General features: G+C 62.0%; 55 protein-coding genes (1 of these 55 only partly in view). 23 read left to right on the top strand and 32 right to left on the bottom strand.

The genetic code is table 11. The features are described from left to right. Window positions 1-161: the 5' portion of a DUF2282 domain-containing protein gene (locus QZ653_RS07335; protein ID WP_296419023.1), read on the bottom strand. The gene continues 142 nt to the left of window position 1, outside the view; 161 of the gene's 303 nt are visible here — the first part of the coding sequence; it begins with the start codon at window positions 159-161; its stop codon lies beyond the left edge, outside the window. A gap of 220 nt (window positions 162-381) precedes the next feature. Next, window positions 382-2328, bottom strand: a complete 1947-nt coding sequence (thrS, locus tag QZ653_RS07330) for a threonine--tRNA ligase (RefSeq protein ID WP_296419020.1) — start codon at window positions 2326-2328, stop codon at window positions 382-384. 254 nt (window positions 2329-2582) lie between these two features. On the opposite strand from thrS, the gene QZ653_RS07325 reads away from it, so the two are divergent. The 4 genes from QZ653_RS07325 to QZ653_RS07310 all read left to right on the top strand — a co-directional run bounded on the left by QZ653_RS07325 (window position 2583) and on the right by QZ653_RS07310 (window position 6453). Further along, window positions 2583-3326, top strand: coding sequence for an alpha/beta fold hydrolase (locus QZ653_RS07325; RefSeq protein ID WP_296419017.1), 744 nt, complete (start codon window positions 2583-2585; stop codon window positions 3324-3326). 114 nt (window positions 3327-3440) lie between these two features. Then, on the top strand, window positions 3441-4784 hold the full coding sequence (locus tag QZ653_RS07320) for an MFS transporter (protein WP_296419015.1): 1344 nt from the start codon (window positions 3441-3443) through the stop codon (window positions 4782-4784). Continuing rightward, entirely contained in the window at window positions 4777-5661 is an 885-nt protein-coding gene (locus QZ653_RS07315) for an alpha/beta hydrolase (protein ID WP_296419013.1), read from the top strand. Before QZ653_RS07320 ends, QZ653_RS07315 begins: the two co-directional genes overlap by 8 nt. 81 nt (window positions 5662-5742) lie before the next feature. Continuing rightward, window positions 5743-6453 (top strand): alpha/beta fold hydrolase, encoded by a 711-nt coding sequence (locus QZ653_RS07310; protein ID WP_296419010.1) that lies wholly within the window; start codon window positions 5743-5745, stop codon window positions 6451-6453. 13 nt (window positions 6454-6466) lie between these two features. Here the strand turns inward: QZ653_RS07310 and phaZ are convergent, their stop codons facing one another. Further along, window positions 6467-7774 (bottom strand): polyhydroxyalkanoate depolymerase, encoded by a 1308-nt coding sequence (phaZ, locus tag QZ653_RS07305; RefSeq protein ID WP_296419008.1) that lies wholly within the window; start codon window positions 7772-7774, stop codon window positions 6467-6469. A gap of 153 nt (window positions 7775-7927) precedes the next feature. Here phaZ and phaC point away from each other — a divergent pair, with 153 nt between their 5' ends. The 3 genes from phaC (at window position 7928) to phaR (ending at window position 11090) form a co-directional block, all read left to right on the top strand. Beyond that, window positions 7928-9733, top strand: coding sequence for a class I poly(R)-hydroxyalkanoic acid synthase (gene phaC, locus QZ653_RS07300; RefSeq protein WP_296419006.1), 1806 nt, complete (start codon window positions 7928-7930; stop codon window positions 9731-9733). Between the two features lie 211 nt (window positions 9734-9944). Further along, window positions 9945-10394, top strand: coding sequence for a phasin family protein (locus QZ653_RS07295; RefSeq protein WP_296419005.1), 450 nt, complete (start codon window positions 9945-9947; stop codon window positions 10392-10394). A gap of 156 nt (window positions 10395-10550) precedes the next feature. Next, a complete protein-coding gene (gene phaR, locus QZ653_RS07290; protein WP_296419002.1) occupies window positions 10551-11090 on the top strand; it encodes a polyhydroxyalkanoate synthesis repressor PhaR in 540 nt (179 codons plus the stop codon). Between the two features lie 49 nt (window positions 11091-11139). Here the strand turns inward: phaR and QZ653_RS07285 are convergent, their stop codons facing one another. Beyond that, window positions 11140-11382 carry an N-(5'-phosphoribosyl)anthranilate isomerase gene (locus tag QZ653_RS07285; RefSeq protein WP_296419000.1) on the bottom strand — a complete coding sequence of 81 codons (243 nt, stop codon included), beginning with the start codon at window positions 11380-11382 and terminating at the stop codon, window positions 11140-11142. A 56-nt stretch (window positions 11383-11438) separates the two neighbouring features. On the opposite strand from QZ653_RS07285, the gene QZ653_RS07280 reads away from it, so the two are divergent. Continuing rightward, a complete protein-coding gene (locus QZ653_RS07280) occupies window positions 11439-12401 on the top strand; it encodes a LysR family transcriptional regulator (RefSeq protein ID WP_296418998.1) in 963 nt (320 codons plus the stop codon). Here QZ653_RS07280 and QZ653_RS07275 read toward each other — a convergent pair. From QZ653_RS07275 to secG, 17 genes are all read right to left on the bottom strand, one after another. Next, window positions 12398-13576: a DegT/DnrJ/EryC1/StrS family aminotransferase gene (locus QZ653_RS07275; RefSeq protein WP_296418996.1), complete on the bottom strand. Its 1179-nt coding sequence runs from the start codon at window positions 13574-13576 to the stop codon at window positions 12398-12400. The two genes, QZ653_RS07280 and QZ653_RS07275, sit on opposite strands and share 4 nt — an antisense overlap. 139 nt (window positions 13577-13715) lie before the next feature. Beyond that, window positions 13716-15023 (bottom strand): NAD(P)/FAD-dependent oxidoreductase, encoded by a 1308-nt coding sequence (locus tag QZ653_RS07270; RefSeq protein ID WP_296418995.1) that lies wholly within the window; start codon window positions 15021-15023, stop codon window positions 13716-13718. After that, window positions 15020-16132: a hypothetical protein gene (locus QZ653_RS07265; RefSeq protein WP_296418993.1), complete on the bottom strand. Its 1113-nt coding sequence runs from the start codon at window positions 16130-16132 to the stop codon at window positions 15020-15022. The genes QZ653_RS07270 and QZ653_RS07265 overlap by 4 nt, the downstream gene beginning before the upstream one ends. Then, on the bottom strand, window positions 16129-17481 hold the full coding sequence (locus QZ653_RS07260) for a glutamine synthetase family protein (RefSeq protein WP_296418991.1): 1353 nt from the start codon (window positions 17479-17481) through the stop codon (window positions 16129-16131). The genes QZ653_RS07265 and QZ653_RS07260 overlap by 4 nt, the downstream gene beginning before the upstream one ends. Beyond that, window positions 17478-18155 carry a type 1 glutamine amidotransferase gene (locus QZ653_RS07255; RefSeq protein WP_296418989.1) on the bottom strand — a complete coding sequence of 226 codons (678 nt, stop codon included), beginning with the start codon at window positions 18153-18155 and terminating at the stop codon, window positions 17478-17480. The genes QZ653_RS07260 and QZ653_RS07255 overlap by 4 nt, the downstream gene beginning before the upstream one ends. Before the next feature lie 208 nt (window positions 18156-18363). Further along, on the bottom strand, window positions 18364-19692 hold the full coding sequence (locus QZ653_RS07250; protein WP_296418987.1) for a glutamine synthetase family protein: 1329 nt from the start codon (window positions 19690-19692) through the stop codon (window positions 18364-18366). Between the two features lie 5 nt (window positions 19693-19697). Further along, window positions 19698-20510 carry an ABC transporter permease gene (locus QZ653_RS07245; RefSeq protein ID WP_296418985.1) on the bottom strand — a complete coding sequence of 271 codons (813 nt, stop codon included), beginning with the start codon at window positions 20508-20510 and terminating at the stop codon, window positions 19698-19700. Between the two features lie 62 nt (window positions 20511-20572). Next, window positions 20573-21457: an ABC transporter permease gene (locus QZ653_RS07240; RefSeq protein ID WP_296419043.1), complete on the bottom strand. Its 885-nt coding sequence runs from the start codon at window positions 21455-21457 to the stop codon at window positions 20573-20575. 101 nt (window positions 21458-21558) lie between these two features. Then, window positions 21559-22284, bottom strand: coding sequence for a transporter substrate-binding domain-containing protein (locus tag QZ653_RS07235; RefSeq protein WP_296418984.1), 726 nt, complete (start codon window positions 22282-22284; stop codon window positions 21559-21561). A gap of 17 nt (window positions 22285-22301) precedes the next feature. Continuing rightward, window positions 22302-23039 carry a substrate-binding periplasmic protein gene (locus tag QZ653_RS07230; RefSeq protein WP_296418982.1) on the bottom strand — a complete coding sequence of 246 codons (738 nt, stop codon included), beginning with the start codon at window positions 23037-23039 and terminating at the stop codon, window positions 22302-22304. Next, on the bottom strand, window positions 23039-23809 hold the full coding sequence (locus QZ653_RS07225; RefSeq protein ID WP_296418980.1) for an ABC transporter ATP-binding protein: 771 nt from the start codon (window positions 23807-23809) through the stop codon (window positions 23039-23041). Before QZ653_RS07225 ends, QZ653_RS07230 begins: the two co-directional genes overlap by 1 nt. Window positions 23810-23844: 35 nt before the next feature. Then, window positions 23845-24603 (bottom strand): phosphate/phosphite/phosphonate ABC transporter substrate-binding protein, encoded by a 759-nt coding sequence (locus QZ653_RS07220; RefSeq protein WP_296418979.1) that lies wholly within the window; start codon window positions 24601-24603, stop codon window positions 23845-23847. Window positions 24604-24605: 2 nt separating this feature from the next. Next, on the bottom strand, window positions 24606-25046 hold the full coding sequence (locus tag QZ653_RS07215; protein ID WP_296418978.1) for a TerB family tellurite resistance protein: 441 nt from the start codon (window positions 25044-25046) through the stop codon (window positions 24606-24608). 38 nt (window positions 25047-25084) lie between these two features. Continuing rightward, window positions 25085-25513, bottom strand: a complete 429-nt coding sequence (locus QZ653_RS07210; RefSeq protein ID WP_296418976.1) for a TerB family tellurite resistance protein — start codon at window positions 25511-25513, stop codon at window positions 25085-25087. A 38-nt stretch (window positions 25514-25551) separates the two neighbouring features. Then, window positions 25552-26319, bottom strand: a complete 768-nt coding sequence (gene rlmJ / locus QZ653_RS07205; protein ID WP_296418974.1) for a 23S rRNA (adenine(2030)-N(6))-methyltransferase RlmJ — start codon at window positions 26317-26319, stop codon at window positions 25552-25554. Window positions 26320-26416: 97 nt separating this feature from the next. Next, entirely contained in the window at window positions 26417-28060 is a 1644-nt protein-coding gene (locus QZ653_RS07200) for a CTP synthase (RefSeq protein WP_296418972.1), read from the bottom strand. 205 nt (window positions 28061-28265) lie between these two features. Then, window positions 28266-28631, bottom strand: coding sequence for a preprotein translocase subunit SecG (gene secG, locus QZ653_RS07195; RefSeq protein ID WP_296418970.1), 366 nt, complete (start codon window positions 28629-28631; stop codon window positions 28266-28268). A 157-nt stretch (window positions 28632-28788) separates the two neighbouring features. On the opposite strand from secG, the gene QZ653_RS07190 reads away from it, so the two are divergent. Then, complete coding sequence (locus tag QZ653_RS07190; protein ID WP_296418969.1) at window positions 28789-29484, top strand: hypothetical protein; 696 nt, start codon at window positions 28789-28791, stop codon at window positions 29482-29484. Between the two features lie 8 nt (window positions 29485-29492). On the opposite strand, the gene QZ653_RS07185 is transcribed toward QZ653_RS07190, so the two are convergent. Next, window positions 29493-29891: a DUF6524 family protein gene (locus tag QZ653_RS07185; RefSeq protein WP_296418967.1), complete on the bottom strand. Its 399-nt coding sequence runs from the start codon at window positions 29889-29891 to the stop codon at window positions 29493-29495. A 147-nt stretch (window positions 29892-30038) separates the two neighbouring features. Between QZ653_RS07185 and QZ653_RS07180 the strand changes: the two genes are divergently transcribed. After that, window positions 30039-31331 (top strand): adenylosuccinate synthase, encoded by a 1293-nt coding sequence (locus QZ653_RS07180; protein WP_296418965.1) that lies wholly within the window; start codon window positions 30039-30041, stop codon window positions 31329-31331. A gap of 15 nt (window positions 31332-31346) precedes the next feature. Beyond that, window positions 31347-31571 carry a DUF2842 domain-containing protein gene (locus tag QZ653_RS07175; RefSeq protein ID WP_296418963.1) on the top strand — a complete coding sequence of 75 codons (225 nt, stop codon included), beginning with the start codon at window positions 31347-31349 and terminating at the stop codon, window positions 31569-31571. Window positions 31572-31783: 212 nt separating this feature from the next. On the opposite strand, the gene QZ653_RS07170 is transcribed toward QZ653_RS07175, so the two are convergent. Beyond that, the gene (locus tag QZ653_RS07170; protein ID WP_296418961.1) at window positions 31784-33943 is read right to left on the bottom strand and encodes a hypothetical protein; all 2160 of its coding nucleotides are present in this window, start codon (window positions 33941-33943) and stop codon (window positions 31784-31786) included. Window positions 33944-34082: 139 nt separating this feature from the next. Between QZ653_RS07170 and QZ653_RS07165 the strand changes: the two genes are divergently transcribed. Continuing rightward, on the top strand, window positions 34083-34751 hold the full coding sequence (locus QZ653_RS07165; protein ID WP_296418960.1) for a thiamine diphosphokinase: 669 nt from the start codon (window positions 34083-34085) through the stop codon (window positions 34749-34751). Here the strand turns inward: QZ653_RS07165 and QZ653_RS07160 are convergent. Further along, window positions 34687-35601, bottom strand: coding sequence for a DMT family transporter (locus QZ653_RS07160; RefSeq protein WP_296418959.1), 915 nt, complete (start codon window positions 35599-35601; stop codon window positions 34687-34689). The genes QZ653_RS07165 and QZ653_RS07160 overlap by 65 nt on opposite strands. Before the next feature lie 43 nt (window positions 35602-35644). Beyond that, window positions 35645-36574, bottom strand: a complete 930-nt coding sequence (locus QZ653_RS07155; RefSeq protein ID WP_296418957.1) for a DMT family transporter — start codon at window positions 36572-36574, stop codon at window positions 35645-35647. Between the two features lie 157 nt (window positions 36575-36731). On the opposite strand from QZ653_RS07155, the gene QZ653_RS07150 reads away from it, so the two are divergent. After that, window positions 36732-37706: a zinc-dependent alcohol dehydrogenase gene (locus QZ653_RS07150; protein WP_296418955.1), complete on the top strand. Its 975-nt coding sequence runs from the start codon at window positions 36732-36734 to the stop codon at window positions 37704-37706. 3 nt (window positions 37707-37709) lie between these two features. Here the strand turns inward: QZ653_RS07150 and QZ653_RS07145 are convergent, their stop codons facing one another. Continuing rightward, entirely contained in the window at window positions 37710-39083 is a 1374-nt protein-coding gene (locus QZ653_RS07145; RefSeq protein ID WP_296418952.1) for an L-serine ammonia-lyase, read from the bottom strand. 222 nt (window positions 39084-39305) lie between these two features. Here QZ653_RS07145 and rpiA point away from each other — a divergent pair, with 222 nt between their 5' ends. The 5 genes from rpiA (at window position 39306) to QZ653_RS07120 (ending at window position 44051) form a co-directional block, all read left to right on the top strand. Beyond that, complete coding sequence (gene rpiA / locus QZ653_RS07140) at window positions 39306-40094, top strand: ribose-5-phosphate isomerase RpiA (RefSeq protein WP_296418949.1); 789 nt, start codon at window positions 39306-39308, stop codon at window positions 40092-40094. A gap of 110 nt (window positions 40095-40204) precedes the next feature. Continuing rightward, complete coding sequence (locus QZ653_RS07135) at window positions 40205-41680, top strand: FAD-dependent oxidoreductase (protein ID WP_296419041.1); 1476 nt, start codon at window positions 40205-40207, stop codon at window positions 41678-41680. Between the two features lie 72 nt (window positions 41681-41752). Next, window positions 41753-42961 (top strand): FtsH protease activity modulator HflK, encoded by a 1209-nt coding sequence (gene hflK / locus QZ653_RS07130; protein WP_296418948.1) that lies wholly within the window; start codon window positions 41753-41755, stop codon window positions 42959-42961. Continuing rightward, a complete protein-coding gene (gene hflC / locus QZ653_RS07125) occupies window positions 42961-43851 on the top strand; it encodes a protease modulator HflC (protein WP_296418946.1) in 891 nt (296 codons plus the stop codon). Before hflK ends, hflC begins: the two co-directional genes overlap by 1 nt. Continuing rightward, window positions 43851-44051, top strand: a complete 201-nt coding sequence (locus tag QZ653_RS07120) for a DUF2065 domain-containing protein (RefSeq protein ID WP_296418944.1) — start codon at window positions 43851-43853, stop codon at window positions 44049-44051. Before hflC ends, QZ653_RS07120 begins: the two co-directional genes overlap by 1 nt. On the opposite strand, the gene QZ653_RS07115 is transcribed toward QZ653_RS07120, so the two are convergent. Then, on the bottom strand, window positions 44048-44737 hold the full coding sequence (locus QZ653_RS07115) for a Crp/Fnr family transcriptional regulator (RefSeq protein WP_296418942.1): 690 nt from the start codon (window positions 44735-44737) through the stop codon (window positions 44048-44050). The genes QZ653_RS07120 and QZ653_RS07115 overlap by 4 nt on opposite strands. 382 nt (window positions 44738-45119) lie before the next feature. Here QZ653_RS07115 and QZ653_RS07110 point away from each other — a divergent pair, with 382 nt between their 5' ends. Both QZ653_RS07110 and QZ653_RS07105 read left to right on the top strand, forming a co-directional pair. Further along, window positions 45120-46538, top strand: coding sequence for a Do family serine endopeptidase (locus QZ653_RS07110; protein ID WP_296419039.1), 1419 nt, complete (start codon window positions 45120-45122; stop codon window positions 46536-46538). A gap of 121 nt (window positions 46539-46659) precedes the next feature. After that, complete coding sequence (locus QZ653_RS07105; RefSeq protein WP_296418940.1) at window positions 46660-47436, top strand: 2OG-Fe(II) oxygenase; 777 nt, start codon at window positions 46660-46662, stop codon at window positions 47434-47436. 4 nt (window positions 47437-47440) lie between these two features. Here the strand turns inward: QZ653_RS07105 and QZ653_RS07100 are convergent, their stop codons facing one another. After that, window positions 47441-47986: a peptidoglycan-binding domain-containing protein gene (locus tag QZ653_RS07100; RefSeq protein ID WP_296418939.1), complete on the bottom strand. Its 546-nt coding sequence runs from the start codon at window positions 47984-47986 to the stop codon at window positions 47441-47443. Between the two features lie 224 nt (window positions 47987-48210). Between QZ653_RS07100 and QZ653_RS07095 the strand changes: the two genes are divergently transcribed. Both QZ653_RS07095 and QZ653_RS07090 read left to right on the top strand, forming a co-directional pair. Then, window positions 48211-48534 (top strand): 2Fe-2S iron-sulfur cluster-binding protein, encoded by a 324-nt coding sequence (locus QZ653_RS07095; protein WP_296418938.1) that lies wholly within the window; start codon window positions 48211-48213, stop codon window positions 48532-48534. Between the two features lies 1 nt (window position 48535). Then, window positions 48536-49276: an FG-GAP repeat domain-containing protein gene (locus tag QZ653_RS07090; protein ID WP_296418936.1), complete on the top strand. Its 741-nt coding sequence runs from the start codon at window positions 48536-48538 to the stop codon at window positions 49274-49276. Between the two features lie 88 nt (window positions 49277-49364). On the opposite strand, the gene QZ653_RS07085 is transcribed toward QZ653_RS07090, so the two are convergent. Continuing rightward, complete coding sequence (locus tag QZ653_RS07085) at window positions 49365-50138, bottom strand: adenosylcobinamide-GDP ribazoletransferase (RefSeq protein WP_296418935.1); 774 nt, start codon at window positions 50136-50138, stop codon at window positions 49365-49367. Window positions 50139-50216: 78 nt separating this feature from the next. On the opposite strand from QZ653_RS07085, the gene cobT reads away from it, so the two are divergent. Then, window positions 50217-51227 (top strand): nicotinate-nucleotide--dimethylbenzimidazole phosphoribosyltransferase, encoded by a 1011-nt coding sequence (gene cobT / locus QZ653_RS07080; RefSeq protein ID WP_296418933.1) that lies wholly within the window; start codon window positions 50217-50219, stop codon window positions 51225-51227. An 85-nt stretch (window positions 51228-51312) separates the two neighbouring features. Here cobT and QZ653_RS07075 read toward each other — a convergent pair whose 3' ends face one another. From QZ653_RS07075 to QZ653_RS07065, 3 genes are all read right to left on the bottom strand, one after another. Then, complete coding sequence (locus tag QZ653_RS07075) at window positions 51313-51708, bottom strand: NUDIX hydrolase (protein ID WP_296418930.1); 396 nt, start codon at window positions 51706-51708, stop codon at window positions 51313-51315. Then, the gene (locus QZ653_RS07070) at window positions 51705-53618 is read right to left on the bottom strand and encodes a cation:proton antiporter (RefSeq protein WP_296418928.1); all 1914 of its coding nucleotides are present in this window, start codon (window positions 53616-53618) and stop codon (window positions 51705-51707) included. The genes QZ653_RS07075 and QZ653_RS07070 overlap by 4 nt, the downstream gene beginning before the upstream one ends. A gap of 48 nt (window positions 53619-53666) precedes the next feature. Next, window positions 53667-56223: hypothetical protein (locus QZ653_RS07065; protein WP_296418926.1), on the bottom strand; the 2557-nt coding region annotated here is incomplete at its 5' end.

Below are 56223 nucleotides of genomic sequence, written 5' to 3'. Positions count from 1 at the left end.
CCTGCGCATGTTGTGCCGGGGCCTGCGGCACAGTCATTTTCACCGGCCAGCGACACGCCGTAGCATTTTTCGTTGGACTGGGCGTGGGCCGCAGTGGACAGGCCTGCGATGGCTGTGGCGACAGACGCGGCAAGGGCGAGGGTTGTGGTTGTCTTGGACATGGTAGGTTTCCCATTTGGTTTGTTGCAGTGAAGCGCCGTGACTGGCGACTGACCTACATTAGGCTGACCATGCCTTAACAAGCTATTCACGGGGCCGTGCATCACACGTCCGTTAGGTTTCGTCAGCCGTAGCGCGACCCAAAACCCCTAAAAACAAAGGCCCGGCCTGCGGCGGGTTTGCGCGCAGGCCGGGCCTGTAACATTGCGATCACGCGGTTTGTTACAAAAGATCGGGCGGTGTGGCGGATTTCGCCAATTCGTCCACGATTTCGGTCAGGGATGTTACAGAGGTCTGCTTTTCGCCAAGCCGCCGGACGGAGACTGTGCGTTCCTCAACCTCACGCCCGCCGCAGGCCAGAATGATCGGCACCTTGCCCAGTGAATGTTCACGGACCTTGTAGTTGATCTTTTCGTTGCGGATATCCGCCTCGGCGCGCACGCCTGCGGCCTTCAACGCGGCCACGACCTCATGCACGTAGTCATCCGCGTCCGAGATGATCGAGGCCACGACGACCTGACGCGGGGCCAGCCAGAACGGCAGTTTACCGGCGTGTTCTTCGATCAGGATGCCGATGAACCGCTCAAAACTGCCCAATGTCGCGCGGTGCAACATGACAGGGCGGTGCTTTTCACCGTCCGCGCCAATATAGGTCGCGTCCAGACGTTCGGGCAGCACGAAGTCCACTTGGTGCGTGCCACACTGCCAGTCGCGGCCAATGGCGTCGGTCAGCACGAATTCCAGCTTGGGACCGTAGAACGCGCCTTCACCGGGGTTCAGTTCTGGTTCAATCCCAGCAGCGCGAGTGGCTTGCAACAACGCGGCCTCGGCCTTGTCCCAGACCTCATCGGAACCCGCACGGGTGTCGGGCCGGTCGGAGAATTTGACGCTGAAGTTCTCAAACCCGAGGTCTTTGTAAACCTCAGACAGGAACTTGATGAACTCGGCGGTCTCGGATTCGATCTGTTCTTCGGTGCAGAAGATGTGCCCGTCATCCTGCGTAAACCCGCGCACGCGCATGATGCCGTGCAGCGCGCCTGAGGGTTCATAGCGGTTGCACGACCCGAATTCCGCCATGCGCAAAGGCAGGTCGCGGTAGGATTTCAGACCTTGGTTGTAGACCTGCACATGGCAGGGGCAGTTCATGGGCTTCAGGGCGTTCACAGCCTTTTCGCGGGCGTGGTCTTCGTCCACTTCGACGATGAACATGTTTTCTTGGTACTTCTCCCAGTGGCCCGACGCCTCCCACAGCTTGCGGTCCACGACCTGCGGGGTGTTCACCTCAACATATCCGCCTGCACGCTGTTTGCGGCGCATATAGTCTTGCAACTGGGTGTAGATGAGCCAGCCGTTGGGGTGCCAGAACACCTGACCGGGGGCCTCTTCCTGCATGTGATAAAGGTCCATCTCGCGGCCCAGCTTGCGGTGGTCGCGCTTTGCGGCTTCCTCAAGCATATTCATATGGGCGCGCAGCTGTTCCTTGTTCTGGAACGCCACACCATAGATGCGCTGCAACATGGCGCGGTCAGAATCCCCACGCCAATAGGCGCCTGCGATGGACATGAGTTTCCATGAATCACCCGGCACCTGACCGGTGTTCTGCAAATGCGGGCCACGGCACAGGTCCTGCCAGTCGCCATGCCAATACATGCGCAGGTCTTCATTGCCGGGGATGCTTTCGATCAGTTCGACCTTATAGGGCTCACCACGGTCCTTGTAATACTGGATTGCCTTTTCACGTTCCCAGACTTCGGTGCGCACGGCGTCGCGTTTGTTGATGATCTCTTTCATCTTCTTTTCGATGACGGAGAGGTCTTCGGGCGTGAACGGGTCCTTGCGGTCGAAATCATAGTACCAGCCGTTGTCGATCACGGGGCCGATGGTGACCTGCGTGTCCGGCCAGATTTCCTGCACCGCACGCGCCATGATATGCGCCAGATCGTGGCGGATCAGCTCAAGCGCGGGGGCCTCGTCCTTCATGGTGTTGATGGCGATGCTGGCATCGGCATTGATCGGCCACTGCAGATCATAATGTTCGCCATTCACGGTCGCACTGATCGCCTTTTTGGCGAGGCTCGTCGCGATGGATGCGGCGACATCGGCCGCAGTGACACCTGCATCGTAGTCACGCGCATTGCCGTCAGGGAATGTAAGGGAGATCTGGGCCATGTGCTTGGCTCCTCGTCGGTTTGACGCCTACGAAGCGTCCGGTTGCGGGTTCAATATGTCATTGGCTTTTGGCGGATGTGGCATGCGCCGTCAACCAGCCACGGGCGCGCCTGTGTTTTCTCTGGTTCTCAAATACCTCCGCCGGAGGCGTCACCCGGTCGCCGTGCAAAGTTCCGCCCACGGATGTTCGCATGTTTTACCGCCCCCGTGCCCTAAGATAGGGTTGCCACACAAAGACACGAAAAGAGGGCCGGATGCCGGAAACATTTACCACCAACCACGGGCGGGACATCGCCTATCACATGACCGAAGGCAGCGGCCCCACGGTGGTCTTTCTGGGGGGCTTCAAGTCCGACATGGAAGGCACAAAAGCCCTGTTTCTGGAAAAATGGGCGCAGGCGCGGGGCCAGGCATTTGTGCGGTTTGACTATTCCGGCCACGGGTCCAGCGGTGGGGAGTTTACAGACGGCGCCATTGGCGACTGGTTTGAAGACGCCTGTGCAGTTTTGGGCCGGATCGACGGGCCGGTCGTGCTGGTCGGGTCCTCCATGGGCGGTTGGATTTCGCTGCTGATTGCGCGGGACATGCCGGATCGCGTGGCCGGACTTGTGGGGATTGCGGCGGCACCGGATTTCACCGAAGACGGCTTTTGGGCGGGTTTTGACGACCTGATGCGCGCGAAGCTGATGCGCGAGGGCCGCGTCGCCCTGCCGTCGGAGTATGGCGAGCCCTACATCATCACGAAACGTCTGATCGAAGAGGGCCGTGACCGGCTGGTCCTGCGTGACCCGCTTGTCCTGAACTGTCCTGTGCGGTTGGTGCTGGGCACGGCAGACACATCGGTGCCGGTGGACTGGGGCACGCGGCTGTTGGACCACATGACCTGCGCCGACGCGCGATTGACCCTTGTCAAAGGGGCCGATCATTCGTTTTCCGCACCCGACTGCCTGACCGTCATTGAAACCGCGCTGGACGAAGTGCTGGCGGACGCGCCTTAAGGGCCGGTGGCCGCAGACCAAAATTCGGTGAATTTTGGTGTGACCCCACGTTTTGCTTTGGGGACGGGGACAGTTCTGTCTAGGCTTTGCCAAACGCTTTGGGAGGAGCATTCAATGGCATTGACGATGGGACAAAAGGCCGGATGGGGCCTTGCCGATATGGGCGTTGTGGTCTTCGTGGTGGTCAAACAGCTGCTGGTCTTTGCCTATCTGACGTCCGTACTGGGGGTCCCTGTCGAGGTTGCGGGGCTGGCCACGACCGCCGTCTTGATTTTCGACATGATCACGGACCCTCTTGTGGGGTACCTGAGCGACCGGACCAACACGCGCTGGGGCCGCCGCGCGCCGTGGATGGTGGCAGGGGCGGTTGTGATGGTGGCCGGCATGGTGGGGCTTTTTTCCACGCCGGGCGGGCTCACCGGGACCGCAGCCCTTCCTTGGGTGCTGGGCTTTTTCATGGTGGCGACGCTGGGCTTTACCATGGTCGCAATCCCCTACGGTGCCATGGCGGGGGAAGTCACGCAGGACCCGCGCGAAAGGTCCGCCATGACCGCGTGGCGCATGGGGTTTGCCAGCGTGGGCATTCTGGTGGGCGGGGCGCTGATCCCCGGTATTGCGGCGGGATCGGGGTACGGGTCAGCGGCCCTCACGGTCAGCCCGCTGATCATCGGCGCAATCTGGCTGTCAGTCTTTTCCACCCGCCGGGCGCCGCGCATTGACACGCCATCCTCGGTCAGTCCGTGGCGGATGATGACGCTGGTCTTTTCAAACAGGGCCTTTGTGACGCTGGCGGTTCTGTACGGTGTGATGACACTGGCCATTGCGTTGATCACCGCCGGATTGCCCTTTGCCGCGCTTTATCTGGTCAATGACACCGGTGACACGCCGCTGTCGGGGGCGGCGGTGGCGCTGACTGTGCTAAGCCTGATGTTTGCCGCGTTCACCGTTGGATCCATCCTGAGCCAGGCCGGCTGGGTCTATGCCTCTGCGCGGCTGGGCAAGGTCGGGGCGCTTTTCGTGGGGCTGATGCTGTATGTGGCCCTGCTGTACGGGCTTTATGCCGTTCTGCCATCGACCAATGTGACGGTGGTGGCGGGCATGTTCGTTCTTGCCGGAATGACCAACGGATCCTACCAGCAGATCCCATGGGCGATCTATCCCGACCTGATGGATGTCACCCGCGCCCGAACGGGCGAGGCGATCGAGGGCGCGTTTTCCGCGATCTGGCTGTTCGGACAGAAGGCCGCCAACGCCATTGCGCCGCTGGTGCTGGGCCTGATCCTGAGTGCGTATGGCTGGGTTGAGACGACACTGGGACGGGTGGACCAGACACCGGAGGCATTGGACGCGCTGCACTGGGCCGTCACCTTGGTGCCTGCCGGCATCCTTGCGGTCTCCGCGATCTTGCTTCTGGCGATTTATCAGCCCCTTGCGCGCAAGGTGTTGCAGAGTGTCTGACAGCCCTGAATTGCCACCGCAGCCCGATCTTGACGGCCTGGAAGACTGGCTGGCCGACTGTGAGGCGAAGGCGGGGGGCGTGCGCGCAGGGTGCGGCAAACATCTGGTCTGGGCGGGGCAAGCGGGCGTCAGAACGGACCTGTCGATTGTCTATGTCCACGGATTTTCGGCCACCGCAGCCGAGGTCAGGCCCCTGCCGGATATGGTTGCCAGAGCCCTTGGGGCGAACCTTTATTTTGCGCGGTTGACAGGCCACGGACAGGACGGGGCAGCCATGGGCCGCGCGCGGCTGTCCGACTGGCAGGCTGATGTGGCGGAGGCCTTGTCCATCGGGCAGGCGCTGGGCGAGGAAATGATCGTTATGGGGTGTTCCACCGGCTGCACCCTGCTGACAGAGGCCACCGCCCGGCGCGACGATATCAAGGGGGTCATCCATATCTCCCCCAATTTCGGATTGCGCAACCGCGCAGCCCACATGCTGTTGCAGATGCCCGGTGTGCGGCGTTGGGGTCATCTTGTCGCGGGCCGCGAGAGGTCGTTTGATCCCATATCGGATGATCACGCGGCCTTGTGGACGGTCCGGTACGACAGCAGGGCCGTCTATACCATGGCGGATGCCGTGCGCGCCGCCCTGTCGGCCCCGATCGAGGACATCCGCGCGCCCGCCTATTTCGCCTTTTGCGAGGATGATCAGGTCGTGCATCCGGCCAGAACCCGCAAGGTGATGCGCCGGTGGGGTGGGCCGGTGACCGAAGATGTGCTTGTGCGCGGGCCGCACGATGACGCCATGGGTCATGTCATGGCGGGGGATGTTTTCAGCCCCGCGCAAACGGCGCCGCTGGCCGCCCGTCTGACCCAATGGGCGAAACACCTTTAGCAGGTCCGAAAAGGGGTTGCGTCTGGGGTGAGGGCATGAACAATCGCCGCGACAGGCAAACCCGCGATCCGGAAGGCGAAGATGGCAGAACCCTTGGTTTTATTGCCCGGCATGATGTGCGACGCGCGCGTCTGGGCCACCCAGCTGACGGTTTTGAGTTATGAGCGCCCGGTGACGGTCGCCCCGGTGTGCACCGGCGACCGCATCGAGGAAATTGCGTCGGGTCTGTTGTCGTCCCTGCCACAGAAATTTGCCCTGTGTGGTCATGGCATGGGCGGCATTGTTGCGCTGGAACTGGCGCGTCGCGCGCCCGAACGGGTGATCCGGCTGGCGCTTTTGGGGACCAATGCGCTGATGGACACCCCACAAGAGGCAGCCGACCGCGAGCCGCGCATGATCGCCGCACGGGCGGGCCGGTTTGACGGGATGCTCCAATCCGAGGTTCTGCCCCGCTACGTCGGTCCGGGGCTGCGCCAGCAGGCGGCGATGGCAGAGCTTCAGGATATGGCGCTGTCGCTGGGGGCTGACATTTACGTGCGGCAGGAACGCGCGATGCAACGCCGGCGCGACCAGCAGGGCACATTGCGGCGCATCACGCAGCCGACCCTTGTTCTGGCCGGATCGGACGATCAGGTCGTTCCGTTAAAACGGCAGGAATTTATGGCAGAACTGATCCCCTACGCCAAACTGGGCGTGTTGGACGGGGTCGGGCACATGTCCATGCTGGAAGACCCCGAAGGCGTGACCGAAGCGCTTTATGCGTGGATGCGCCAGCCGCTTGTGCTGCGCTGATCCGTGACGCCGGTCAGACCGCCTTTTTGTTCTTGTTTGCAGCCGATTTGACAGCGGCCACGGTCGCAGGCCCTTTCGAGGTGGCCGGACCGCTGGCATTGGCGTCGATGAATTCCAGCACGAGTGGCCGGATGTTGTTGCGCCAGCTTTTGCCTGCGAAAATACCGTAATGACCGGCACCCGGTTCAAGGTGGGCGGCCTTCTTGCTGTCGTCCAGACCGGTCAGCAGATCAAGGGCCGCCAGACATTGACCGGGGGCAGAGATGTCGTCTTTCTCACCCTCCACAATCTTGACCGCGACATTCGTAATCTTTCCGAAATCAATCTGTTTGCCATCCACCACGAAAGCGTTCTTCGCAATTTCGCGGTTCTTGAAGATACGTTCGACTGTGGACAGATAAAATTCCGCCGTCATGTCCATGACCGCAAGATATTCGTCGTAGAACAGATTGTGTTTGTCGTGATCGGATGCCTCGCCCTTGGCGACGGCCATGATCTGGTTCTGAAACGCCTTGGCATGGGTTTCGCCGTTCATCGAGATGAAGGATGCCAGTTGCAAAAGACCCGGATAGACCATCCGGCCCACCCCGTCGTATTTGAAGCCGACCCGCTGGATCATCGTTTCTTCCAACTGCCCCATCGTGACCGAATGGCCAAAATCGGTCACCTCGGTCGGCGCGGCATTGGGATCGACAGGGCCACCGATCAGTGTCAGCGACCGCGGCTGCGCGTCAGGGTCCACATCCGCCAGATAGGCCGTCGCGGCCAGCGTCAGCGGAACGGGCTGGCAGACGGCAATCACATGGGTGTCCGGCCCCAGAATGCGCATGAAATCCGCCAGATAAAGGGTGTAATCCTCGACATCGAACTTGCCCGCGCTGACAGGGATGTCGCGCGCGTTGTGCCAGTCGGTGATATAGACCTCACAGTCGGGCAACAGGGAAATCACGGTCTTGCGCAGCAAGGTCGCATAATGGCCCGACATCGGCGCGACCAGCAGGACCTTGCGCTTGCGCGTATGGCGGCCTGCGATGCGAAAGTGGATCAGATCGCCAAAGGGTTTTTCGACCATCTTGCGGGTGGACACGATGTGGTCACGGCCATCCTCGGCGGTGAAGTTGTCGATGTTCCAGTCAGGTTTGGCCACCATGCGGGCGAAACTGCGTTCCGTGACTTCACCCCATGCGCGCATCATTTCCATCGCCGGATTGGGCCACAGGGCGAAGGCGGGATAGGACGCCATGGCGCGCGCGGATGCGCCCAGCCATTCATTGGTGTTGCGCATGGTTTCCATCAAGTCGTAGGTGGCCATATAACGCATCAGAAGCCTCACTTTCATCGGCGGTATGGGTGGGCCGCATATCGGCCTACCGCTCCGCACATTGGTCGCAGGGGCCATTGTGGGCTATATTAGAATAACCGCGCAATGCTGCGCCTGCACAATACACCCGAATTCCGGAAGGGCAACTGCGATATGACGAAAGATGGATCGACATCGAAAGGTGACAAGGCCGATACAGCGGCCCTTCCAGCCCTTGAACACAACATGGAACGTATCCAGCACCTGACCCAGAGGCTGATGACGGTCATGTCATCCAAACGGTCCGTGCCGCAGGATTTGCAAGGGCCCAGCCCCGATCTGTATGCCAAGGCCGGAACCGCCTATTGGCAGGACATTCTGCAGCATCCGTCGAAGCTGATTGAACAGCAGGTCGGCTATTGGGGGGCGACGCTGCAGCATTTCGTGGATGCCCAAACGGCGCTGGCACAGGGGAAATTGCAGGCCCCGGAGGACCCGACGCCCACGGACAAGCGGTTTTCGAATCCGCTGTGGCAGACCCATCCCTATTTCAATTTCCTCAAGCAGCAGTACATGCTGAACGCGCAAGCCGTTGAAAAGACACTGGGCGAAATCGACGGGCTGGACCCGTCAGACAAACGACGGTTGGAATATTTCAGCGCCCAGATCGTCGACATGCTGTCGCCGACCAATTTTCTGGCGACCAATCCGGACGCCCTAACCAAAGCGGTTGAGACAGAGGGCGAGAGCCTTGTCAAAGGGCTGGAGAACATGATTGCCGATCTGGAGGCCAATGACGGAGAGCTGGTGGTGTCGCTGGCAGACAAATCCGCCTTCAAAGTGGGCGAAAACCTTGCCACAACGCCGGGCGAGGTCGTCTTTCGCAACCATATGTTTGAATTGATCCAGTACGCCCCGACGACCGAAAAGGTGTACAAAACCCCGCTGGTCATCTTTCCGCCGTGGATCAACAAATTCTACATTCTCGACCTTAAGGCGCAGAATTCTCTGATTAAATGGATCGTCGATCAGGGCTATACGCTTTTTGTCGTCAGTTGGGTCAACGCCGATGCCACCTACCGCGATGTGGGGATGTCCGATTATGTGGAGGACGGGTATATCACCGCGCTGGAAACCGTGCGCGAGATTTGCGGCGTCAAGAAAGTGAACGCGGTGGGCTATTGCATCGCCGGCACGACATTGTCGCTTACGCTGTCGGTGCTGAAACAACGGGGCCTCGACTACGTCAATTCCGCGACCTTCTTTACCACACTCACCGATTTTTCGGACCGTGGAGAGGTTGGCGTGTTCCTTGAGGAGGATTTCGTTGACGGAATTGAGGCCGAGGTTGTCAAAGACGGCTTCCTCGACAGTTTCTATATGTCGCGGACATTCAGTTATCTGCGATCGCGCGACCTGATCTATCAGCCTGCGATTCGAAGCTACATGATGGGCGAGGCGCCGCCGGCTTTTGACCTGCTGTATTGGAACGGAGACGGCACAAATCTTCCCGGCAAGATGGCGGTCGAATATCTGCGCGGGCTGTGTCAGGACGACAAATTCGCCGGAGGGGACGGGTTTGAAGTTGCCGGATGTCTGGCGCAAATAGGCGATGTTGACGTGCCGTTGTGCGCGATTGCCTGCGAGACGGACCACATTGCGGCGTGGAAATCCTCGTATCGGGGCGTGCAAAAGATGGGGGCAAAGGACAAGACATTTATTCTGTCCGGGTCCGGACATATTGCAGGCATCGTGAATCCGCCTGCAAAGAACAAATACGGCCATTGGACCAATGACGATCTGACGTTGTCCCCTGAAGAATGGCAGCAGACAGCGAAACAACATGACGGGTCGTGGTGGCCGATGTGGGACCGTTGGCTTTCGAAGAAATCCGGCAAAAAGGTCGATGCGCGTGCGCCAGGGTCAGATACATATGCACCGATTGCACCGGCACCGGGGCGCTATGTACTACCCGCATAGGTGGTGCGACATTTTCGCATTTCGCGGCTGCTGAGGCCTGAAAATAAACGGTTTTGAACGAAATATCGCTGTATTTCAGGTGGTTGACGCAGGTGCGGAATTTTTATGCTGCGGTGCAGAAAAAGCTTGAAATGCCGCACTGCAGCATGTAGATAGGATGCAGTTGCAGAAACGCCGGGATGATCCGGTACAGAATTTAAGGAGCTATCCAATGGCTGCTAAGACACAAGACTTCACCGCCGTTATGAAAGACATGATGGGCGCATTCCCCGTGGACACGAAGGCAATGGAAGATGCGTATAAAACGCAGACAACCCTGGCCGAGAAACTGTCCTCCGTGACCATCGACGCCGCTCAGAAATCCACTGAGTTGTCCGCCAAATGGGCACAGGACACCCTGTCCAAAATGACAGACCTGTCCAAAGCAAAATCCGAGCCTGCTGACTACGCCAAGTCCATGACAGACTTCGCATCCGCATCCGCCGAAGCCGCAGCCGAGCACATGGCCGCCTTCGCCGAGATCGCGAAGAAAGTTCAGACAGAGACTCTGGAACTGATGATGGCCGCTGGCAAAGACATGTCCGAGGATATGTCCGCTGCTGCGAAGAAAGCCACCAACGACATGACAGCCGCTGCCAAGAAAGCTGCGACTGCAAAGTAAACAGACGCCGGGCGCTTTCCTCCTCCCTAACAGGCGCCGACGTTTTAAAGGCTCCGCTGCTCCTCCCGGCAGCGGGGCCTTATTTTTGTGGCTTTCTTTTCGCTGCGGCGCGGCCTAGGCTTCTCTGCACTGCAACACCGCTTGGGAGGGCGCCCGTTGGCCAAGACATCACAACCCCTGCTTATCAAACGCTACGCGAGCCGCAGGCTCTATAATACCGAAACCAGCGACTATGTGACGTTGGAAGATATTGCGACGTTTATCCGCGAGGGGCGGGAAGTTCAGATTGTCGATCTGAAATCCGGGGATGACCTGACGCGGCAGTATCTTTTGCAGATCATCGCGGAACACGAAAGCCGTGGCGAAAGCGTGCTGCCGGTGGATGTTCTGACCGATCTGGTGCGGTCCTACACGTCGCAGTCCATGTCTGTGGTGCCGCAGTTTCTGGCCCAGTCCTTTGAGATGCTGCAAAGCGGCCAGTCCAAGATGATGGAAAATATGGGCGGGATGAACCCGCTGGCCCAGATGCCGGGGTTTGAAGCGATGCGCGCCCAGCAAGAGGCCTTCATGAAGGCGATGACCGGCGGGATGATGCCCAAGACCGAAGAGACCAAATCAACCGGTGGTGAGGATCTGGCCGACATCAAGGCGGAACTGGCGTCTTTGCAGGAAAAACTGTCGAAGTTGGGCAAATAACAAAATTAGCTAATTTTGTTAGGACGCAAAGGAATGGCCCGAGCATGGGTCAGATGAGCACTTCGATGCGGTCCGGATCGCACACAATAACCACATGGTGTTTCGTCCGGATCATTTGAAATCCACGGCGCCGCACCTCACGCATCAAGACGGACATGCCGACCTCCCGTTCAACGTCGAATATCTGGCGTTTGATGACGCCACCGGTTTGCGCGGCGCGACAATGAAATATCTGCGACAGCCAATCCTGTCGCGTGTGGGGCGGGCGGTATGCGAATCTCTCGTACATCATGCCTCATGCTTGCCGCGCGGTGGTTAATTGCGCATTAACGGTGCAGAGGTCGCCTTATGTCACACTCCGCAGGACGCATCACGCTTTGGAATATTGAGGTCTTTGTGGCCACAGCGCAGGAGGCGTCGATTTCCGGCGCGGCCAAGCGACTATCGACATCGGCTGCGACGGTGTCCCAACAGCTGACGTCTTTGGAAGGGGCCATTGGCACCGCCTTGTTGAACCGCTCTGCCCGGCCCGTGACCCCGACACCGGCGGGGGAGATGTTTTTGCGCCGGGCGAACGCTATCCTCAACGAGGCCGAACAGGCCCGATCCGAGATCGCGCTCGCCGATCTCAGCCGTCTGATGCGTCTACGATTGGGGATGATTGAGGATTTTGATGCGGATGTGACGCCGCGCCTTCTGAGCGCGATGGGCGAAGACCTCAAGACCTGCCAATTCCTGTTGGAAACCGGTGCGTCGCACCGTTTGCATGATCTGCTGGAGGCCCGCAGCCTTGACGTGATCGTGGCCAGTGACATCGGGGCGGCTGCCGACTGGATGGAGGTCCATCCCCTGATGGAGGAACCTTTCGTCGCCGCCGTGCCCAAGGGAGCGTTGACCGGTGGTGATATCGCGCGGCAGCTGCGGCGGATGCCCTTCGTGCAGTATACCACACGGCACCACATGGGGCGGGTCATTGCGGATCATCTGGCGCGCCAGAATGTCAGCCTGACGGGGCGGTTCGAAATGGACAGCTATCACGCGATCATGGCGATGGTCGCGGCAGGGGCGGGCTGGTCGATCCTGACGCCTTTGGGCTGGCTGCACACCCAGCGGTTCCGCGAACAGGTCGATCTGGTGGAATTGCCGTTCGAGCCGTTCTCACGCCGGATTTCGCTGACTGCACGTCGTGGCGTCTTGGGGGAGATGCCGGGCCAGATGGCCGCCCAGCTGCGCTCGGTCCTGACCAACCGCGTCGTTGGTCCCGCCGTGGACCAGACGCCGTGGCTGCGCGATGTGATGAAGCTGCTTTAGGCGGCGTGCTGCGCTGTGGCTTCGGACGCTGCGGCGAGGATGATGTCCGCGATGATGTCACAGTCTTTTAATGACAATCGGGGGGGCAGGCGCACATCGCAGGCGCGCATCAGCATCGCACGGGTCTGTGGCAGATCAGGCGCATCCCCCAGGAACTGCCAGTTCCAGAAAGCACGGGCGTTGTCCGTGCTTTGGCCGAAAATCTGTGCCTTCAGGCCCTTTGCGGCACAGGCACTGGCAAAGGCGCGGGTTTGCGTGTCGGTCATATCCACCAGATTGAACTGGATCGAATCCGGTGCGCGTGCCTCGGCGGGCAGGGCGGGTGGGACGCTGAGGGCAGGGGATGCGTCCAGGCGGGCGGCCACGTGATCGTGGTTGCGGCGCCCATCACGCACCCGGCGGTCCAGTTCGGGCAATTGCGGGCGGATGATGGCCGCAGACAGGTTTGACAGCCGCAGATTATAGAGCGGCAGTTTGTTTTGATGCCGGGCCATCACATCAGCGGGCACGGCGTGTTTCATCCAGGTGTGTTCATAGGCACCCGACATGATGATGGCACGGGCCACAAGATCGGCATCATCGGTGACCAATATGCCGCCTTCGCCTGCGTTGATCATCTTGTAGCTTTGAAAGCTGAAACACCCGATCCTGCCGATGGTCCCGATCTTGCGGTCGTTCCATGTGGTGCCGAGCGAGTGGGCCGCGTCTTCGATCACAGGGACACCCGCCGCATCACACAGCGCCATGATCGCATCCATATCGGACGTATGGCCGCGCATATGGCTGATGATGACAGCCTCGGCACTTGGGAGTTTGGCGGCGAAATCCGTGAGATCGAGGCGATAATTCGCCCCGCATTCAACCAAGATCGGGACACAATCTGCATGCACGACAGCGCTGGGCACTGCGGCAAAGGTGAATGCGGGGATTAAAACGCGGGCGTGAACAGGGAGAGCCAGCGCTTTAAGGGACAAAAACAAAGCAGCCGAACAGGACGACACGGCGAGGGCGTATGTGGTGCCCATCAGCGCCGCAAAATCGCGTTCCAACAGGGCCACCGGCGCGTTTTCGGGGGCCGTGTAGCGAAAGAGGTCACCGGTCGCCAAAAGACGTGTGACCTCAGCCAAGGCGGCGTCGGGGATGGGCTCGGAAGCTGTGACGTCAGGACATGTCATTTTAGAATACCTAAAGTTTTATTTCATGTAATCTAACATCAGGTTTGTGACAAGCCCGTGACGGTCGCGCAGGCTGCGGGGGTGGAATTTGAGTTTTTTTGGCCAGATGAAAAGGGACCGCTGCGGGTTTTCAGGCGGACTAAAGGCCCAGACGATCCCGCAGGGAATACCACGTCATCGCGGCGGCCAGCAAAGGCGCGCGCAGCATGGTGCCGCCGGGGAAGGCGGGGGTCGGCAGGCTTGCGAAAATATCGAACCGTTCGGCCTGTCCGCGCACGGCTTCGGCCATCAATTTGCCCGCAAAGCCCGAATGGGCGACGCCGTGGCCGGAAAAGCCGCCCGCGCTGAGGATATTGGGCGCTGTCCGAGTGATCAGGGGCAACCGTGTGGGCGTGATGCCCAAGGTGCCGCCCCAAGTGTAGTCGATGCGGACGTCTTTAAGCTGCGGAAACATGGTTTCCATGCGTTTGCGCAATTCCGGTTCGATGTTTTGGGGGAAGGCCACGGTGTAGTTTTCGCGGCCCCCGAACAGCAGCCGTTTGTCATCAGACAGGCGGAAATAATTGACGACGAACTTGTCATCCGCCACGGCGATATCCTGCGTCAGGACCTCGGCCGCGCGGTCGCCCAAGGGTTCTGTGGCGGCGATAAAGGAATTGAGCGGCATGGTCCGCGCGGCCACATGACGGTTGAGGTTGGGCAAATAACCATTGCCCGCAAGGATCACATAATCCGCCCTGACGCGCCCGTGGCCGGTGGCGACCACGGCGGGGTCTGTCTGGTCGATATGGTGCACCTCGGAGCGTTCAAAAATGCGCACACCGGCCCGTTCGGCCGCCGCCGCCAGCCCCAGCACATAGCGCAACGGATGAATGTGACCGGCCCCCATATCCAACAGCCCACCGGCATAACGGGGCGATTTGACGATGGCCCCAAACGCATCGCGGGTCAGCGGTTCGGCGTCTTGGTAGCCGTAGGTGCGGCGCAGGTATTCGACCTCATCGCGCAGGTGGCGTGCCTCAACCGCGTCATAGGCGCCATGGGCAATGCCCGGTTTGAAATTGGCGTCAGGCGCGTGTCGCGCAAGACGCGATTTCAGCAGCGCTTTGGCCTCTTCCGTCAAGTCCCACAACATGCGGGCGGGGCCAGCCCCCAGCCGCGCGGACAGCCAGCGTTGATCCTTGTTGAACCCGCTGCCCACTTGCCCGCCATTGCGCCCCGATGCGCCCCAGCCTGCGCGGTGGGCGTCCAGAACGATGACGTCCATGCCTGCCTCGGCCAGTTCCAACGCGGCCATAAGCCCGGTGTAGCCCGCCCCCACGACGCAAACATCCGCGCGGTGTTGGCCACGCAGGGCGGCGCGTTCGGGTGGGATGCTGGCTGTCGCCGCGTAGTAGCTGGGCGGAAAGGTCGCCGGGCGGTCATTGCGGTAAAGCGCGTTGGTCACGGGGCCTCACGCAGGTCGTAGTAGGACAGCCGATAGACCTCCGGCTGCCGGTGAATGACGGTCGCCACGTCATAGGTGTCGCCGCGTGCCTGAATACCAAAGCAGTCGGGGCAGGGGATGCCCAGAGAGGCGATGAACGCCGCGCCATCGTCTTCGAAATCGACCCGCAGCAAGGTCTGTTCGGTCAATGCCTCAAGCGATGCGTCAGGCAGGTCGGACACGCCCGAGATCGCCACGTAGGGGGTATAAAACTGCACGTCGGGATAGATGATGGGCTGACCGCCAGCTGTGGCGGGACGGCCGTTGTCCGCGTCCACCACCACGGGCGCGCCAAGATCGCGCAGCGTTACGGCGTCGACAGATGATCCGTCTGGCAGAACGTCCTGCAACAGGGCTGTCAGCAGGGCGGTATGGGTGTTTACATCAAGGGGCTGATCAGCGCGCCGGATGATGGACGGCAGCGCAAGCGAGGCTTTCGGCGTCATCTGGGCCACGGGATGCGTGTCGACCAGCGATGGCTGCAGGCCCAGCAGGGCAAAATCGGGGTCGGCAGCCAGTGCGGAGAGCGCATCAAGATAGGCGTTATAGTCGTCATATTGATCGTCAATCCTGACCAGAGGGTCTGCCACCGCAGCAAGACCCGCAAGATTGACGGACCCGTCTTGTGCGGCGGGCCCGCAGGTGGTGCTGCCGCAGGTGACATGAAAAACAAGGGTGTCGTCGCGATAGAGAGAGGCGATCGTTTGTTCGGGAGGGACGCCCATGACAGCCAGAACCTGTGCGCCCAAAGTCTGGCCGCCGGTGCTTTGGATGGTGATGTAGGCATCAGCGCGGGCCTGTTGAAGTGCTGCGGGATCCGTGACGATCAGGTCTTCTCCGTTTGGGCCGGCGCGGTGCAGCACAAGGGCAAGATCGCCGGTGGTCAGGTCCTGATCCTGCAGGAAATAAAGGCGCGACCCTTCGTCCGCAGCCGGTTCGGGTGCAGGCGCATCCGAAAGATCGGCTGTGGCTTGCGCCTCGTCCGTGCCCGACCCGCGCATCACCGCAAAGCCCAGATAGGCCAGCAATCCAGCGGCCAGCAGCACCCCGAGAAAGGCCAGCCGGATCATACGTTGAGAAGGAGGTGTTCACGCTCCCACGGGCTGATGACCTGCAAGAATTCTTCGTATTCCGCCTTTTTCACGATGGAATAGACACGGGCAAAATCAGGGCCGAGAACCTCGTGCATGTCGGTATTTGCGTCAAACAGGTCAAGCGCGGCCCACAGTCCCTGCGGTAAGGCTCCGTCGCCTTCATAGGCGTCGCCCTCGAACCGTTCTTCGGGGGTGATGGCCTGTTTGATGCCAAGGTATCCGCAGGCAAGCGAGGCCGCAATGCACAGATACGGGTTGCAATCCATGCCTGCCAGACGGTTTTCAACGCGGCGCGCATTGGCGCTGGACAGGGGCACGCGGATGCCCGTTGTGCGGTTGTCGCGCGCCCAGGCCAGATTGATCGGTGCGGCGTGGTCTTTGACATAACGCCGGTAGCTGTTCACGTAGGGCGCCATAACGGCCACGACCGAGGGCAGGTGGGTTTGCAGCCCGCCGATGAAGTGGAAAAAGGCGTCCGTTTCCTCCCCATCGCTGCCTGCGAAGATGTTGTTGCCGTCGCTGTCCAAGATGGAATGGTGGATGTGCATGGCGCTGCCCGGTTCATCCTCGATGGGTTTGGCCATGAAGGTGGCAAAGCAGTTGTGCTTGAGAGCGGCCTCTTTCAGCAGACGTTTGAAGAAAAAGACCTGATCGGCCAGTTCCACAGGATCGCCGTGGTTGAGGTTGATTTCCAGCTGGCCCGCGCCGCCTTCCTGCGTAATGCCGTCGATCTCAAACCCCTGGATTTCGGCGTATTCATAGATGTCGTCAATGACGGGGCCATAGTCATCCACCGCCGTCATGGAATAGGCCTGACGTGCGGCGGCGGGACGCCCCGACCGTCCGATCATGGGTTCAATCGGCTTGGCGGGATCGGTGTTGGGCGCCACGAGGAAAAATTCCATCTCGGGGGCGACAACGGGCGTCCAGCCTTCTTTCTTATACAGCTCCACCACCCGTTTGAGGACATTGCGGGGACTGAATTGCACCGGTTCATCATTGGTCCCGTAAGCGTCATGGATCACCTGCAACGTGCCATCCTCGGTCCAGGGGGCGGCGGTTGCGGTGGCATAATCGGGCTTCAGGATCATGTCGGGTTCGGTAAAGCCTGCCTCGCCCGCGGCCTCCCCCCAGCCTCCTGTGAGGGTCTGGAAGAAGATGGATTCGGGCAGGTGGAACTGGGTTTGCTTTTCCCATTTGGCGGCAGGAACGGCCTTGCCACGGGCGATGCCGGGCAGGTCCGAAATCATACACTCGACCTCATCCAGACGGTTCTTTTCCAGATAGTCGCGGGCCGCTGGGGGGATTTTGTCCAGCCAAGTCATAAGTGACGGTCCTTGAAAAATGTGCCGATCTGGGCGGCCAGCCGTGTGTTGTGGTTGGGTTTGCCCAGATTGGTCTTGGCCTGCGCAATCAGATCCGGCGGGACCGATCCGGCGCGGGCCTGAATAAGGCCGTCGATCATCCGATCCCCGAATTCAGGATGCGCCTGAAGCGTAAAGATGCGGGTGTCATAGACCAGCGCCGCGTTTTCACAATGGGCGTTCGAGGCGAGGGGTGTGGCGTTCTTGGGCAGCGCTGTCACCTGATCCTGATGCCATGCGTTCAGCGCGACCTCTTCGCCCTGCCAGTCATAGGTTTGCCGCCCCACGGCCCAGCCGCCGCCGAACTTTTCGACCCTGCCGCCCAAGGCCTGTGCGATGATCTGGTGGCCAAAACAGATGCCCACAAGCGGAACACCGGCTGCATAAACGTCGCGGATCAGGGTTTCGAGCGGCGGTATCCACGGGTGGTCTTCGTAGGCGCCGTGTTTTGATCCGGTGATCAGCCAGCCGTCGCAATCGGTCGGCCCATCGGGGAAATCCCCGTCAACGACCGCGTAGGTGTCGAAGGTGAAGTCCTGCCCGTCCAGCAGACGGATGAAGAAGTCGTTGACGTCGCCAAGATCGTCCCGGACCTCGTCAGGGGCGTGGCCGGTTTGCAGAATGCCGATTTTCATGAAGCACCAGTCTTGTGGGTTTGGGTCAGGTTAGACGGTGTCAGGGCCGCCCGCAAGCGGGGGGATGCGCGGCGGGCCGGCCCTCCGGGGGGAGTTTTTCGGGCCAGATGAAGGGGGAGGTCGCGTTTTCGCCCAATGCGCGCGCGTGCCGGTGGGGTGGCGTTAAGGTTAATGCGGGATGCAGCGGATCATCTTTGCCGCGCGGCGGTCACACCGTATCGAGGTAGAGGTCGATCTTTTCCTCATCCGACAGGGTGGCGTATTCACTCGCCTCTTGCCGTTTGGTCGCGGTGAGGTTGCGGATCAGTTCTGCGGGGAAAATGCGCGCGATGGTGGGGTCCGCCTCAAACCGGTCAATGGCGGCGGTCCAGTCGCCGGGCAGTTGCGGCAGGCCCTGATCGTAGGCGTTTCCGGTGATCGGGGCCGGTGGCGTGGTGCCGTCTTCGATGCCAGTGAGGGCTGCGCCAAGGACGGCGGCCAGCATCAGATAGGGGTTCACATCGCCCCCTGCCACGCGGTGTTCGATGCGCCGACCTTTGTGGTGGCCGCCCGGTACGCGAATGGCGGCGGTGCGGTTTTCATAGGCCCAACAAATAGACGTGGGCGCGTGGGCATTGGGCACCAGCCGGTCATAGCTGTTGCCGTGCGGTGCCAGGATCAGCGCGGAGGCGGGCAGTGCTGTCATGCAGCCCGCGATGGCGTGGTGCAGGGCGGGGGTCCCCTCCGGGCCGCCATTGTCGAAGATGTTGGTGCCGTGTTCGTCCAGCACGGAAAAGTGCACATGCATCCCGTTGCCGGAATATTCCGCATAGGGTTTGGCCATGAAGGACGCCGCGAACCCGTGTTGGCGGGCGAGCCCCCGCACCAGCAGTTTGAACAGCCATGCGTCATCGGCGGCTTTCATCGCGGGGCCGTGCGACAGGTTGATTTCGAACTGGCCCAGACCGGCCTCGGAGATGGCGGTTTCGGCGGGGATATCCATCGCCTCGGCCCCGTCGTAAAGTTTGGTGAAGAACTGATCGAAGGCATCCAGCGCCCGCAGGCTTAGGATTTCGGCACCGGGCCTGCGTTTGCCGGACCGTGGGGAGGGGACGACCTGCAGGTCCTTGCCGCTGTCATCGACCAGATAGAATTCCAGTTCGGTCCCGACGATGGGGGTCAGCCCGCGCGCGGCGTAACGTTTGAGGACCGCGCTGAGCGCATGGCGGGGATCGCCGTCAAAGGGGCGGCCGTCTTCGCGGAACATCCACATGGGCAGCAGGGCGGAGGGGCTGTCGAGCCATGGCATCGGCATGAAGCCACGGTCGGTGGGCATGGCCACGCCGTCTGGATCGCCTGCTTCGAACACCAGCGGGGAGTTGTCGATGTCTTCGCCCCAGATGTCGAGGTTCAGCACAGACAGCGGAAAACGCGTGCCGTCGTCTTCGATCTTTTGCGCAAAGCGCGACGGGATCCGTTTGCCACGGGCCACGCCATTGAGGTCGGAGGCCGCGACGCGGATGGTTTTGATATGGGGATTGTCGTGCAGCCAGGACATGGGATTTACCGGATGATTTGCGGCAGAAAGCGCGCACGGGGGCGTTTTGCATCCTGCGGGAGGTGGCTGTTGAGGCGGCGGCCGATGCGGCCCATCAGGGCGATGATCACCAACGTCAACACAATGAAATAGAAGGCCAGAATGGGGTAGGGGACGAAGGGGTTGAACGTCTTGTCCGCAAAGAAATTCGCGTAATACAGCGCATCGCCCCGTTGTTGCCATGCCGGAAAGCCGGTGAAAAAGACCAGCGTGGTGGAGTGGAATAGAAAGATCGCTTCGTTGGTATAGGCCGGCCATGCCAGACGCAGCATCGTAGGCCAGATCACGCGGCGAAAGCGGGACCAGCCGGACAGGCCATAGGCATCGGCGGCCTCGGTGTCGCCTTTGGGGATGGATTGCAGCGCGCCGTAGAAAATCTCACCCGTGTAGGCGGAGGTGTTGAGGAAAAGAACAATCAGCGCGCCCAACCACGCGGCGGTGAACGGGTCGAAAAAGGCGTATTGGCCTTTGAGCGACAGGAAGAAAAAGTAGGCAAAGAAGAACTGGATAAACAGTGGCGAGCCACGGAACAGGAAGATGAACCATTCGCTGAGTTTGCGGATGATGCGGGTGTTGGAGGCTTTGCCCAAGGCCACGGCGGTGGCCAGAAAGAAGCCTGCCAGCAGGGCCACGGTGCCGAAATAGATGTTCCAGATCATGCCCGAGCCAATCAGCGTGAATTGCTGGCAGAGCGTATAGTCACTGCGCGGCAGAAGACGTTCCCCGAACCCGATGGAGCGGAAGGCGTATTGCGAAATGGTCTGGAGGCAGTCTTCCATGTCTCAGGTCCCTTGTCTGTGAGAGGGGACCAAAATTCGCGAATTTTGGGGGCGCGTGTCGGTCATGTTGCGGCCCGCCTTTGGGCTTCGCCGCCCGATGTGGCCTGCCCCTTGGTCAGACGCCGCATGAGCCGGTCCAGCACGATTTCAGAGACACGGGTGAAGGCCAGATAGAAAACCAGCAGCGCCAGGAAATAATACATCCGCCAGTCGCCGTGGGGGTAGTCGGTGAAACGAGGTGTTTTGGTGGCCCCCAATTCACGCGCCCAATAGACGACATCTTCGACGCCGAGTAAAAACAGCAGGGGTGTGGCCTTGATCAGCACCATCCACAGGTTGCCCAAACCGGGCAGGGCGTAGACCCACATTTGCGGCACCACGATGCGCCAGAACGTCTGGCGGCGCGACATGCCGTAGGCTTCGGCGGTTTCCAGTTGGGCCTTGGGCACCGCGCGCATGGCGCCATAAAGGACGTTGGCGGCAAAGGCGCCAAAGACGATGGCGAAGGTGAAGACCGCCAGCGAAAAGCCATAGATTTCGTGCACCCATTGCGGTGCGTTGCCTTGGGGCAATTTGGCGTCCTGGCAGACGATGAAATCATTGCCCTGACGGATGGCGTCGGGCCAATCGGGGCACATCGCGTGGTGGCGCAGGTATTCAAGTCCCTGATCCAGCGCGATGACGAAAAACAAAAAGAAGGCGATGTCCGGGACGCCGCGCACGATTGCGATGTAGCCTTTGCCGACCCATGACAGCGGCGCGATCCTCGAGCGTGCGGCCATAGCGCCGCCAAAGCCGAAGGTCAGCGACAGGGGTGCTGTGATCGCCAGCAGGGTCAGCACGGTCACAAACGACCAATAGAACCCCATGTGCTTGCCCGTGGTCAGGTAGCAAGACAACCATGAAAGCCCCTCAAGGGTGGCCGGATCGGTGCAATAGCTGAAAATGGCGGTGCCCAGTCGTCAGGTTGGAAGTGAGTTTTTTTGGCCAGATGAAAGAGGACCGCGCGCGCCTATCAAAAAGGAGCGGCGCGCGCGGCGATCAAGGTTTATTCGAAGGTGGAGGCCACTTCCCACTTTTCGATCAGCGTGTTGAGAGAGCCGTCTTCCTTCATGGATGTGATGGCCGCGTCAAAGGCTGCTTTCAGTTCTGTGTCGCTTTCGCGGACGCCCATGCCGACGCCGCCGCCGATGGATTCTTCGCGCTCCAGCATCACCAGATCGTCCTGGCCGTCCATGGCACCGACAAGGAAGGATTTGTCGGCCAGAACCGCGTCGGCCTCACCGTTGCGGACAGCGGCGATGGTTTCTTCGGGGGTGGCGAATTCAACAACGGTCCAGCCTTGGTCGGCAATGAAGGACGCCTGAATGGTGCCGGTCTGGGCTGCGATCACGGCCCCTTCGACGTCGAGGTCGGCGTCGAGTGCCAGATAGGAGGACGGATCAGCAGGCGTGTATTCTTGCGTGAAATCAATGATTTCATCGCGCTCTGCCGTGATGGACATGCCCGCGATGATGGTGTCGTAGTTGCCGGACACGAGGTTGGGGATGATGCTGTCCCATTCGTTTGTGACCCATTCGCAGGTCAGTTCGGCGCGGGCACACAGCTCATCGCCCAGTTCGCGTTCAAAGCCGTCGACTTCGCCTGCATCGTTGAGGAAGTTCCATGGCGCGTAGGCGCCTTCGGTGCCCATGCGCACAACGGAGTGGCCGTCGGCCATGGCCATACCGGCAGTCAGGGCCAGTGCGGCGGAGGTGAGGATCAGGTTTTTCATGTTGGTCTCCTGGTTGGTTATGTGAGTGCATTTATGTCGTTGCAGCGGGCGATCACATCGCCCTGATCTGATCCCAACCACTGCACATGCAGTCGGGACAGTGTTCCGTCGGCGGAAACCTCCGCCAGAAGCGCGTCGAGGTCGGCGCGCAGGTTTGGGGCCGTCTCGGCGATGGCCAAGGCCGATCCGCCGGAGAATGTGGGGTAGGTGCCGATGATCGTGACGCTGTCACCGGCCAGTAGGCGCGCATTGTGCGACCCGAAGACCACGTCGATCTCTCCACCGGTCAGAGCCGTGAGGGCAGCCTCTTCGGTGGGGTAGGCTTTGGTGCTGCGGCCCGCCTGCGCCATAGCACTTTGGTACAGGGATTGGTCCAGCACACCGATGCGGGCGGTATTGAGGTCGATGTCATCGCTGAGCGCCATCAGATCGCCCGTGTCATCGCCGGAGGTCACGTAGGGACAGGTGAAATCCACAATATCGTCGCGTGCTGCCGAATATCCGAAGCCGCCCGTCACCACATCCACATCCCCCCGCGCCAGCGCCTGAAAGATGTCGCCCATGGGCAGATCGACCCACGTGCAGTTGTATCCGCCACGGTCGCAGAGTTCATCCACCAGCGCCTTGTCGAGGCCCGTGGCCTCCGCCGTGCCGGGGTTGAAGATATAGGGGGGGTAGTGCCCACCGGTGGCGATGGTCAAATCCTGCGCTGCGACAGGCGGGGCCAAAAGGGCCACTATGATCGCAAGGCGCATCATGAGGGGGCTGTGACCGACAAAAAACCGCGCAAACGGTCCGATTTGGGCGCACCAAACAACTGGGCGGGTGGGCCCTGTTCTTCGATCAGACCTTGGTGCAGGAACACCACATGGTCCGAGATATCGTGGGCCATTTTCATGTCATGGGTCACCACCAACATGGTGCGCCCTTCGGCGGCCAAGTCCTTGATCACGCGAACGACTTCCTGTTCCAGCTCAGGGTCCAGCGCGGATGTGGGTTCATCGAACAACAGCGCTTTGGGTTCCATGCACAGCGCCCGTGCAATCGCCGCGCGTTGCTGTTGGCCGCCCGACAGCATGGCAGGATAAGCATCGCATTTGTCCCCGATCCCGACCTTGTCGAGGTAACGCCGCGCCGATGCCTCAACCTCGGCCCGGTCGCGTTTGAGGACCGTCACCGGGGCCTCCATCACGTTTTGCAGGATCGTCATATGGGCCCACAGATTGAACTGTTGAAACACCATGCTGAGGTTGGTGCGGATGCGGATCATCTGGGCGCGGTCGCCGGGATGGCGGGACGGGCCTGCGCCTTTCCAGCGGACCGGTTCGCCGCAAAACAGGATGTCGCCCTGCTGGCTGTCTTCAAGCAGGTTCGCGCAGCGCAGCAGCGTCGATTTTCCCGACCCGGAGGACCCGATCAGGCTGATCACATGGCCTTGGGGCGCGGTGATATCGACGCCTTTGAGGACCTCAAGATCGCCATAGGCTTTGTGAAGGTTGCGGATTTCGATGACGGGGTCGGTCATTGTGCCTCAGCGTGGATAGACCTGCAGACTAGGACCTAAATTGCAGCCAAATGCAATGGGGTCTTGGGGGCGATCGGCACAGGACTGTCATAGGCGCTGGCGGGCAGCGTGACGAAACCGTAAAGGCGCAGCGCGTCTTTGTGTGCGGCGTCCAAGGTATCAATCGCGTCGGCCAAGGCGGCGCGGATGGGGACAGGGTCCCGCCCTTTAGCGGTCACGAAGGTCTGGGCTGGGGACAACCCCGTGCGCCCGATGACGGCCAAGTCCCGCGCCTGCGGTTCCCACGTCAATTGCTGCGCCCAAGTGACGGCATCAATGGCTGCCAGATCGGCGCGCCCCTCGGCCACGGCGCGCAGGCTGGCCAGATGGGACCCGGTTTCCAGCGTCGATTTGAACTGCAGCCCTTGGGCCGCGATCCGTGTCACCGGCGCGCCCCAACCGGATTGGGACAGCGCATCATTGTAGGCGAATGTGCCCAAGACAGCCGGTGCCAGCCCGCGGGCGGCATCGTCTTTGCGCACAACAAAGACCGAATGGTAGTAACCGGCTGGTGTGTCGTCCAACCGGTGGTCCCCGCATCCCAACAGAATCACATCACCGCGAAACCGGGCGCGGTAGGGCAGGTTGCAAATCTGGCCCAGCACCAGATCGGGATTTGCCCAGGTCTCCGTAAAGGGCGTGGTGCGGTCCAACTGGTCAGGTCCGTAGCCCAGCCTGTCGCGTACGGCGGCCCACAGGGCATCATTGGCGGCCTGTGCTTCAGGCCGGTCATACATGGGCAGACTTGCGATCATGACTAGTCGTCGGACGAGACGCGCAACCGCGCTTTGTGGCTGTCCTGATCGGACACGCCCAACATGGGTGCCACCATCCGCAACAGCGCGTCTTCGGCCTTGTCCCGTTTGCCATCGGCCATGACCACCGTCCATAGGGCCTCAATCACGCCCATCCGGTCGTCATAGGGCACCGCATCCTTGATGGCGCGGGTGAAGCGTACGGTATCCGGGGCCTCGGCCTCCGCTGCCTCACACTCGGTGCGCAGCGCTTGCGCGCCGGTGTCGGACAGCCCGTAGCGCGACATCAAAACCGCGTCGATCTGGGCCTTTTCGTCGGGATCATAGGTGCCATCCGTGCGCGCAATCCGCACAAGAAGCGCGCCAAGGGCCACGCGGGCGTCGGTGTCAGACAAAGGGGCGGGGTCGGGCGCGGTCAGGCGCTTGAACAAATCAGCAAACATGGGGTGGATATAGGCAGGCCTGCCAAAAAGGCCAACCCTTAGCCGCGCAAGGCCGCCGCAGCCTCCGGCGCCATGCCGAACGTTTCGGTGGCGATGGCCACCACCTGCTGTTCACGCTCATGACGTTGGCCGTCCGCATCCGCGACCTGCCACAGGGCGCGCACGAACAAATCCCGTTCTTCGGGCGAAATCGCAGTGCTCAAAACGCCGGCCAATTCTTGGGTGTCGGGCATCGCCCCTTCAAGCCGTTCGCATTCCGCCCGCATCTTGGCGGCCTCCACCGCGTTCAGCGCATAAAGATCGGCCAGCAGGTGGTCGATCTCCTCGATCTCCTGAAACAGATAGGCCCCGTCGGCCTTGGCCACCCGCACCAGAAGCGCGCCCAACGCGTGACGTGCGTCGGCGTCTGGCATAGGGGTGATTTCGGTGGCGGCGGCCCGCAGGCGGGCAATGATACGGTCAAACATGGGATGGAGTTTAGGCAGACCCCGCGCGGGGGCAAGCCTCAAAGCGACTTAAATCGCGTCGCCAATGTGCCCAGCATCTCATCCAGCCCCCACGGCGGGTTCACCACAAACAGGCCGGAGCCGACCATCCGGTGCCCTTCCCGCGCGGGGGCAAAGCCGACCTCGTGGCGCAGCGCGTCAGGAAACGCACGGCCCAGCGTTCTGACCATCGGCCGGTGACGGTCGTCGGTCAACACAGGATACCACAGCATCATCACGCCCACCGGCCAGCTTTTGGCGATTTTTATCAGGTGCTTGGGCACCTCCAGATATTCGTCTTTCACCTCGTACGACGGGTCCACCATCATGAGCCCCCGGCGCGGCATGGGCGGGCAAACGGAATAGGCCATGTCGAACCCGTCTTGATGATGGATGTAGGCGGCAGGCACGCTATCCAGCAAGGCGTCATGCTCTTGCGGGTGCAACTCGGCGATATGCAGCACATCATCGCCTCGCAGCAGATGGGACGCGATCCACGGGCTGCCGGGATAGGCACGGTCCCCGTGTTCGGCCTCACAGGCGGCCAGAACATCCCCGTAGGCCGTGCCCTCAAACCAAGCCGCGACAGATTCAATCCCCGCTGCGGCCTCTGCGGTCTTCACCGCCTCGGGCGCCGACAGATCATAAAGTCCGCGGCCCCCATGGGTTTCCACATAGGTCAGCGGCTTGTCCTTGCGGGTCATATAGGACAGGACCCAGGCAAGGGCTGCGTGCTTGTGCACATCCGCCAGATTGCCTGCATGATAAGCATGTTGATACGACAGCATGGACGCGCCCCTTCATTCTTCTGATCCGAAAACTCCGGGGTCTGGGGCAGCGCCCCAGCGGATCGGATGGGCGAAGCCCATTCGATCCTTCACCACATCACACCAAACGCGACGTTTCCAGCGCAGCGCGCACGAAATCGGCAAACAGCGGATGGGGTGCAAAGGGTTTGGATTTCAGCTCGGGGTGGAACTGCACCCCGATAAACCACGGGTGATCAGACCACTCGACAATTTCCGGCAGACGTCCATCGGGCGACATACCAGAGAAACACAGCCCCGCCGTTTCCAGTTTGTCCCGATACTTCACGTCCACCTCATAGCGGTGACGGTGACGTTCCTCGATCGACGTGGTGCCATAGACCTCTGCCACTCTGGACCCCTTGGTCAGGGTTGCGTCATAGGCGCCCAAACGCATGGTGCCGCCCTTGTCGTCATCGGCCTTGCGCTGGACCTTGGCATTGCCCTGCACCCATTCCTTGAGGTGATAGACCACAGGCTCGAACCGCTTTTTGCCGGCCTCATGGTCGAACTCTTCCGACCCGGCCTCGGCCATGCCGGCCACATTGCGCGCGGCCTCGATCACAGCCATCTGCATCCCCAGACAGATCCCGAGGTAGGGAATTTTACGTGTCCGTGCGAATTCAGCCGCCTTGATCTTGCCCTCGGTGCCGCGTTCGCCAAACCCGCCCGGAACCAGAATGGCGTGATAACCTTCAAGGTGGGGGGCTGCATCTTCGCGGTCGAAAACCTCCGCATCGACCCATGATACGTTGACCTTGACGCGGTTGGCCATGCCGCCGTGGGTCAGGGCCTCCTTGATGGACTTATACGCGTCCTCAAGCTGGGTGTACTTGCCGACGATGGCCACATTCACCTCACCATCGGTGTTGTGGATGCGGTCATAGACATCATGCCAGACAGACAGATCGGGCTTGGGGGCAGGGGTGATGTTAAAGGCATCAAGCACCGCCTGATCAAGGCCCTGTTCGTGGTAGGCCAGCGGGGCCTCATAGATGGATTTCAGGTCATAGGCCGCGACAACGGCGTCTTTGCGCACGTTGCAGAACAACGCGATTTTTTCGCGTTCTTTTTCCGGGATCGGCTGCTCAGACCGGCAGACCAGAATGTCGGGTGCAATGCCGATGGACTGCAATTCCTTGACCGAGTGCTGGGTGGGCTTCGTTTTCAGCTCCCCCGACGCTGCCAGATAGGGCAGCAGTGTCAGATGCATGAAAATGCACTGGCCGCGGGGTTTGTCGTGGCTGAACTGGCGGATGGCTTCGAAAAAGGGCAGGCCCTCGATGTCGCCCACGGTGCCGCCGATTTCACACAACATGAAATCGACCTCGTCGTCGCCGATGTCGATGAAATCCTTGATTTCATTGGTCACATGGGGAACCACCTGAATGGTCTTGCCCAGATAATCGCCGCGTCGTTCCTTTTCCAACACGTTGGAATAGACGCGGCCGGATGACACGGAATCGGTCATGCGCGCAGGCACGCCGGTGAACCGTTCGTAGTGGCCTAGGTCCAGATCGGTTTCGGCCCCGTCATCGGTCACAAAGACCTCGCCATGTTCGAAAGGCGACATCGTGCCCGGATCGACGTTCAGGTAGGGGTCAAGTTTGCGCAACCGCACCGAAAACCCGCGCGCCTGCAAAAGCGACCCGAGTGCCGCCGACGCAAGCCCTTTGCCCAAGGACGACACCACACCGCCGGTGATAAATACGAAACGCGCCATGGCCTGAAAGTCCCCCGTGAACCCGGCAAATCTGCCGTCGAATTTTTGTTGAAATGCCGCCCGACGCGCGCGCCGGATTGCATGTATCACGGGATTTAAGTCTATCCGGATTCGCAGCCCCGTGGCAACCAACCCGTGACGAAAGAGCGGTCAGAAACCGCAATATCGTGATGATGCGGGCCTTTGGCCCACAATGTGTCGTGGTTTAATCGGCGTCCGGAACCAAAGGTGTGTCACTGGGCGTGCCCACCGAAGGCGGCAACAGGCTGTCGCCCGCGCTAGGTGTTTCGACCCCTTCGGACGCAGGGGGCAACAGCGCGTCCCCGTCCACCACGGACGCATCACTGGCCTGCGAAGCCGACAGGATCGTCAGCGCCACCGAGGTGCAGATAAACGCAATGGCCAGCAGCCAAGTGACCTTACCCAAAGCGGTCGCAGCCGCACGTCCGGTCATGGCCCCGCCGCCGCCGCCGCCAATGCCCAGACCACCGCCCTCAGAGCGCTGCAACAGCACCACACCAATCAACGCAAGCGCGAGGAGAAGGTGAACAACGAGGACGAGATTTTCCATGGATAGAGCCTTTGGCGATGGGACAGGCGGTATCTAGAAGCGAACGGGCGGCGTCGCAACCCCTTGAATGGCCCGATTTGCGGTCTTGGTCACGCTTGACCTTGGTCGGACGGCCTGTTTTCGTCGCGGTCCATCTTGCGCACAAGGAACGGTTGCCATGTCGGACGCTGTAAAGAAGAACCGCGTGATCCAGACCACGTACCTCAGCGCGATCGGGTTCGGGGGACTGGCGGCGCTGTTCGAATGGGTCTTTGGCGGGACGTTTGATCGACACTGGCTGATGCAGATGGCCTTGGTGATTGCCGTTCCATTCTTGATGATCGACCGCCTTGCGTCCTTGTCGTCGCCCCGCATGAGGGCTGTTCTTGGCCCCCGTTTCCGGATTTTCGCCTTTGTCACGATGGCCAGTTATTACTGGCTGTCGACGACCCTTGTTCTGTGGCCCCAGGATCCTGAATTCATATTCCGGCACGTGACGATCTGGTTTGTCGTCAGTCTGGCCTTCGGCGCTGCACTGGCGTTCCGGTTCCCTGTTGCCACGCCCGATGTGGCGAACCTCTATCTTGACCTTGACCGACTGAGAACCGGCAATGTCGTCTTGCGGACAGGGTTCATGTGGTTTCCGCCTCTCGCTGCCGCATTGATACTGGCCATGGCCTCAGACGTTCAGCTGACCGATGACGGGCGGGGCATTGGTGAGGATTATCTGATCCTGCAGATGGTCATTTTGCTGGCCGTTATCGGAGGATTGCCCGAGAAACAAGGATACTGGGGGTCGCCTATCGGGATAGGGCGCATTGTCGGTGCGGTGCTGGTGTTTGCATCCATAGCCGTCTTGTTCACGATCCCCTAGGGGATTGGTCAATCCGCCACATCATCCATATCCGCCTGACCGGACAGACGGCGACGGACGTGCGACCAGCTTAGCCCGATCCCAAGCACCAGTGACAATGCAACAAGTCCGATCCACGTGTTGGCGGTCGGGTCTTCGAAACTGACCCATCCCAGATCAAAGGCCACCCAAAGGCAGGCCGCGACCAACCCCAGCACAAGCGCCATGCCGACCACTCCGATCGACCGCATCGTCGCGCGCAGGTAGATAACGTACCCCACCAGCAGAACCAGACCGCCCAGAACGGCGATGGAGACGGTTTCGGATCCGTTCTGCTGGACCCAGCGGATGTAATTGTACGGCGTGGGATTGTAGGTGACGGCAAGCAACACAAACGCAAACAGCCAGCGCAAAAGGAATCCGGTCATGAAATAGGGCCTTGGGTCGTGGATTTGCGGCCAAGATGGCGGTGGTTGTGGCCCCTGTCCAGAGGATGCCTCAAATGCCTGCTTTCCCCCTCGCGCATGATGCCCTATGAGGAGCGCGGATTTCTGAAAAGAAGGGGCCTGTCAAAGATGGCAAATGTGGTGGTTGTCGGCGCTCAGTGGGGCGACGAAGGCAAGGGCAAGATCGTGGACTGGCTCTCCGAACGGGCGGATGTGATCGCGCGGTTTCAGGGCGGACATAATGCCGGACATACGCTGGTCATTGATGGCGAGGTTTACAAGTTGCATGCCCTGCCGTCAGGTGTGGTGCGGGGCGGCAAACTGTCGGTCATCGGCAATGGCGTGGTGCTGGACCCGTGGCATCTGCTGAACGAAATCGACACGATCGAGGCGCAGGGCGTCAAGATCACGCCGGACACCCTGATGATTGCCGAAAATACGCCGTTGATCCTGCCCTTCCACGGAGAGTTGGACCGCGCGCGTGAGGGTCAGAATTCCGTCGCCAAAATCGGCACGACCGGACGCGGGATCGGGCCGTGCTATGAAGACAAGGTGGGCCGTCGCGTCATCCGTGTCGCCGATCTGGCCGACGATGCCACGCTGGTGCTGCGCGTGGAACGCGCCTTGATCCATCATAACGCGCTGCGCAAAGGGCTGGGTCTGGAAGAGATCGACCGCGATGCGCTGATCGCCCAGTTGCGCGACATTGCCCCCAAAATTCTGCCCTTCGCAGCACCTGTCTGGAAGGTGCTGGCGGAAAAACGAAAGGCCGGCAAAAGGATCCTGTTTGAAGGCGCGCAAGGCGCGTTGCTGGATATTGATTTTGGCACCTATCCATTTGTCACATCCTCCAACGTGATTGCCGGACAGGCCGCAACCGGTGTGGGCCTTGGCCCCACGGCGATTGATTATGTCCTTGGCATCGTGAAGGCCTACACCACCCGCGTGGGTGAAGGCCCGTTTCCCACCGAACTGGAAGATGCCGACGGCCAACGGCTGGGCGAACGCGGCCATGAATTTGGCACCACCACGGGCCGCAAACGGCGCTGTGGGTGGTTTGACGCGGCCTTGCTGCGCCAGACCTGTGCCACGTCCGGCATCACGGGCATCTGTCTGACAAAGCTGGACGTTCTGGACGGGTTCGAGACCCTGAAAATCTGCGTCGGCTACGATCTGGACGGCGAGCGTCTGGATTATCTGCCAACCGCTGCCGATCAACAGGCGCGGTGCACACCGATATATGAAGAAATGCCCGGATGGTCGGAAAGCACCGAAGGCGCGCGGTCCTGGGCGGATCTGCCTGCGGCGGCGATCAAATACGTGCGCCGCGTGGAAGAGTTGATCGATTGTCCCGTGGCGCTAGTGTCTACATCACCCGAACGCGAGGACACGATCCTTGTGACCGACCCATTTGCGGACTGAAAGGCACCCGGATAGATGACCCACAAGGCACGCAAACGTTGGGCTTTGGTGATCCTTTTGGTGGGGTTGCCGGTGTACGTGATCTTGTCTGTGTCGATCCTGAACTGGCTTTATCCCGACCCGCTTGACCGACCGCCGCTGTGGGTGGAACTGGGCATCTATATCGGGCTGGGGATTTTGTGGGCCTTGCCGTTCAAATTTATCTTCAAGGGCATCGGCCAACCCGACCCCGACACCTGAGCCACGGCCCCTGATCCGGCGGTGCCGCTGCGCGGCGCGGTTTTTTATTCGGTCGCGCGTGAGGGGATGTGAGAGGGCCAGTTCATACGCGGGTCGCCTGACTGTGGGCCGTTGGTTTTCAGGTATTTTTGAACCAGAGAAAACATGGCCGGACATGCAAACGGCGCGCGGATGTGAACCGCGCGCCGTTTTGATTTCGAAAGGGTGCCGTCCTAGCTGGCCTGACGTTCCGGATTGAACCGGCTGTCATCGGCCACCTGAAACCTGCCATTGCGGATTTTGGTAAACTTTCCTTCGCGCAGAAGTTCGGCAAAGCTTCGCAAACCGTCTTCGCGGTTGAAATCGGTTGCCGCGACAGAGCGCACGCGCCGCAGGATCTGCGGACGGGAGAATTCGCCAGCGCCTTCGACAAAAGACGTATAGGCCGCCGCAGCCTCGAGGAGGTCCGGCAGATCACGCGCACCCATGTTGTCGGCAAATTCCGCAAAGGAATCGGCGGCAGGCTGGGCTGCGGCTGCGGGACGTGTGGCCACACGGCGCGGGGTTACGGGGCCATCTTTCGCCTCGCCTGTCGGTGCTGGCAGGTCCACACGCTGGGCGGCCACCAGTTTCAGCGGTGCGGGGCGCGGGCGTTCTGTCCGGGAGGCCGCGCGCACGACAGGGCGGGGGCGGGGGCCGCCTTCGGGGCGCACAGCCTCTGACAGATCGTTGCGGAACGCGTTTTCCACATCCTGACCGTCATCCTCAGGCTCACCGACCTGACGCGCCGCCTCCTTGGCGGCGACCGCCGCCTTGAGTTGCGCAATCGCCTCACGGCGGCGGTTGCCTTCGGGTTCCTGCATATGGGCATCGGCCTCGGACATGAGGCGATCGAGGGCTTTGTCGTCGACGTTCTCGTCCTCAGCGAGGAAGGCCGCCGCATCAGGTTCGGCGGGAACCTCGGCAGCCGGAGTGTCATCCTCGGTCACAGCATCGGCCACAGATGTATCGGCCACAGGTGCATCGGCGTTGGCGACATCCGGCGTGTCCGGTCCGTCCTGCGTGATCTGTTCCAGATCGGCCGCCAGATCGTCGCCCAGATCGGTATCCACGAAATCGCTGTCTTCGAGGTATTCATCCAGATCGTCCGCGCCATCCAGAAGGCCCAGATTGGGTCCACTGACCTGAGCGGCCGGCGGTACGGCTTTTTCGGTCTCTGCGGCGGAGGCGGTGGCTGACTGGTCCGCCATTGCCTTTTCGAAATCCGCCCGTTTCATCCGAACGACGCGGGCGCGCGGTTCGCTGATCGCCTCGGGCGCAGTTTCGGGCCCGGCGGGTGGGGTAACGTCCGCCGTTTCAGCGGCTTGACGCGCCAGCACGCGGGAAATCATGTCAGGGGTTTGCGGCGCGGAAGCTACGTCATCCGCAGCGCCGGTCTCACCTGTCGGGGTCGTGTCCTGAAGAACGTCGTCTTGTTGCGGTGTCGTTTCGACCACGACATCGGCGGTTGTTTCATCTGCGATGTTCAACGCGGCCCCGTCAGGCAGAAAATCCTCTGTCAGGTCGTTGGCAGGGTCAGTGTCGGCGGGGCCGACCACAGCCTGTATGCGCTGGAGTTTCGCCGCGAGGCTATCCGCGTCGGGGTGGGCGGGAACCTCGGCCACGGGTGCAGCGGTATTTTCCGCCGGTGCGGGCGTCGCGGTCTGCGCCGCGATATCGTCAGCAGAAGGGTCTTCCGTCACGGCGGTGTCGGCCGCATCCTTCGGGTCTGTCATTTCGGCGTCGCTGCCTGCATCGTCTGCGTCAGCGTTTGCCTGAAGGGTTGCTGCCAATTCGGCGGCCTTCGCCTCGCGGCGGGCGGCCTTACGGGCGGCTTTGCGCGCCGCATGGTCGATGACATCCTTCTCAGGGAGAGTGGGCTCCTCGATTGGTGCCTCGGGTGCCTCGGCCACTTGCGGCTCTGTCATCTGTGGTTCAGCCGCAACCGGTGCGTCTTGCGCGGGCTGCGCTGCGTCCTCGACTTTAAGCGTGTCCTCGGTCTTTGGGGTGTCTTCGGCATCTGGTGCGTCGGTGGCCTGCGGTGCGTCGGTGGCCTGCGGTGCATCGGCTGCAGGGGCAGGGGCCGTCTGGTCCGTCACCATGGCGGGGCGCAGCACGATGCCGTCGTCTTCCATACGGGCATCCACACGGCGCGAGATTTCTTTCTCGGCAATCCGGGCCAGCATTTCTGCATCGGGGGTGGGGGGTTCTGCCCCGAAATACCTGTCATCGGCGGCCAAGCCGCGGAAGTATTCGGCAATCGCCTTCATCGTGTTGAAGGAATCGTCGAACCCCTCCAACGTGCACGAAAATGTGCCGTATGAGACGGTGAGAATCTTACTCGTTCCAACCATGATTAGCTCGCTTTCTACTCAAACCTTTGACAGCCTGTTTACCATCAATTGGTTCGCAATCCGGAACAGAACCGCGTTATCTTGGGTATTATTTCGTGACCAAATTGGGGCACGTTTCCAAAATCAAAGGTAATCAAACGTGAACAGCCCCATTGTTTCAAGTCCCAAGCCAATCACGCTGATCGGTGGGGCGCAGGTTGCCCACAGTCTGATTACGGAAGCGTTAAAATATGGCGCGGATGTGGTTTGTGCCGACGGGGGCGCGGACACGGCCCTTTGGGCGGGCCTTGATCCGGTGGCTGTGATCGGGGACATGGATTCGGTGTCGGAGGCCGCCAAGGACGCTTACAGTGACGTTCTGCATCAGATCGCGGAGCAGGACAGCACGGATTTCGACAAGGCGCTGCGCAACATCGATGCGCCTTTGATCATCGGCGTGGGGTTTTTGGGCCAGCGGCTGGATCACGCGATGGCGGCGTTGCATGTTTTGCAGAAATACGACCGGCCTGTTGTGTTGCTCGGGGAGGATGATCTGGTCTTCGTGGTGCCGGATCAGATTACGATGACGGTGCCGGTGGGTTTGCGCATATCCCTGATGCCATTGGCCGAGCCCGTGGTCACAACCCACGGCCTGCGTTGGGAGGTCACGGAAGCCACCATGTCCATGCGCGATTTTATCGGGTCCTCCAATGAGGCGGCGGCGGAGGTGGTGACGATCAACGCCACCCCGGGACTGGCCGTGATCATGCCGCCGGAGGCGCTGCAGACGGTTGTGGCTGCTTTGACAGGCGTTGTTCCCGCACAATGATATAGAGGCCGGCTGCGATGGTGATGCAGATGCCAAGGGCGGCCAGCCCGTTGGGTAGATCACGAAACACCAGATAGCCGATGGCGGTCCCGATGGGGATTTCGAGGTATTGCATCGGCGCCAAAGTGGCCGACGGGGCGAACCGCAGGCTCCATGTCATGAGCAGATGGGCGAGAGTGCCGAGGGTGCCGAGCCATGCCAGAAGCGCCCAGTCGGTCCCTGCGACCGGCCCGGTGGCGAGGATCGGGACCCATGGGAAGAGGACCAGTGCCACCCCCACCAGCGGGGCCGCCATCAGGCCGGAGAGCGCTTGCAGGCCGATGGGATCGACCTCTTTGGCGATCTGGCGCGTGACCAGCATGAACAGCGCAAAGACCACGGCGACGCCCATAGGCAACAGGGCAGGTGCGCCGACGGTGGCGAAATTGGGCTGGACGACCAGCAGGGTGCCCACAAAGCCCACCGCGCAGGCGATCAGACGGTGGGGGCCCACGGCCTCCTCCAGAAAGACACGGCCCAGCAGCAACATAATAAAGGGCATGACAAAGGCGATGGCGATGGCATCGGCCAGCGGCAGGTATTGCAGCGCCGAAAACATCAGCCCGATCCCGCAGATGTGCAACACCGTCCGCAGGGCCGTCAGCCGGATCAGGCGGGACCCGCGCGGCATGGGGTAGCCTGCCAAGATCACCAGCGGCAGCAGCAACAGCGCCTGTACCGCAAACCGCACGAACACCAGAAACCCCACGGACATGTCATCGCCCAGCAGTTTCGCCGTCGCATCCCCCAAGGGTGCCAGCACACAAAAGCCCAGCATCAGCAGGACACCAAGAAACGGACGGTCGGTCATGGGGTCACGCTAGGGATTGCACCACTGGCCGTAAACCCACTCCTCACACGGGGCCGGGCGGGGGTGTGATGGCGCGCGCGGTGATGCGTTCACGGTGCACCACATAAAGGCCGGACGCCATGATGATCACGATCCCCCACAGCGCCAGACCATTGGGGATGTCATCAAAGATCAGATAGCCGAGGACAGCGGCTGTTATTATCTCAAGATAATGCAAGGGGGCGAGGGTCGCGGCGGGGGCGACTGTCAGCGCATAGGTCATCATCATATGGGCGACGGTCGCAAAGAAACCGACCCCGAATAATAGCGCCCAATAGGGCCCCTCCGGCCAGATCGGGTCCAAGGTGGGCCAGCCGCGCCCATTGGCCAGCAGCATCAGGGGCACCAACATCACAGTGGCGGCCACCCCGGTCTGGAACTGCATCTCAACCGCATGAAGCCGCCCGCGCAGGCTTCGGGTGACCAGAACATAGGCCGCAAAGCTGACGGCGGTGCCCAAGGGCAGCAGCGCCACATAGCCAAAGGCCACAAAGCTGGGCTGGATCACCAGCAGGCACCCCGCAAAGCCGATGGTGGCCGCGATCAGGCGGCGGGGGCCGACCAGTTCACCGAACATGATCTTGCCAAACAGCAGGATGATGAACGGTTCGACAAAGACAATCGCCAACGCGTCGGCCAGGGGCATGAACCGCAGGGCCGCGATGATCAGATAGGTCGACAGGATCAAGAACAGCGCACGCGCCGCCATCAGCCCCCACAACGCACGCGGCAGGGTCAGGCGCAGGCCCATGGCCGCGCACACCGGCAACATCAACGCTGTCTGCACCACAAAACGGGCCGTTGTGATCTGGCCCACGGGCACCACGTCTGCGGCCAGTTTGGCGCAGACGTCCAAGAGGGGCGCTGTCAGGCAAAACCCCACGATCAGGGCCATGCCCAGCGGGATGCGGTCGGTATGCGGTACGGCTGTCATGACGCCTTGTCGCAGCCCGCGTCGCCTGCCGCCTGTTCAAAACCGACCTTTCAAGTGACACGATGGTGACGGAATGTGTCAGCGATTGCCCTTCGTTTGTCGCGGACCTGTGCTAGGTTTGGCAAAATACCCCGCCCCTATAAGGCCCGCATTATCCATGAAAGCCATTATCCTTGACGCCGCGCAAAGCTTGCGCCTTGCCGATGTGCCCGACCCCGACCCCCGCGAGGGGGAGGTCATCGTCCGCATTGAGGCGACGGGCATCTGCGGCGCAGACCGGCTTGCCTATCTTGGCAAGGATGATCGCAGACCGGTGCCGCTGGTGCTGGGCCACGAAGCCGCAGGCGTGGCGACGGGTGGCCGGTTCAGCGGCCAACGGGTCGTGATCAATCCGCTGATTTTCTGCGGGACCTGTGAGTTCTGTCAGGCGGGGCAAACAAACCTGTGTCTGTATCGCGAAAATGTCTCCATCCCGCCGCGTCAGGGGGCTTTCGCGGAACAGGTGCAGGTGCCCGAACGCAACCTGATTTTGGTCCCTGATGAGGTGTCGACACAGCAGGCCAGCCTGATTGAACCGCTGGCCTGCGGGTGGCACGTCGCACGATTGTGCCGGCGCGCGTTTCCACGGGGGCGCACAGCGCTGGTGATTGGCGGCGGCGCGATCGGGTTGTCAGCGGCGCTGGGCCTGAAGGCGCAGGGCGTCACAGAGACAGTCATGGCCGTATCGAACCCCACCAGACGCGCGTTTTTGCGTGATCACTGCGATCAGGACATGGCCCCGCAGGATTTGGGACTGGCGCAGTTCGATATTATTATTGATGCTGTTGGCAGCGTGGCGTCACGGCAAATGGCCTCGGCCCATGTGCGGCCGGGCGGAATTATCGGGCATATCGGGCTGGATGATGTGACAGGCGGATTTGATATGCGACGTCTGACCCTGCACGAGGTCACGATCATCGGCACCTACACCTACAGTGCCATGGATTTCGAACAGACGGCAGATGCGGCCTTTGACGGACGTCTGGGGCCGCTTGACTGGTTCGAGGTCCGCCCCTTGGAAGACGCGCCGCAAGCCTTTGTCGATCTTGAAGCCGGGCATGTGGCGCCCCCGCGCATCATTCTGACGCCCTAGCCCTCAGCAGTTCGGCACGTTCACAGCAAGGCCGCCCAGCGCCGTTTCCTTATACTTTTCAGACATATCCGCACCGGTCTGGCGCATCGTCTCAATCGCGGCATCGAGGGGCACCAGATGGGTGCCATCACCACGCATAGCGAGGGATGCGGCAGACACCGCCTTGATCGCACCCAGCCCGTTGCGTTCGATGCACGGCACCTGCACCAGCCCGCGCACGGGATCGCAGGTCATGCCCAGATGGTGTTCCAGCGCGATTTCGGCGGCATTTTCGATCTGCGCGGGGGTGCCGCCCAAAACGGCACACAAACCGGCAGCGGCCATAGCGGCGGCGGACCCGACTTCGGCCTGACAGCCTGCCTCTGCCCCGCTGATCGAGGCATTGAACTTGACCAACCCGCCAATCGCCGCCGCAGTCAGCAAAAATTCGGGAATTTTTGCGCGGCGTGCGCCGGGCACGTGGTCCATGTAGTAGCGGATGGTGGCGGGCACGACGCCAGCGGCGCCATTGGTGGGGGCGGTGACGACCTGACCGCCAGCGGCGTTTTCCTCATTCACGGCCATGGCGTAGGTGGACATCCAGTCATTGATGGTGTGCGGCGCGGTGAGGTTTACGCCGGCCTCGGCCTTCAGCGCATCATGGATGCCCTTGGCGCGGCGTTTGACCTGCAGGCCACCGGGCAGGATGCCATCTGTCGTCAAACCGCGATCAATGCAGTCGGTCATCACCTGCCAAATCCGGTCAAGGCCCGCGTCGAGATCGGTAGCGGACCGTCGGGTCAGTTCGTTTTGGCGTTTCATCTGCGCGATGCTGAGGTTATTTTGTTCAGCCATTTCCAGCATTTCAGCGGCACTTTTGAACGGATAGGGCACCGGTGCGCCGTCGTCCTTGTCGGCCCCTGCGGCCAGTTCATCGGCGGTCAGCACGAAGCCACCGCCGATGCTGTAATAGGTCACCTGCGTGACCACATCGCCTTGTGCGTCGGTGCCCATCAGGATCATGCCATTGGCGTGGCCGGGCAGGGCGGGGCCGTAGTCGAACACCAGATGGTCCTTGGGCTGGAAGGTGAGTGTTTCCAGACCCTTCGGGTGGACCGTACCCTCTGCCGTGATGCGCGCCAGTTCCGCCTCGGCCTTGTCCGCGTCGTAGTCGTCGGCGCGAAACCCCGCAAGGCCAAGGACCGTCGCGCGGTCGGTGGCGTGGCCCACGCCGGTGAAGGCAAGGGACCCATGCAAAGACGCCCGTAAGCCTTTGACTGCAAAGGGTTGTGCGCGCAGATGATCCAGAAACCGTGCGGCGGCGACCATGGGGCCGATGGTGTGCGACGACGAAGGGCCAATGCCCACCTTGAACATATCGAAGACCGAAAGAAACATGGGGCCCGCCTTTTGGATTGCTTGGGGATAGTCTGGCCAAAACCGCCGTTGTGCAACCTTGCCAAAACGACGTCTTGAGGAAGATTTGCGCAAGCGATCCTATGCTGCCCCGTGGAGCGTCACACGAAAAGTTAACCCATTGACCTTAACAGCACGCGAAGGAGTAGCCCCCGCGCGGCGGTTTGCCTATACTTGCGAAAAATACCCTATGAGGAATGGCCCATGGCATCCGATCTGTCCCCCATCGACAAGGCAAAATTCGTGGCCGCAAAGCAGGCCAGCCAATATGTCGAGGACGGCATGAAGGTCGGTCTTGGAACGGGATCGACGGCGGCGTGGCTTGTCCGGTGTCTTGGGGAACGGGTGCAGGATGAGGGGCTGCGGTTTACCGGTGTTCCGACATCAAGCCGGACGGCGGCACTGGCGCGCGAGGTGGGGATTGATGTGATCTCTCTGGATGAGGCGAAATGGCTGGATCTGAGCATCGACGGCGCGGACGAATATGACGGCAACCTGAACCTGATCAAGGGCGGCGGCGGGGCGTTGTTGCAGGAAAAGATCGTAGCGACCGCCAGTGACCAGATGGTTGTGATTGCCGATGCGTCGAAATCGGTGGAAACGCTGGGCGGGTTTCCCCTTCCGCTTGAGGTGGTGCCCTTTGGCTGGCAGACCACCAAGGTGCTGGTAGAGGAAACTCTGGTCGGGATGGATGTGCTGGGCCGAAAGGTGACATTGCGCATGAACGCAGAGGCCCCGTTCTATACAGACGAGGGCAATCACATCCTTGATCTGCACCTCAACCGCATCGGCAACGCACGGCAATTGTCCCTTGTTCTGAACCAGATACCGGGGGTGGTGGAAAACGGTCTGTTCATCGACATCTGCGATATTGTGGTGATCGGGCATGGCGACGGTCGGGTGGAAATGCGCGACATCAATGAAGGGTCGATCAACGAAACGCGGATCGAATTTGTCGAGACTGACAACCTGTTTGCCGATCTGGGCGAATAAACGGTTGCTGACGGAAAGGTGAGGGGGCGGGCACGCTGTCTGGCCTTCGCCTGCGGGCTGTGATTTACCGGCGTGGACCCATGACAGCCCAGACGAAAGGCCCCGTAGAAATGTCCGAATTCGACTATGATCTGTTTGTTATCGGTGGCGGCTCCGGTGGGGTGCGCGCCGCGCGTGTGGCTGCGGCGACGGGTGCCAAGGTTGCGCTGGCCGAAGAATACCGCATGGGGGGCACCTGTGTCATTCGCGGATGCGTTCCCAAAAAGCTGATGGTGTTTGCGTCGGAATATCGTGAAATGTTCAACGATGCGCGCAGCTATGGCTGGGACGTGGAAGACGGTGATTTCAACTGGCCCAAGTTCAGCGGTCGGCTGAACACCGAACTGGACCGGTTGGAGCAGGTGTATCGCGGATTGCTGGGCAGTTCCGACGTGGAGATTTTCGACACCCGTGCGAAACTGGCCGACGCCCACACGGTCGAGATGGCGGACGGCACCAAGAAGACCGCCAAGCATATCCTTGTGGCTACGGGCGGCCATCCGTCACGGCCCGATCTGCCCAATGCGGAACTGGGGATCACGTCCAATGATATTTTCCAGATGAAGCAGCTGCCCAAGTCGATCCTGATTATCGGGGGTGGCTATATCGCATGTGAATTCGCCTGTATCCTGAACGGGTTGGGTGTGGATGTGACGCTGTATTATCGCGGCGCGCAAATCCTGCGCGGATTTGACGAAGAGGCCCGTGGCCTGATTGCGGATATGATGCGCGAGAAGGGCATTGATATCCACGTGGGCACCAACATCGTCGAAATGGCCCCCGCTGAAGACCGCCCCGACCATAGCGCCCAGCCCACTGGCAGCGATGCCGCAATGGGTGCCCCCGCCGAGGCCGCCAAGGGTATCGGCGAGACCCCGACAAGCGACACTGCCGAGGCTGCGAAGGGCCCGATCTGGGTGAAATCCACCAACGGCAAGGAGCTCGTGTTTGACCATGTGATGTTCGCCACGGGCCGCGATCCGTCCACCAAGGGGCTCGGTCTGGAGGAGGCCGGCGTCGAAATCGGCCGCCGTGGCGAAATCGTCGTGGATGAGTACAGCCAGACCAAGGTGCCCAGCATCTACGCCATTGGCGACGTGACCAAACGGGTGGAACTGACGCCTGTGGCGATCCGCGAAGGCATGGCCTTTGTGGAAACCGTGTTCAAGGGCAACCCGACCAAGGTCGACCATGAGCTGATCCCGTCGGCCATCTTTACCCAGCCCGAAATGGGCACTGTCGGGCTGAGCGAGGAAGACGCGCGCGATCAGGAACCGGTCGAGGTGTACTGCACCTCGTTCCGGCCCATGCAGACGGCTTTTGCCGGACGTCCCGACCGCGTTTTGATGAAACTGATTGTCAGCCAGAAAACCCGTGTCGTTCTGGGCTGCCATATCGTCAGCCCCCATGCCGGAGAGATGATCCAGCTGGCAGGTGTGGCGATCAAGATGGGCGCAACCAAGGAGCAGTTCGATGCGACCTGCGCTGTGCATCCGACCATTTCCGAAGAACTGGTGACAATGCGCGATCCGGTGAGAACCGCTTGAATTCGGCGCGCTGACACCCACTTATAAACCACGGCCCACCGACGGGCCGAGCAACAAGGGAAAACAGGCTTAATGGCTGGTAACAATGGCGGCCCCTGGGGGGGCGGAGGCAATGACGGCGGTGACGACGAGGACCGGTTTCGCCCCAATGGCGGACGGGACGGGGGACGTCGCGGACCGAATGAACCCCAGATCCCGGAATTTGATGAAATTGTGAACAAAACCAAGGATCAACTGCGCGTTCTGATCGGTGGCGGCGATGGCCGTCGCGGCATGAACGGTGGTGGTGGCGCGGGCGGCGGTGGCCCTCAGATCACCCGTGGCATGGTCGGCCTCGGGGCGCTGGCGGCTGTGGCGCTTTGGGCGTTCTCGAGCTTTTACACAGTGCGGCCGGAACAGCAGTCGGTTGAATTGTTTCTGGGTGAGTTTTCGTCCATCGGCCAGCCGGGCCTGAACTTTGCACCGTGGCCCTTTGTCACGGCTGAGATCGTGAACGTCACGCAGGAACAGACCATTGATGTGGGCGTCGGACGCGGTGCCGCTGCCGATGCGGGCCTGATGCTGACGGGCGACGAAAACATCGTCGATATCGACTTTCAGGTGGTGTGGAACATCACCGAACCCGAACGGTTCCTGTTCAACCTCGCAGATCCCGCACCAACGATTGCCGCCGTGGCGGAATCGTCCATGCGTGAAATCATCGCCCAGTCCGAACTGGCCCCGATCCTGAACAGGGATCGTGGTGCGATTGCCGATGGTGTGATGGACCAGTTGCAGACAACCCTCGACAGTTACAATGCGGGTGTGAACATCATCCGTGTGAACCTGCAGGCGGTGGAACCGCCGTCGGCCATGGTGACCGTCGAAGATATTGACGGCAACGCGCGCCAGACATCGCCACTTGCGGCTTTCCGCGACGTGCAGGACGCCGAACAGGAACGTGACCGTCTTCAAAACCTCGCGGATGCCTACGCAAACCGTGTGACAGCCCAGGCCCGTGGTGACGCGGCCCGTGTGCTGGAAAACGCCGAAGGCTACCGTGCCCGTGTCGTCAACGAAGCCCAAGGTGAGGCGAGCCGTTTTCTGGCCGTTCTGGAGGAATACCAGAAGGCCCCCGAGGTGACGCGCCAACGTCTGTATCTTGAAACGGTTGAGGCTGTGTTCGGGTCCACCGATATCATCTTGCTGGATGACAACGGACAAGGCGGGGGCGGGGTTGTGCCCTATCTGCCGCTGAACGAAGTCCGCCGTCCGACAGCGACAACCGGAGGGTCGAACTGATGAACCGTTCTGCTTTTGCTTTGCCCGTGATCGTCATTGTCATTGCCGCTGCGCTGTCGTCCATCTTTATCGTGGACGAACGTGAAAAGGCGCTGGTGCTGCAGTTCGGTCAGATCGTTCAGGTCAAGGAAGAACCCGGCATCGGGTTCAAGATTCCCCTGATTCAGGAGGTCGTGCGCTATGACGACCGTATTCTGGCGCTGGATGTGGACCCTTTGGAGGTGACGCCGCTGGATGACCGTCGTCTTATCGTGGACGCCTTTGCACGTTACCGGATTTCCAATGTGGAACGGTTCCGTCAGGCCGTGGGTACAGGCGGTGAAGACGCCGCCGCCCGCCGGTTGGACAGCATCCTGCGCGCTGAAACCCGCGAGGTTCTGGGTTCGGTGTCGTCCAACGACATCCTGTCCACCGATCGTGCGGCGCTGATGTTGCGCATTCGCAATGCCGCCATCGCGGAGGCCAATGCGCTGGGTCTGACCATCATCGACGTGCGACTGAAGCGCACCGACCTGCCGGCAGAAAACCTGAATGCGACATTCGCACGGATGATCGCGGAACGGGAACGCGAGGCCGAGGACGAACGCGCCCGTGGTCGCGAGGCCGCCCAGCGGATCGAAGCCCAGGCCGACCGGACGGTCGTGGAACTGGTGTCTGACGCCAACCGCGAAGCCCGCGTTATTCAGGGTGAGGCGGACGCCGAACGCAACGGTATTTTTGCCAGCGCCTACGGACAGGACGCGGAATTCTTTGAATTCTACCGCTCTCTTGAGGCTTATGGCAAAGCCATCGGTACGGGCAATGCGCGGCTGGTTCTGAGCCCTGATCACGAGTTCTTCGACTATCTGAGGAACGAGAACGGCACCGCCGCACCGGTGACGGGTCAGTAATGAGCATCGCGATATTGGCCTTCGGGCTGGTGTTGATTGTAGAGGGGCTGGTGTACGCACTGGCCCCTTCGCTTGTCGAAGACCTGCTGGCGGCCCTGCGCCAGATGTCGATAGAAGCGCGCCGCCTTGTGGGGCTGGCGGCCATGGCGGGGGGGCTGGCGCTTGTCTGGCTGGCCTCGGCTTTGGGGGCGTTGGGTTAGTCGGCCGCCGGCGACGTGACCGGGACCGACTGCACCGACACCGCCTGTGCCACCTTTCCCGCCAGATCGCGCGACACCATTGCATCAATCGCGAGTTTGAAACGCGGATTGCGGCGGGCGGTCCTGCGCAATGTCCGAAGATCCCAGCGGATCACTTCTGCGCCTTTTTCGACACGGGTGGTGGCGCTGGCATCTGTATCCAGCAGGTAGGCCACTTCGCCCACGAAAAGCCCCTCGGGCAAGGAAAACCGGATACCGCGTTTGACCACAGTGATGCGACCGCTGATCACGTAATACAGATGCGTGTTTGGCTGCCCTTCGGTCGTGATAGTGTGCGCGGCGTCCAGTGTAAGGCGTTCCGCCCGTCCCATCACCAGCCGGAAATCCCCCGGCGTCAGAACGTCGAACCTGTCGTAAATATCCACATGGGCGCGGGGCAGGGACAGCCGCATACGCCGTGCGGCCAGTGCCGCCATGCCGATCAGGTTGGTCACCATCATGGCGAGGGTCGTGTAGATGGCCCCCCATAACGGCGTCGGCGCGGCAGTTGCGTAATAGGCCACATAAAACGCGGACCCGATCAGCATCAGCGTCCGCAGCGCCATTTGGTGGATGATCAGGTAGCCAAGGGCGAAGGCCCCGCCTGCACAGACAATCAGGACAGCTGGCGTAAATAGTGTGTCCATTCCCTTCTCCTTGTGGCGCTGTGTGGGATGGCCACTGGACGGCAGCCTGTCCCAGATTGACCCGACGGGGCAAGAAAAATGCGACCCGTCGGTCAGTCGCGCGGTTTGCGCTGGCCGATGGACGGACAAGCGACTGATATGTCTTGGATTAATTGACGTAGCACCCTTCACGATCTGATGACGGCTGCGTGTGTGCGACACGATAGACGTTGCGAAGCGGGCCACGCCCCCTACATTCATACCAGAGCATGGCCCGGCAGGGCGGGTCATCACGAAGGTTTAACCAATCAAGGAGGTTCCTTTGGTGAACACATCCAGACAAAAGGGCGCCGTGGCCGTGACCGCGACGCAGGACGAAACTGCGAAGGTACGGTCTTCGTGGATGCTGGCGGGTCTGATTGCTGTCGGGCTTGCCGTGGCATCGGCGGTGCCGGTTTTCGCGCAGGACCGGCCCGAGACATTTGCCGATCTGGCCGAGCAGGTCAGCCCGTCGGTGGTCAACATCACCACATCGACCGTTGTGGCCGGACGCACGGGGCCGCAGGGCGTGGTGCCCGAAGGATCCCCCTTTGAGGATTTCTTCAACGATTTCGGGGGCGGTGGTGATCAACCGCGCCGGTCGTCCGCGTTGGGATCGGGTTTTGTGATTTCGGCGGACGGGTTCATCGTGACGAACAATCACGTCATCGAGGGCGCGGACGAGATCGAGATCGAGTTCTTCCCGGGCGAAGGACAGCCGTCGGAGTTGTTGCCGGCGGAACTGATCGGCACCGACCCCAACACCGACATCGCGCTGCTGAAGGTCGAATATGACACGCCGCTGCAGTTCGTCGAATTCGGCGACAGTGACGGTGAAGGTGCCCGTGTGGGCGACTGGGTCATGGCGATGGGCAACCCGCTGGGGCAGGGGTTCTCTGTCTCCGCCGGGATTGTGTCGGCGCGAAACCGGTCGCTGCAGGGCACCTATGACGACTACATCCAGACGGATGCGGCGATCAACCGTGGCAATTCCGGCGGGCCGCTGTTCAACATGGACGGTGACGTGATCGGCGTGAACACGGCGATCCTGTCGCCCAACGGCGGATCCATCGGGATCGGTTTTGCCATGTCCTCTGCGGTTGTGACCAATGTGGTCGACCAGTTGGAAGAGTTCGGCGAAACCCGTCGCGGCTGGCTGGGCGTGCGCATTCAGGACGTCACCGTGGATATGGTCGATGCCATCGACGGTCTGGCCGAGGCACGCGGTGCCATGGTCACCGATGTGCCCCCCGGACCGGCTGAGGACGCGGGTCTTGAAGCGGGCGATATCATCCTGACCTTTGACGGGGTCGAGATCGAGGACACTCGCGAACTGGTCCAGATCGTGGGCAACAGCCCCGTGGGCAAAGACGTGCCGGTTGAGGTTCTGCGTGCAGGCGACATGATCGACGTGACCGTCACGCTGGGCCGTCGTGAAACCGCCGAGGCTGCGGCCTTCCCCGAAGATGGGGCAGAGGCCGAACCCGAGACGACCAACATGCTGGGCATGACCTTGTCCGAACTGACGCCCGAAATGGCCGAGGCCATGGGGATCACCGGTGATGCGGGTCTGGTCATTGTCGAGGTCGAGGAGGGATCCGAGGCTGCGGAAAAGGGTCTCGTGTCCGGTGACCTGATCACCGAAGCCGGCCAGCAGAAAATCGCGACCATCGCGGATTTCGAGGCCCGCGTGGAAGAGGCACAGGAGGGCGGGCGCAAGTCGCTGCTGCTGCTTGTCCGCCGCGACGGCGCACCACGGTTCGTGGCGCTTGGGTTGGAATGACCCCTCCCACATCCGATCATATGAGGGCGTCCCTGCGGGGGCGCCCTTTTTTGTCCTGGCGGGGGGTGTTGCGCCCTGTAAATTCGCCTTAGCGTAAGGGCGAAAATTCAGGGGCGCTGTGATGCTGGACCGATTGATTGATCTGAAAACCTATCCCGTTGAGGACGCTGCCTTTCTGGCGCGCTGCGCCGATACGCTGGACACCACAGGTGTTCTGGCTTTACCGGATTTCATCCAGCCCGCAGCCCTGTCACAGATGCAGGCGGAGGCTGAGGCGGGGTTGCCGCTGGCCTATTTTTGCGCACAGGATCATTCTGTCTATCTGACGCCGGACAATCCGGCCTATGGGCCGACCCATCCGGCCAATGTCAAAGTGACCTCGTCCAAGGGGTGTATCTGCGATGATGTGGTGCCTGCGGCATCCCCATTGCGCGCGCTTTATGACAGCCCCGCGTTCCGACGCTTTGTGTCCGGCGTCACCGGACAGGCGGACCTGCATCCCTATGCGGACCCGTTGTCGTCGATCAACATTCACTATGCGGGACGCGGGCAGGAGTTGGGGTGGCATTTCGACAATTCGTCCTTTGCAATCACTCTGCTGATCCAGAAACCGGATGCGGGCAGCCGGTTTGAATACATCAAGGACCTGCGTGACGCGGTGGCTGGCGACATGAATTACGAAGGCGTTGCGGACCTGTTGGAGGGACGCACCGCGCCGCAGGTCCTCGCCATGGAGCCGGGCACTTTGGTGCTGTTTCGCGGGCGAAATTCCATCCACCGTGTGTCGCCCAATGAAAGCGACCGGATGCGGATGCTGGCCGTGCTGGCCTACAACGACGCCGCTGGCGTGTCGCTGTCGGAAAATGCGCGGATGACGTTTTACGGGCGGCTGACCTGAGTGGTCAAAGTGCATCGCGGGGCAGGGCCACAAGCCCCAGATTGCGCGCCGTCCGCAATGTCAGCTGGGACGTCAGCACATCATCCTGATCGGTCTGGTACCGTTCCACCGCCCGCTGGGTGCGGGTGTCATACCGCCCGGTGATGGGGCCGCGATAATACCCGCGCGCCAGCAGAGCACGCTGGACGGAGGCAATGAACGGTGGCGTCAGAACGGCCGCGCAGGGGGTTTCGAATTCGACCTCGCGCCGTTCGCGCAGGATACGCTGGCGGGTGACGGTGCGAAAGGCGGCGGGTGTTTCCACTGTGCCGTCCGAGCGGATCAGGGCGGGCTGCACCATGATCTGTTCCGTGACCGTTTCGATCAGGGCCGGTGTGGTGGCGCGGGCAAAACAGGTGCCGGTGTCGCTGTCGACCACCACCGGATCGGCCAGCGGCGCGATGGCGGCATCGCCTGGCGACACGGCCGAACGGGTAACGTCGGGCGTCTGGCAGGCGCTGAGCAGACCTGCGGTCAGCAGCAGCGCAAGGGCGCGAAAGGGTGGGGTCATCTGCTCTCATTCATGTGGGCGTTTCGCCTCTGGTTAAGGCATGTTTACTGCGAAACCGCGATCTGGCAAAGCGCGCAATATGTGGCGGGGGCAGATCGGCACAGGCCGTGAGGTTTTCGTGCCACCTATATGTGATGACGGGGGTGCAAAAACCCACTGGCGGGGCGCGGTCTGGCGGCCTATCAAAGGGGCAACAGTTGTTTGCAAAAGGGGCCCTGAGGGACATGGCAAAAATTACCTATATCGAGCATGGCGGCAAAGAGCATGTGGTGGAGGTCGCCAACGGGCTGACCGTCATGGAGGGCGCGCGCGACAACGGCATTCCGGGCATCGAGGCCGATTGCGGCGGTGCTTGTGCCTGTTCCACCTGCCACGTTTACGTGGACGCGGCCTGGGTGGAAAAGCTGCCAGCCAAGGACGCGATGGAAGAAGACATGCTGGATTTCGCCTATGAACCTGATCCCGCAAAGTCCCGTCTGACATGCCAGCTGAAAGTGACTGATGATCTTGACGGTCTTGTGGTCCAGATGCCCGAGAAGCAGATCTAGCATGGCGCCGCGTCGGCTGTTGCGTGCGGTGCCTTGTTTCGTGCGCGGCGCGGGGCTGGCGATGTGTATGGGGCTGGCGTCCCCTGCGGCAGCCGAAGAGATCACCGGTGCCCGGTTCGAGGGGCCGACCACGCGCTATGGCCATGCAATTCTGGGCGATGGTGTGGAATTTACCGAACTGGTGATCGAGACCGAAGATTGGTCCAATCGCCTGCGCTACCGCGTGACCTTGCCCCAGGATCACGTGTTCGAGGACCTTGCCCCGCGCCTGTGGGACATCACCGGTGACGGGGTGCCGGAGGTCGTGGTGATCGAGACGGATATGGCCCGTGGCGGGTCGTTGGCGGTTTATGACCAGACGGGCAAGATTGCCGAAACCCCGCACATCGGACGCACGAACCGCTGGCTGGCCCCGATCGGGGCGGCCGATCTGGATGGCGACGGACGGATCGAGGTGGCGTTTATCGACCGGCCCCACCTTGCCAAAGTCCTGCGGGTGTTCGAATGGGACGGGGAGGCGCTGGTTCTGGATATGGAACTGGGCGGGCTGACCAACCACCGCATTGGTGAGGATTTCATCACCGGTGGCGTGCGGGTGTGCGAGGGCATACCGGAGCTGGTCACCGCTGATGCGGATTGGTCTGATGTGATGGTGACTTGGGCCGTTGAGGGGGCGTTGCAGACGGCGTCGCTCGGGCCGTTTTCGCCGGCTGCGGTAGAGGCGGCTCTGGCCTGCCGGTAGCGCCTGACCTTGAGCGGGGCAACTTGGGGCGTGTGACGCTTTTTAGGTATTTTTGAACCAGAGAAAGGGCAGGGCGTGCGCCGTGGGCTCAGGTCACGAGGGCGGCAAGGGCCAACAGCACGGTCATTTCCGTCAGATTTTGTGTGGCCCCGAGGACGTCGCCGGTTTGGCCGTTGATTTTTGACCTGGCAATCAGGGCGCAGGCCGTGGCGGTCAGGAGCGCCACAAGGATCATGGCAAGGCCGGACCAACCCAGCAGGATGATCGCCGCAAGGGCCGCGAGGGTTTCGGCGAGCCGCGCGGTAGCGATAGACGGGCGGCCCACAGAATAACTGAGCCCCGTACTGCGCGCATGGGGCAGGCGGGCCATAACCGGCACCATAACAGCGCGGCTGATCATGGCAGTGGCGATGAGGGGCGCCCAGAGGGAACCTGCGCCAACGACAACCGTCAGCGCCTGCCAGCGCAGCAACAGGCCAAGGATCAGCGCCAGTACACCGTAGACGCCGATATGGCTGTCTTTCATGATGTCCAACCGGCGCGCGGCGTCCCAGCCGCCCCAAAGCCCGTCGGCGCAATCGGCCAGCCCGTCTTCGTGCATGGCGCCGGTCGTGACGATGAGCATCGTCAAGGCAAGGGCGGCCGCCAAAGGCGCTGACAGGCCGGACCACAGGGCGATTTGCGCCACGCTTGCGGCCAGGCAAGCCAGGATCGCACCGGCCACAGGGTAGGCCCAGGCGGCTTTGGGGCCACGGGCGCGGGCGGTGTCGAAGTCCACCGGTACGGGCAGCCGTGACAGCAAACCAAGCGCTGCGGGAACATCGGTGATCGCCACAAATGCGCTTTGGTCGTCCTTTTGCATCGGCCTGCCGTTTCCTGTCTGGTCAATCCCGTTTCAATGGGTAGAGATTGGCCCAACGGATTGCAATGAGGCCCTGATATGACTGTTCCCTTCGCCAGCTTGGATGACTTTCGCACTGTTTTGCAGCAGGCCCCGGGGCCGGATATGGAAACACTGGCGGCAGCCAACGACCGCAACGCCCAGCTGACCAAGCCGCCCGGTGCATTGGGGCGGCTGGAGGATCTTGCGATCTGGTATGCGGGCTGGCGCGGCGATGCGGCACCCAAGCTGGAGGCACCGCAGGTTTTGATTTTCGCAGGCAACCACGGGGTCTGCGCGCAGGGCGTGTCGGCCTTTCCGCCGGAGGTGACGGTGCAGATGGTTGCCAATTTCGAGCACGGCGGGGCGGCGATCAACCAGCTGAGCCGCGCGTTTGGTGCCAGAATGGATGTGCACGCCCTTGATCTGGAGATGCCGACGCAGGATTTCACCCAAAGCCCCGCGATGAGTGAGGCCGAGGTGGTGCAGGCACTGATCACCGGTTGGACCGCCGTTGACCCGACGTCCGATCTGGTGGTCACGGGCGAAATGGGGATCGGCAACACGACCTCGGCTGCCGCTGTGGCCGCCGCGGTTTTGGGCGGGACCGCCGAAGACTGGGTCGGACGCGGGACAGGCGTCGATGATGCGGGGCTAGAGCGCAAGATTGATGCTGTGGCCAAAGGGCTGGCCTTGCATGACGTGAGTGATCCGCTGGAGGCATTGCGCTGTCTGGGCGGGCGCGAGTTGGCGGCGATGGCAGGCGCGATTGCGGCGGCCCGCGCACACCGCATTCCGGTTATTTTGGACGGGTTCATCTGTTCGGCAGCGGCGGCTGTTTTGGAGAAGGCGGCGCCGGGGGCTTTGGATCACGCAGTGGCCGGGCATCTGTCCGCAGAGGGCGCGCATCGCCGTTTGCTGGACGGGCTGGAAAAAGAGCCGCTGTTGTCCCTGGGTCTGCGGCTGGGCGAAGGGTCAGGCGCGGCTTTGGCGATCGGGGTTCTGAAAGGGGCGGTGGCCTGTCATTCGGGCATGGCGACCTTTGCCGAAGCCGGTGTGGCCGCCGGTTAGGGGGCTGGGGGCGCTGCCCCCCGGCCTGACGGCCTCCCCCCGGAGTTTCCGGATCAGAAGAAGGGGGGGCGTCAGCGCCTTGCCATTATCGTTGGCTTTCCCAGAATTCCGCCACGCGGGGGCGGAAGTGGGGGATGGCGCGGGGATGGGTGCAAAATGCGGCGATGGGCATCATCGTCCAGCGTTGCCCCTCGTCCCCCAGTTGGATTTCGCTGATCTGGGCGGGGCTGATGGGGGCTGCAAACAAGGTCGAATCCAGACCGTAACGTCTTGTCCAAACGAAGGTCGCGGGGTCGATCCGCAGGCCGATTTCTTCGCGGACTTCGCGAAGGACGGCCTCAAGCGCGGTTTCGTCCGCGTCCAAACCGCCGCCCGGCAGATCCCAGTGAGCGGGGAAGGGGATAGAGGCGATGTCGTCGCGCAAAAGGGTCACCAGTGCTGCGTCATGAAAGAGAATGATCTTGGCACCGGGCTGCATCATGTGCGCGGGCGGGTGTCTGGCGGCGTGCGCCCGCCGGGCCTGCGCCCGATCCGTTCGGACTGGTCCAGACGGTCGGCCAGTGCGGCCTCAAGATCGCGGTTGGCGGCGCGGGCGCGTTCAACATAGGCGGGGTTTTGGCTGATGGGGATGTCCGGATCCCAGACCTCGGCCAGTTCGCGCAGGATGTGACGGTCGTAGTGGTAGAAATTCATCTCGGCCTCGGCGGCTTCGAATTCGGACAGGCCGAGGTTTTCCAGCACGTAGCGACCGGCACGCAGGGAGCTGTCAAAGAGTTCGCGGACAATGTCGTTGGCACCGGCGTTGTAGAGTTCATAGACATGGACGCGGTCACGGGCGCGGGCCACAATGTGCAGATCGGGCCGGTGGGCGCGGGCATAGGTCACCAGTTTGACCGCCGCTTCCTTGCTGTCGAGGGCCACGACCAGCACCGAGGCGTCATCAAGGCCCGCTGCATGCAGGATGTCGGGGCGTGTGGGGTCGCCGAAAAAGCCCTTGAAGCCGAAGGTGCGCATCAGTTGCACCGTCTGGAGGCTGTGATCGAGGACCACGGTTGAAAAGCCCGAACTTTGCACCAACCGGTTGACCACCTGACCGAACCGCCCGATGCCTGCGATGATCACGGTGCCTTTCTGGTCGATGTCATCGGCAGGTTGGGAAAGGGCGTGGTCCTCCATCCGGCGCGACAGACGGTCATAGAGAATGAACATCAGCGGCGTGACCAGCATGGACAGGGCCACCACCAGAAGCAGGTCGGCCGCGAGGCCTTCGGACAGGACATTCTGTTGCAGGGAGAACGCAATCAGCACGAAGCCGAATTCGCCTGCCTGCGCAAGGCTGAGGACAAAGAGCCAGCGTGCGCGGCCTTTGATGCGGAACATCACGGCCAGCGCATAAAGAACGACCGCTTTGAGTGCGATGATGGCGGCGGTGAGGGCGAGAATGCCGACGGGGTTTTGCACGAAGGTCCCAAAATCAATACCGGCCCCCACGGTGATGAAGAACAGCCCCAGCAGCAGGCCCTTGAACGGTTCCAGATCGCTTTCCAACTCGTGCCGGAATTCCGAGTTCGCCAGAACGACGCCAGCCAAAAAGGTCCCCAGGGCCGCCGACAGGCCGACCAGCCCCATCAGCGCAGCGATCGACACCACAATAAGCAGCGCGAAGGCGGTGTACATTTCACGCAGCCGCGCCTGATGGATATAGCGAAACACCGGCCGTGTCAGGTAGATGCCCACCAGCACGACAGCGGCCACCGCCCCGATGGTCACAAGGGTCACGCCCCAGCCGGGCAGGCCCTCAACAAGGCTCATGGAGTGGTGGGTCGCATCCTGTGCGTCGTCAGTGGCCCGCGTCATCGACCCGTCCTGGGTGATTGTCACCGGCGCGCGCAGGGCCAGAAGGGGCAGGATCGCAAGCATGGGAATGACGGCAATGTCTTGTGTCAGCAGGACAGAGAACGTGTTGCGCCCGCCCGCCGTCTGCATCAGCCCTTTTTCGGACAGGGTTTGCAGGACGATGGCAGTAGACGACAGCGCGAAGATCAGCCCGATGGCGAAGGCCGTGGCGAGAGGTTGGCCCAAGCCCGCAAAGAGCAGCGTGATGAGCGTCGCGGACAGCGCGATCTGCAACCCGCCCAGACCCACAAGGCGGTGGCGCATCCCCCATAAGGCACGCGGTTCCAGTTCAAGCCCGATCAGAAACAGCATCAGGACAACGCCGAATTCGGCCACGTGCTGAAGCTCTGCCGCTTCTGCGCCGATCAGCGGCCCGATGGCGATACCGGCCAGAAGATACCCCAGCACCGACCCCAGCCCGAGACGGGAGGCCAGCGGGACGGCAATCACAGCCGCACCCAGCAGCAATGTGGCGAGGAGGAGTGTCTCTTGCATGGGGCAGCTATCGACCAGTCGCGGGGTCTTGGCAAGACCGACGGGTGTTTAGCCCGGCACTTCGAGTGTGATGGCACGGCCCCGTTTGGTGTAGCTGAGGCGCGCGGCGCTGATCGCTGTCACGCGGCCACCGTCCAGCCGGTCCCCCACGGTGACACGCTGGTAGCGTCCGTTGGACAGCCGCACAAGGGCGCGCCGGTCGCCGGAGCCGCCATAGATCCCGATGAGGTTGATGTCACGCAGGTTGATCGCGTTGTCCAGGGTCGCGTTCTGCGCAACGGCGCTGCCTGTCGGGCCGCTGGGTTGCACGGCACGCGGTGCGGCGGCTGCGACCTGTGTCGCTGCGCGGGCCTGTGCGGCCTGTGCGCGTTCCACGATGCGCGCCATATTGCGGGGCCGCGTGTCGGGGCGTTCGGACACGGCCACGGCCTGACGGGTCGGGTTGATGATGGTCTGCGGCCGTGAGGCGGCGGCCTGCACTGCAGCGGCAATCTCGGGGGCAAGCAGAAGGCCGGTGGCCGGCGGCGCAGCCTCTGCTGTTTGGGGTTGGGTTTCCGGTTCCGGCACAGCCTCAGGCGCGGGCGGGGCCAGTCCGGCGGGGCGCGTCTGTGGCCGGAAGGCTGCGGCTTGCACAGCGGTCAGATTGCCCAGCACAGGCGTATTTGCGCGGGCCACGGCGGCCTGCACAACCGCTGCCGGACGCACCAGCGGGCGCGGGGTATCCGCAGTCGGGACCTGCGCGGTCGAGGTGGCGAGAGCGGCGGTGACATCGGTGGCAAGCGCGCTGGCGGCAGCATCTTGTTGCGGGGCCAGTGTTCCGGGCCGCACGGGTGGCAGGACAGGTGGCGGGCCAGCGATGACGTTCAACCCTTCGGGCGGCGTTGCGGGCGTTGGCACAGGCTCGGTAAGGGGCTGCGGGGCAGGGGCAGCCTCTGGCAGAACCGGTGCGGGCGTCGCGGCGGGGGCCACAGTGCCGGGCCGTACGGGCGGCAGGACGGGCGGCGATCCGGCCAGAACAATCAATCCATCGGTTGCAATTAATGGTGCGTTGCCTGCGGCAATGGCGTCGACGGCGGGGGGATCGGCGGGGGCGGTGGTGCCGGGGCGGATGGGCGGCGTGATGGCGGGCCTGCCGGAAATGACAATGACGCCTTCGGGGGCGTCGGACAGGGGGGCTGCGGTGTCGGGCACAACGGCGGCCAACTGGTCCTGCGGGGTAATTTCGGGCGCGACAGTGCCCGGACGCGCGGGCGGGTTCAGGGGCGGCGTTCCGGCGATGATCAGGATGCCGTCGGGCGTCAGGGATCCTTCGGGAGTGGCCACGATCAGACCATCGGCACCAAAGTTGAAGGTGGCTGTCGGGGGCGGGGGATCGACCGGTGTGGCTATCACGGCATCCCCGGCCACGCTGTCCGCAGTGGCCAGCGGGCTGGCCCCCGCGCGTGCCACGGGGCGCGGACGCGCCGCCAGATCAAGGGCGTCCAGCGTCGTTGTGCGCGGCACCTGCGGGATGCGGGGCGCGCGTTGCCACACACCGGTTGCCGCATAAATCCGTTGCGCTTCTTCGGGGGTAAGCACCTGACCCGCGGGTGCGGTGACCGCCGCATCAAGCACATCATTGCCGGTTTCGGGTGCCACCGGTTCGGGTGCCTCGGGGACAGTGGAGGCGGCCTCGACAGGGGCGGCGGCGGGCGCGTCGGCGGGGCTGTCCGGCAGAGCGGCTGCGGGATCCTGCGCGGCCACTTCGGTGTCTTGGGGGCCCAGGCCGAACCAACGCGCCACGGTCTCATTGGACAGGGCTGCAAAGGCCGCGACCGCCAGAAGAAACAACAGCAACACTGCGGTGAGGATCAGACCCAGAAACCGCGGCTTGCCGCCGACGACCTTTTTGGCGCCACGGGTTTTCTTGCGGGCGCCGAAGACCGTCCGGTCGGCGGGTGCATCGGCGGTTTCCGCCACGTTCCGGTCGGCCTCTTTGCGGTCGGAACGTGCCATCCGGCGGCTGGCAAACATACCGCCCACAGCGCCGCCCACGGCTGTCGCGGCCCCAAGCGCGGCCGCGCCGGCGCTGCGTGACGGGGCGGCGTCGGGGGTACCGGCAGGGTCGGGGTCGACCTGCAGGGTGGCCGCGGCGATGTCCGGAGAGACGGCGGTCGGGGCCTCACCGGTGATGGCAGGGGCCTGCGCCGGCGTTGACGGGGCGGAGGCATCGGGCGCTGCCACGGGCGGCGCAGATAGATCGGCGCGCGCGGGGGCCGCGATGGCCGGTGCGACCGTCGGACCGGTGCCTGTGGGAACAGCGAGGGACGGTTCGCTTCGGCGTGCAAATGTCGGTTCCGCCCGCCCGTTGGAGCGGGGCGCGGTCGCATCGGAAGCAACCTTTGCCCCCTTAGGCGTGGACGCGTCAGGGGTGACAGGTGCGCCGGGGGCACCATCCGCACGGCTTGCGCGCAAACGCGATGCAAACACCGGCGGGTTGACGTCCGGCGCGTCAACGGGTTCGGATTTCTCAGGCTCAGGCTCAGGCTCAGGCTCAGGCTCAGGCTCAGGCTCAGGCTCAGGCTCAGGCTCAGGCTCAGGCTCAGGCTCAGGCTCAGGCTCAGGC

Source organism: Pseudooctadecabacter sp. (genome assembly GCF_020627745.1).
Classification (GTDB): Bacteria; Pseudomonadota; Alphaproteobacteria; order Rhodobacterales; family Rhodobacteraceae; genus Octadecabacter.
This window is presented reverse-complemented; position numbering and strand designations above follow the sequence as displayed.

Bases quoted from the DNA above. Each gene is read 5' to 3' on its own strand.
- thrS (WP_296419020.1), bottom strand. From the start codon at position 2,328: ATGGCCCAGATCTCCCTTACATTCCCTGACGGCAATGCGCGTGACTAC.
- QZ653_RS07325 (WP_296419017.1), top strand. From the start codon at position 2,583: ATGCCGGAAACATTTACCACCAACCACGGGCGGGACATCGCCTATCAC.
- QZ653_RS07320 (WP_296419015.1), top strand. From the start codon at position 3,441: ATGGCATTGACGATGGGACAAAAGGCCGGATGGGGCCTTGCCGATATG.
- QZ653_RS07310 (WP_296419010.1), top strand. From the start codon at position 5,743: ATGGCAGAACCCTTGGTTTTATTGCCCGGCATGATGTGCGACGCGCGC.
- phaZ (WP_296419008.1), bottom strand. From the start codon at position 7,774: ATGCGTTATATGGCCACCTACGACTTGATGGAAACCATGCGCAACACC.
- phaC (WP_296419006.1), top strand. From the start codon at position 7,928: ATGACGAAAGATGGATCGACATCGAAAGGTGACAAGGCCGATACAGCG.
- QZ653_RS07295 (WP_296419005.1), top strand. From the start codon at position 9,945: ATGGCTGCTAAGACACAAGACTTCACCGCCGTTATGAAAGACATGATG.
- QZ653_RS07285 (WP_296419000.1), bottom strand. From the start codon at position 11,382: ATGATGTACGAGAGATTCGCATACCGCCCGCCCCACACGCGACAGGAT.
- QZ653_RS07280 (WP_296418998.1), top strand. From the start codon at position 11,439: ATGTCACACTCCGCAGGACGCATCACGCTTTGGAATATTGAGGTCTTT.
- QZ653_RS07275 (WP_296418996.1), bottom strand. From the start codon at position 13,576: ATGACATGTCCTGACGTCACAGCTTCCGAGCCCATCCCCGACGCCGCC.
- QZ653_RS07265 (WP_296418993.1), bottom strand. From the start codon at position 16,132: ATGATCCGGCTGGCCTTTCTCGGGGTGCTGCTGGCCGCTGGATTGCTG.
- QZ653_RS07260 (WP_296418991.1), bottom strand. From the start codon at position 17,481: ATGACTTGGCTGGACAAAATCCCCCCAGCGGCCCGCGACTATCTGGAA.
- QZ653_RS07255 (WP_296418989.1), bottom strand. From the start codon at position 18,155: ATGAAAATCGGCATTCTGCAAACCGGCCACGCCCCTGACGAGGTCCGG.
- QZ653_RS07250 (WP_296418987.1), bottom strand. From the start codon at position 19,692: ATGTCCTGGCTGCACGACAATCCCCATATCAAAACCATCCGCGTCGCG.
- QZ653_RS07245 (WP_296418985.1), bottom strand. From the start codon at position 20,510: ATGGAAGACTGCCTCCAGACCATTTCGCAATACGCCTTCCGCTCCATC.
- QZ653_RS07235 (WP_296418984.1), bottom strand. From the start codon at position 22,284: ATGAAAAACCTGATCCTCACCTCCGCCGCACTGGCCCTGACTGCCGGT.
- QZ653_RS07230 (WP_296418982.1), bottom strand. From the start codon at position 23,039: ATGCGCCTTGCGATCATAGTGGCCCTTTTGGCCCCGCCTGTCGCAGCG.
- QZ653_RS07225 (WP_296418980.1), bottom strand. From the start codon at position 23,809: ATGACCGACCCCGTCATCGAAATCCGCAACCTTCACAAAGCCTATGGC.
- QZ653_RS07220 (WP_296418979.1), bottom strand. From the start codon at position 24,603: ATGATCGCAAGTCTGCCCATGTATGACCGGCCTGAAGCACAGGCCGCC.
- QZ653_RS07215 (WP_296418978.1), bottom strand. From the start codon at position 25,046: ATGTTTGCTGATTTGTTCAAGCGCCTGACCGCGCCCGACCCCGCCCCT.
- QZ653_RS07210 (WP_296418976.1), bottom strand. From the start codon at position 25,513: ATGTTTGACCGTATCATTGCCCGCCTGCGGGCCGCCGCCACCGAAATC.
- rlmJ (WP_296418974.1), bottom strand. From the start codon at position 26,319: ATGCTGTCGTATCAACATGCTTATCATGCAGGCAATCTGGCGGATGTG.
- QZ653_RS07200 (WP_296418972.1), bottom strand. From the start codon at position 28,060: ATGGCGCGTTTCGTATTTATCACCGGCGGTGTGGTGTCGTCCTTGGGC.
- secG (WP_296418970.1), bottom strand. From the start codon at position 28,631: ATGGAAAATCTCGTCCTCGTTGTTCACCTTCTCCTCGCGCTTGCGTTG.
- QZ653_RS07190 (WP_296418969.1), top strand. From the start codon at position 28,789: ATGTCGGACGCTGTAAAGAAGAACCGCGTGATCCAGACCACGTACCTC.
- QZ653_RS07185 (WP_296418967.1), bottom strand. From the start codon at position 29,891: ATGACCGGATTCCTTTTGCGCTGGCTGTTTGCGTTTGTGTTGCTTGCC.
- QZ653_RS07180 (WP_296418965.1), top strand. From the start codon at position 30,039: ATGGCAAATGTGGTGGTTGTCGGCGCTCAGTGGGGCGACGAAGGCAAG.
- QZ653_RS07175 (WP_296418963.1), top strand. From the start codon at position 31,347: ATGACCCACAAGGCACGCAAACGTTGGGCTTTGGTGATCCTTTTGGTG.
- QZ653_RS07170 (WP_296418961.1), bottom strand. From the start codon at position 33,943: ATGGTTGGAACGAGTAAGATTCTCACCGTCTCATACGGCACATTTTCG.
- QZ653_RS07160 (WP_296418959.1), bottom strand. From the start codon at position 35,601: ATGACCGACCGTCCGTTTCTTGGTGTCCTGCTGATGCTGGGCTTTTGT.
- QZ653_RS07155 (WP_296418957.1), bottom strand. From the start codon at position 36,574: ATGACAGCCGTACCGCATACCGACCGCATCCCGCTGGGCATGGCCCTG.
- QZ653_RS07150 (WP_296418955.1), top strand. From the start codon at position 36,732: ATGAAAGCCATTATCCTTGACGCCGCGCAAAGCTTGCGCCTTGCCGAT.
- QZ653_RS07145 (WP_296418952.1), bottom strand. From the start codon at position 39,083: ATGTTTCTTTCGGTCTTCGATATGTTCAAGGTGGGCATTGGCCCTTCG.
- rpiA (WP_296418949.1), top strand. From the start codon at position 39,306: ATGGCATCCGATCTGTCCCCCATCGACAAGGCAAAATTCGTGGCCGCA.
- QZ653_RS07135 (WP_296419041.1), top strand. From the start codon at position 40,205: ATGTCCGAATTCGACTATGATCTGTTTGTTATCGGTGGCGGCTCCGGT.
- hflK (WP_296418948.1), top strand. From the start codon at position 41,753: ATGGCTGGTAACAATGGCGGCCCCTGGGGGGGCGGAGGCAATGACGGC.
- hflC (WP_296418946.1), top strand. From the start codon at position 42,961: ATGAACCGTTCTGCTTTTGCTTTGCCCGTGATCGTCATTGTCATTGCC.
- QZ653_RS07120 (WP_296418944.1), top strand. From the start codon at position 43,851: ATGAGCATCGCGATATTGGCCTTCGGGCTGGTGTTGATTGTAGAGGGG.
- QZ653_RS07115 (WP_296418942.1), bottom strand. From the start codon at position 44,737: ATGGACACACTATTTACGCCAGCTGTCCTGATTGTCTGTGCAGGCGGG.
- QZ653_RS07110 (WP_296419039.1), top strand. From the start codon at position 45,120: ATGCTGGCGGGTCTGATTGCTGTCGGGCTTGCCGTGGCATCGGCGGTG.
- QZ653_RS07105 (WP_296418940.1), top strand. From the start codon at position 46,660: ATGCTGGACCGATTGATTGATCTGAAAACCTATCCCGTTGAGGACGCT.
- QZ653_RS07100 (WP_296418939.1), bottom strand. From the start codon at position 47,986: ATGACCCCACCCTTTCGCGCCCTTGCGCTGCTGCTGACCGCAGGTCTG.
- QZ653_RS07095 (WP_296418938.1), top strand. From the start codon at position 48,211: ATGGCAAAAATTACCTATATCGAGCATGGCGGCAAAGAGCATGTGGTG.
- QZ653_RS07090 (WP_296418936.1), top strand. From the start codon at position 48,536: ATGGCGCCGCGTCGGCTGTTGCGTGCGGTGCCTTGTTTCGTGCGCGGC.
- QZ653_RS07085 (WP_296418935.1), bottom strand. From the start codon at position 50,138: ATGCAAAAGGACGACCAAAGCGCATTTGTGGCGATCACCGATGTTCCC.
- cobT (WP_296418933.1), top strand. From the start codon at position 50,217: ATGACTGTTCCCTTCGCCAGCTTGGATGACTTTCGCACTGTTTTGCAG.
- QZ653_RS07075 (WP_296418930.1), bottom strand. From the start codon at position 51,708: ATGATGCAGCCCGGTGCCAAGATCATTCTCTTTCATGACGCAGCACTG.
- QZ653_RS07070 (WP_296418928.1), bottom strand. From the start codon at position 53,618: ATGCAAGAGACACTCCTCCTCGCCACATTGCTGCTGGGTGCGGCTGTG.